Source organism: Ignavibacteriota bacterium (genome assembly GCA_016708125.1).
Taxonomy (GTDB): domain Bacteria; phylum Bacteroidota; class Ignavibacteria; order Ignavibacteriales; family Melioribacteraceae.
Window position 1 is genome coordinate 519,043 of the sequence record JADJGF010000001.1, and the last position, 55,958, is coordinate 575,000.

At 29.8% G+C, this 55,958-nt stretch carries 57 protein-coding genes, 2 rRNA genes and 1 pseudogene (2 of these 60 only partly in view); 19 read left to right on the forward strand and 41 right to left on the reverse strand.

Annotation, left to right across the window (positions count from 1 at the left end):
• The 4 genes from IPH62_02485 to IPH62_02500 all read right to left on the reverse strand — a co-directional run.
• Positions 1-858: the beginning of a xanthine dehydrogenase family protein molybdopterin-binding subunit gene (locus IPH62_02485; protein ID MBK7104134.1), read on the reverse strand. The gene continues 1,425 nt to the left of window position 1, outside the view; only the first 858 of its 2,283 coding nucleotides appear in the window; it begins with the start codon at positions 856-858; the stop codon falls past the left edge of the window.
• 14 nt (positions 859-872) lie between these two features.
• A complete protein-coding gene (locus tag IPH62_02490; protein ID MBK7104135.1) occupies positions 873-1,481 on the reverse strand; it encodes a (2Fe-2S)-binding protein in 609 nt (202 codons plus the stop codon).
• 217 nt (positions 1,482-1,698) lie between these two features.
• On the reverse strand, positions 1,699-2,625 hold the full coding sequence (locus IPH62_02495) for a M23 family metallopeptidase (protein MBK7104136.1): 927 nt from the start codon (positions 2,623-2,625) through the stop codon (positions 1,699-1,701).
• Positions 2,626-2,648: 23 nt separating this feature from the next.
• A complete protein-coding gene (locus IPH62_02500; protein MBK7104137.1) occupies positions 2,649-2,960 on the reverse strand; it encodes a hypothetical protein in 312 nt (103 codons plus the stop codon).
• Positions 2,961-3,363: 403 nt separating this feature from the next.
• Between IPH62_02500 and IPH62_02505 the strand changes: the two genes are divergently transcribed.
• The 3 genes from IPH62_02505 (at position 3,364) to IPH62_02515 (ending at position 6,883) form a co-directional block, all read left to right on the forward strand.
• The gene (locus IPH62_02505) at positions 3,364-3,645 is read left to right on the forward strand and encodes a hypothetical protein (GenBank protein ID MBK7104138.1); all 282 of its coding nucleotides are present in this window, start codon (positions 3,364-3,366) and stop codon (positions 3,643-3,645) included.
• A gap of 96 nt (positions 3,646-3,741) precedes the next feature.
• Positions 3,742-5,964 carry a phosphoribosylformylglycinamidine synthase subunit PurL gene (gene purL, locus IPH62_02510; GenBank protein ID MBK7104139.1) on the forward strand — a complete coding sequence of 741 codons (2,223 nt, stop codon included), beginning with the start codon at positions 3,742-3,744 and terminating at the stop codon, positions 5,962-5,964.
• On the forward strand, positions 5,957-6,883 hold the full coding sequence (locus tag IPH62_02515) for a YihY/virulence factor BrkB family protein (protein ID MBK7104140.1): 927 nt from the start codon (positions 5,957-5,959) through the stop codon (positions 6,881-6,883). The genes purL and IPH62_02515 overlap by 8 nt, the downstream gene beginning before the upstream one ends.
• A 1-nt stretch (position 6,884) precedes the next feature.
• Here IPH62_02515 and IPH62_02520 read toward each other — a convergent pair whose 3' ends face one another.
• Both IPH62_02520 and IPH62_02525 read right to left on the reverse strand, forming a co-directional pair.
• Positions 6,885-7,340 (reverse strand): STAS domain-containing protein, encoded by a 456-nt coding sequence (locus tag IPH62_02520; GenBank protein MBK7104141.1) that lies wholly within the window; start codon positions 7,338-7,340, stop codon positions 6,885-6,887.
• A gap of 20 nt (positions 7,341-7,360) precedes the next feature.
• Positions 7,361-7,552 carry a hypothetical protein gene (locus IPH62_02525; protein MBK7104142.1) on the reverse strand — a complete coding sequence of 64 codons (192 nt, stop codon included), beginning with the start codon at positions 7,550-7,552 and terminating at the stop codon, positions 7,361-7,363.
• Between the two features lie 275 nt (positions 7,553-7,827).
• Here IPH62_02525 and IPH62_02530 point away from each other — a divergent pair, with 275 nt between their 5' ends.
• The 3 genes from IPH62_02530 to IPH62_02540 all read left to right on the forward strand — a co-directional run bounded on the left by IPH62_02530 (position 7,828) and on the right by IPH62_02540 (position 9,846).
• Complete coding sequence (locus IPH62_02530) at positions 7,828-8,019, forward strand: hypothetical protein (GenBank protein MBK7104143.1); 192 nt, start codon at positions 7,828-7,830, stop codon at positions 8,017-8,019.
• A 111-nt stretch (positions 8,020-8,130) separates the two neighbouring features.
• Positions 8,131-8,877, forward strand: a complete 747-nt coding sequence (locus IPH62_02535) for an electron transfer flavoprotein subunit beta/FixA family protein (protein MBK7104144.1) — start codon at positions 8,131-8,133, stop codon at positions 8,875-8,877.
• 9 nt (positions 8,878-8,886) lie between these two features.
• Positions 8,887-9,846: an electron transfer flavoprotein subunit alpha/FixB family protein gene (locus IPH62_02540; protein ID MBK7104145.1), complete on the forward strand. Its 960-nt coding sequence runs from the start codon at positions 8,887-8,889 to the stop codon at positions 9,844-9,846.
• A 106-nt stretch (positions 9,847-9,952) separates the two neighbouring features.
• Here the strand turns inward: IPH62_02540 and IPH62_02545 are convergent, their stop codons facing one another.
• The 13 genes from IPH62_02545 to IPH62_02605 form a co-directional block, all read right to left on the reverse strand.
• A complete protein-coding gene (locus IPH62_02545; GenBank protein MBK7104146.1) occupies positions 9,953-10,150 on the reverse strand; it encodes a hypothetical protein in 198 nt (65 codons plus the stop codon).
• 160 nt (positions 10,151-10,310) lie between these two features.
• The gene (locus IPH62_02550; protein ID MBK7104147.1) at positions 10,311-10,997 is read right to left on the reverse strand and encodes a ribonuclease H-like domain-containing protein; all 687 of its coding nucleotides are present in this window, start codon (positions 10,995-10,997) and stop codon (positions 10,311-10,313) included.
• 17 nt (positions 10,998-11,014) lie between these two features.
• Entirely contained in the window at positions 11,015-11,467 is a 453-nt protein-coding gene (locus IPH62_02555; protein MBK7104148.1) for an acyl-CoA thioesterase, read from the reverse strand.
• 6 nt (positions 11,468-11,473) lie between these two features.
• A complete protein-coding gene (gene ltaE, locus IPH62_02560) occupies positions 11,474-12,502 on the reverse strand; it encodes a low-specificity L-threonine aldolase (protein MBK7104149.1) in 1,029 nt (342 codons plus the stop codon).
• A gap of 52 nt (positions 12,503-12,554) precedes the next feature.
• Positions 12,555-12,923: a GxxExxY protein gene (locus IPH62_02565; GenBank protein MBK7104150.1), complete on the reverse strand. Its 369-nt coding sequence runs from the start codon at positions 12,921-12,923 to the stop codon at positions 12,555-12,557.
• A gap of 43 nt (positions 12,924-12,966) precedes the next feature.
• On the reverse strand, positions 12,967-14,601 hold the full coding sequence (lnt, locus tag IPH62_02570) for an apolipoprotein N-acyltransferase (protein ID MBK7104151.1): 1,635 nt from the start codon (positions 14,599-14,601) through the stop codon (positions 12,967-12,969).
• Positions 14,582-15,205 (reverse strand): DedA family protein, encoded by a 624-nt coding sequence (locus tag IPH62_02575; protein ID MBK7104152.1) that lies wholly within the window; start codon positions 15,203-15,205, stop codon positions 14,582-14,584. Before IPH62_02575 ends, lnt begins: the two co-directional genes overlap by 20 nt.
• Positions 15,205-15,693: a 2-C-methyl-D-erythritol 2,4-cyclodiphosphate synthase gene (locus IPH62_02580; GenBank protein MBK7104153.1), complete on the reverse strand. Its 489-nt coding sequence runs from the start codon at positions 15,691-15,693 to the stop codon at positions 15,205-15,207. The genes IPH62_02575 and IPH62_02580 overlap by 1 nt, the downstream gene beginning before the upstream one ends.
• Positions 15,693-15,980, reverse strand: coding sequence for an acylphosphatase (locus IPH62_02585; GenBank protein ID MBK7104154.1), 288 nt, complete (start codon positions 15,978-15,980; stop codon positions 15,693-15,695). The genes IPH62_02580 and IPH62_02585 overlap by 1 nt, the downstream gene beginning before the upstream one ends.
• A complete protein-coding gene (locus tag IPH62_02590) occupies positions 15,961-16,887 on the reverse strand; it encodes a DMT family transporter (GenBank protein MBK7104155.1) in 927 nt (308 codons plus the stop codon). The genes IPH62_02585 and IPH62_02590 overlap by 20 nt, the downstream gene beginning before the upstream one ends.
• Positions 16,888-16,970: 83 nt before the next feature.
• Positions 16,971-17,870: a GTPase Era gene (gene era / locus IPH62_02595; protein ID MBK7104156.1), complete on the reverse strand. Its 900-nt coding sequence runs from the start codon at positions 17,868-17,870 to the stop codon at positions 16,971-16,973.
• 192 nt (positions 17,871-18,062) lie between these two features.
• The gene (locus tag IPH62_02600) at positions 18,063-18,584 is read right to left on the reverse strand and encodes a hypothetical protein (GenBank protein ID MBK7104157.1); all 522 of its coding nucleotides are present in this window, start codon (positions 18,582-18,584) and stop codon (positions 18,063-18,065) included.
• Entirely contained in the window at positions 18,581-19,147 is a 567-nt protein-coding gene (locus IPH62_02605; protein ID MBK7104158.1) for a sigma-70 family RNA polymerase sigma factor, read from the reverse strand. The genes IPH62_02600 and IPH62_02605 overlap by 4 nt, the downstream gene beginning before the upstream one ends.
• Positions 19,148-19,282: 135 nt before the next feature.
• Here IPH62_02605 and IPH62_02610 point away from each other — a divergent pair, with 135 nt between their 5' ends.
• Positions 19,283-19,651 carry a hypothetical protein gene (locus IPH62_02610; protein ID MBK7104159.1) on the forward strand — a complete coding sequence of 123 codons (369 nt, stop codon included), beginning with the start codon at positions 19,283-19,285 and terminating at the stop codon, positions 19,649-19,651.
• Between the two features lie 124 nt (positions 19,652-19,775).
• Here the strand turns inward: IPH62_02610 and trxB are convergent, their stop codons facing one another.
• The 11 genes from trxB to IPH62_02665 form a co-directional block, all read right to left on the reverse strand.
• Positions 19,776-20,729 carry a thioredoxin-disulfide reductase gene (gene trxB / locus IPH62_02615; protein ID MBK7104160.1) on the reverse strand — a complete coding sequence of 318 codons (954 nt, stop codon included), beginning with the start codon at positions 20,727-20,729 and terminating at the stop codon, positions 19,776-19,778.
• A 179-nt stretch (positions 20,730-20,908) separates the two neighbouring features.
• Positions 20,909-21,838 (reverse strand): tRNA epoxyqueuosine(34) reductase QueG, encoded by a 930-nt coding sequence (gene queG / locus IPH62_02620; protein ID MBK7104161.1) that lies wholly within the window; start codon positions 21,836-21,838, stop codon positions 20,909-20,911.
• A 139-nt stretch (positions 21,839-21,977) separates the two neighbouring features.
• The gene (locus IPH62_02625) at positions 21,978-22,322 is read right to left on the reverse strand and encodes a Rieske 2Fe-2S domain-containing protein (protein ID MBK7104162.1); all 345 of its coding nucleotides are present in this window, start codon (positions 22,320-22,322) and stop codon (positions 21,978-21,980) included.
• Entirely contained in the window at positions 22,319-23,167 is an 849-nt protein-coding gene (locus IPH62_02630) for an MBL fold metallo-hydrolase (GenBank protein MBK7104163.1), read from the reverse strand. The genes IPH62_02625 and IPH62_02630 overlap by 4 nt, the downstream gene beginning before the upstream one ends.
• Positions 23,168-23,249: 82 nt before the next feature.
• Complete coding sequence (locus tag IPH62_02635) at positions 23,250-23,585, reverse strand: 4Fe-4S dicluster domain-containing protein (GenBank protein MBK7104164.1); 336 nt, start codon at positions 23,583-23,585, stop codon at positions 23,250-23,252.
• 23 nt (positions 23,586-23,608) lie between these two features.
• The gene (locus IPH62_02640; GenBank protein MBK7104165.1) at positions 23,609-23,947 is read right to left on the reverse strand and encodes a DUF309 domain-containing protein; all 339 of its coding nucleotides are present in this window, start codon (positions 23,945-23,947) and stop codon (positions 23,609-23,611) included.
• A 64-nt stretch (positions 23,948-24,011) separates the two neighbouring features.
• Entirely contained in the window at positions 24,012-24,749 is a 738-nt protein-coding gene (locus IPH62_02645) for a TPM domain-containing protein (GenBank protein MBK7104166.1), read from the reverse strand.
• The gene (locus tag IPH62_02650) at positions 24,750-25,343 is read right to left on the reverse strand and encodes a LemA family protein (protein ID MBK7104167.1); all 594 of its coding nucleotides are present in this window, start codon (positions 25,341-25,343) and stop codon (positions 24,750-24,752) included.
• Between the two features lie 21 nt (positions 25,344-25,364).
• Positions 25,365-26,726, reverse strand: a complete 1,362-nt coding sequence (locus tag IPH62_02655; GenBank protein ID MBK7104168.1) for a PFL family protein — start codon at positions 26,724-26,726, stop codon at positions 25,365-25,367.
• 21 nt (positions 26,727-26,747) lie between these two features.
• Complete coding sequence (locus IPH62_02660) at positions 26,748-27,173, reverse strand: ACT domain-containing protein (protein ID MBK7104169.1); 426 nt, start codon at positions 27,171-27,173, stop codon at positions 26,748-26,750.
• Between the two features lie 46 nt (positions 27,174-27,219).
• Positions 27,220-28,371: an acyl-CoA dehydrogenase gene (locus IPH62_02665; GenBank protein ID MBK7104170.1), complete on the reverse strand. Its 1,152-nt coding sequence runs from the start codon at positions 28,369-28,371 to the stop codon at positions 27,220-27,222.
• Between the two features lie 255 nt (positions 28,372-28,626).
• Between IPH62_02665 and IPH62_02670 the strand changes: the two genes are divergently transcribed.
• From IPH62_02670 to IPH62_02690, 5 genes and pseudogenes are all read left to right on the forward strand, one after another.
• Positions 28,627-29,802, forward strand: a complete 1,176-nt coding sequence (locus IPH62_02670) for a hypothetical protein (protein ID MBK7104171.1) — start codon at positions 28,627-28,629, stop codon at positions 29,800-29,802.
• A gap of 1 nt (position 29,803) precedes the next feature.
• Complete coding sequence (locus IPH62_02675; GenBank protein ID MBK7104172.1) at positions 29,804-30,604, forward strand: hypothetical protein; 801 nt, start codon at positions 29,804-29,806, stop codon at positions 30,602-30,604.
• A 14-nt stretch (positions 30,605-30,618) separates the two neighbouring features.
• Complete coding sequence (locus IPH62_02680) at positions 30,619-32,391, forward strand: T9SS type A sorting domain-containing protein (GenBank protein MBK7104173.1); 1,773 nt, start codon at positions 30,619-30,621, stop codon at positions 32,389-32,391.
• Between the two features lie 98 nt (positions 32,392-32,489).
• Positions 32,490-33,560: a 23S rRNA (adenine(2503)-C(2))-methyltransferase RlmN gene (gene rlmN / locus IPH62_02685; protein MBK7104174.1), complete on the forward strand. Its 1,071-nt coding sequence runs from the start codon at positions 32,490-32,492 to the stop codon at positions 33,558-33,560.
• Positions 33,557-34,092, forward strand: a pseudogene (locus IPH62_02690) (RNA methyltransferase). The gene rlmN and the pseudogene IPH62_02690 overlap by 4 nt, the downstream one beginning before the upstream one ends.
• Here IPH62_02690 and IPH62_02695 read toward each other — a convergent pair.
• Genes IPH62_02695 through secA form a run of 4 tightly spaced genes read right to left on the reverse strand, consistent with a single transcriptional unit; the run spans position 34,085 to position 40,603 of the window.
• Positions 34,085-34,741, reverse strand: a complete 657-nt coding sequence (locus tag IPH62_02695; protein ID MBK7104175.1) for an ATP-binding protein — start codon at positions 34,739-34,741, stop codon at positions 34,085-34,087. The pseudogene IPH62_02690 and the gene IPH62_02695 overlap by 8 nt on opposite strands.
• Positions 34,742-34,766: 25 nt before the next feature.
• Positions 34,767-37,199 carry an SPOR domain-containing protein gene (locus tag IPH62_02700; GenBank protein ID MBK7104176.1) on the reverse strand — a complete coding sequence of 811 codons (2,433 nt, stop codon included), beginning with the start codon at positions 37,197-37,199 and terminating at the stop codon, positions 34,767-34,769.
• A gap of 15 nt (positions 37,200-37,214) precedes the next feature.
• The gene (locus IPH62_02705) at positions 37,215-37,553 is read right to left on the reverse strand and encodes a P-II family nitrogen regulator (protein ID MBK7104177.1); all 339 of its coding nucleotides are present in this window, start codon (positions 37,551-37,553) and stop codon (positions 37,215-37,217) included.
• Positions 37,553-40,603, reverse strand: coding sequence for a preprotein translocase subunit SecA (gene secA / locus IPH62_02710; protein ID MBK7104178.1), 3,051 nt, complete (start codon positions 40,601-40,603; stop codon positions 37,553-37,555). The genes IPH62_02705 and secA overlap by 1 nt, the downstream gene beginning before the upstream one ends.
• Before the next feature lie 214 nt (positions 40,604-40,817).
• On the opposite strand from secA, the gene arfB reads away from it, so the two are divergent.
• The 3 genes from arfB to IPH62_02725 all read left to right on the forward strand — a co-directional run bounded on the left by arfB (position 40,818) and on the right by IPH62_02725 (position 43,704).
• Entirely contained in the window at positions 40,818-41,237 is a 420-nt protein-coding gene (gene arfB / locus IPH62_02715) for an aminoacyl-tRNA hydrolase (protein ID MBK7104179.1), read from the forward strand.
• Positions 41,238-41,251: 14 nt separating this feature from the next.
• Positions 41,252-42,622, forward strand: coding sequence for a UTP--glucose-1-phosphate uridylyltransferase (locus IPH62_02720; protein MBK7104180.1), 1,371 nt, complete (start codon positions 41,252-41,254; stop codon positions 42,620-42,622).
• A gap of 122 nt (positions 42,623-42,744) precedes the next feature.
• The gene (locus tag IPH62_02725) at positions 42,745-43,704 is read left to right on the forward strand and encodes a hypothetical protein (GenBank protein ID MBK7104181.1); all 960 of its coding nucleotides are present in this window, start codon (positions 42,745-42,747) and stop codon (positions 43,702-43,704) included.
• 18 nt (positions 43,705-43,722) lie between these two features.
• On the opposite strand, the gene IPH62_02730 is transcribed toward IPH62_02725, so the two are convergent.
• The 4 genes from IPH62_02730 to IPH62_02745 form a co-directional block, all read right to left on the reverse strand.
• Positions 43,723-44,448: a hypothetical protein gene (locus IPH62_02730; protein MBK7104182.1), complete on the reverse strand. Its 726-nt coding sequence runs from the start codon at positions 44,446-44,448 to the stop codon at positions 43,723-43,725.
• Positions 44,445-45,767 (reverse strand): tRNA (N(6)-L-threonylcarbamoyladenosine(37)-C(2))-methylthiotransferase MtaB, encoded by a 1,323-nt coding sequence (gene mtaB / locus IPH62_02735; protein MBK7104183.1) that lies wholly within the window; start codon positions 45,765-45,767, stop codon positions 44,445-44,447. The genes IPH62_02730 and mtaB overlap by 4 nt, the downstream gene beginning before the upstream one ends.
• Positions 45,768-46,015: 248 nt before the next feature.
• Positions 46,016-47,854 carry a 30S ribosomal protein S1 gene (gene rpsA, locus IPH62_02740; protein ID MBK7104184.1) on the reverse strand — a complete coding sequence of 613 codons (1,839 nt, stop codon included), beginning with the start codon at positions 47,852-47,854 and terminating at the stop codon, positions 46,016-46,018.
• A gap of 101 nt (positions 47,855-47,955) precedes the next feature.
• Positions 47,956-48,633, reverse strand: a complete 678-nt coding sequence (locus IPH62_02745; GenBank protein MBK7104185.1) for a (d)CMP kinase — start codon at positions 48,631-48,633, stop codon at positions 47,956-47,958.
• Between the two features lie 95 nt (positions 48,634-48,728).
• Here IPH62_02745 and IPH62_02750 point away from each other — a divergent pair, with 95 nt between their 5' ends.
• Complete coding sequence (locus tag IPH62_02750) at positions 48,729-48,977, forward strand: GlsB/YeaQ/YmgE family stress response membrane protein (GenBank protein ID MBK7104186.1); 249 nt, start codon at positions 48,729-48,731, stop codon at positions 48,975-48,977.
• A gap of 199 nt (positions 48,978-49,176) precedes the next feature.
• Here the strand turns inward: IPH62_02750 and IPH62_02755 are convergent, their stop codons facing one another.
• The gene (locus tag IPH62_02755) at positions 49,177-49,944 is read right to left on the reverse strand and encodes an inositol monophosphatase (protein MBK7104187.1); all 768 of its coding nucleotides are present in this window, start codon (positions 49,942-49,944) and stop codon (positions 49,177-49,179) included.
• An 83-nt stretch (positions 49,945-50,027) separates the two neighbouring features.
• Here IPH62_02755 and lon point away from each other — a divergent pair, with 83 nt between their 5' ends.
• Genes lon through dnaX form a run of 3 tightly spaced genes read left to right on the forward strand, consistent with a single transcriptional unit; the run spans position 50,028 to position 54,639 of the window.
• Positions 50,028-52,445, forward strand: coding sequence for an endopeptidase La (gene lon, locus IPH62_02760; GenBank protein ID MBK7104188.1), 2,418 nt, complete (start codon positions 50,028-50,030; stop codon positions 52,443-52,445).
• Positions 52,442-52,960, forward strand: coding sequence for a GAF domain-containing protein (locus IPH62_02765; protein MBK7104189.1), 519 nt, complete (start codon positions 52,442-52,444; stop codon positions 52,958-52,960). Before lon ends, IPH62_02765 begins: the two co-directional genes overlap by 4 nt.
• Positions 52,957-54,639 carry a DNA polymerase III subunit gamma/tau gene (gene dnaX, locus IPH62_02770; GenBank protein MBK7104190.1) on the forward strand — a complete coding sequence of 561 codons (1,683 nt, stop codon included), beginning with the start codon at positions 52,957-52,959 and terminating at the stop codon, positions 54,637-54,639. Before IPH62_02765 ends, dnaX begins: the two co-directional genes overlap by 4 nt.
• 68 nt (positions 54,640-54,707) lie before the next feature.
• Here the strand turns inward: dnaX and rrf are convergent.
• Positions 54,708-54,822 (reverse strand): 5S ribosomal RNA (gene rrf, locus IPH62_02775).
• 68 nt (positions 54,823-54,890) lie between these two features.
• A 23S ribosomal RNA gene (locus tag IPH62_02780) occupies positions 54,891-55,958 on the reverse strand (it continues 1,935 nt past the right edge of the window).

The following is a 55,958-nucleotide window of genomic DNA, read 5'->3' on the forward strand; positions in this document are numbered from 1 at the left end:
GTTTAATTTTTTAGATAAAATTGCTGCCATCAATGTATATTTTCCGGCTTCCAGCTTGCTGCCAAACCCGCCGCCCATATACTCTTTTATTACTTGTACATTTTCTTCTTTCAATCCCAAAGATTTTGCAATTGAATTTCTAACTTCAAAAATTCCTTGCGTAGAATCCCAAATTTTTAATTTTTCACCTTCCCAATTTACAACACTGCAATGAACTTCCGTTGGATTGTGAATTGCAATTTGCGTTGTAAATGTATCTTCAATAATTAATTCAGATTGCTCAAAACCCTCATCAATATTGCCTCTTGAGTATTCATCCGGTTTTTCTCTGCTGATATTTCCGGTTTCATGAATTTTTAGATTTTCAGATTTTAGAGATTTTTCCGCATCAACTTCAAAAGGTAATTTTTCAAAACTTACAATTATTTTTTTTGCAGCTTCATCTGCGGCTTTTTGGGAAACTGCACAAACACACGCAATTTCGTCTCCTTCATATCTAACAATTGGATCAAATAATTTGCTGATGCCATACCAACTATATTCTTGAGAATTTTCAAAAGTTAAAATTTCTAAAACTCCTTCTGAGTTTTTTGCTTTTGAAATATCTATACTTTTTATTTTTCCATGCGGAATTTCTGAACGAAGAATTTTTCCATAAACCATATTTGGTAAATTTATATCAAATGTATAAACAGCTTTTCCGCTTACCTTAGCATATCCATCGTATCTTGGAATTTTCTTCCCAATATATTTTAAATCTTTATTTGGAGGAAGTTGTTTGTAGTTTTCATCAGAAACTTCTCCGATTTTTTCTACAAAATCTTCTTCAAAAAAATATTTGGATTTTTTAATTGACATTATTCCTCCGCAAATCAAATTTTCTTTGTAATTGCATCTTTTACTGAATCAAATATTTTTGGATAAGCTCCGCATCTGCATAAGTTTCCCGACATTCCATTTTTAATTTCGTCATCGCTTGGATTCGGATTATTTTTCAACAAAGCATAGGCAGAAATTATTTGTCCCGGCGTACAAAATCCGCATTGCAATCCATCGTTATCTACAAAGGATTTTTGAACTTCATGTAATTCATGATTATTTAAAAGTCCTTCAACGGTAATAATTTCAGAACCATCGGCATCCAAAGCCAACATGTGGCATGAATAGACTGCTTCTCCATTCATTAAAACAGTGCAGCTTCCGCATTCACCTTGATTGCAAACAATTTTTGTTCCGGTTAATTTTAATTCTTCTCTTATAAAATCAGCCAATGTGGTATTGGGTTTTACGCTTTTTGATATTTTTTTGCCGTTAACTTTTAAAGTTAATTTTATTTTCCCTTCAATTGAATCTGAAATTTCTTTGGGAAGATTTTTTGCATTTAAAGTCGGATTTATCGCATAAGCTCCAACAATTCCCGAGCTAATTCCTTTAATAAATTTTCTTCGTGATGAATCGATGGGTTTGTCTGATTTTTTCATGTAACCTCTTGTGCAAGATGAAATATTGTAAGCAAATTAAAAAGGTGGGATGAAAATTGCAATTAAAATTAAATTTAATTTTACCGTGAATTATCTAAGAGAAACTTCTAAAAAATTAAATTAATGGTGCTTGTCATCCCGAAGAAGTGAAACGATGAGAGATATCCAAAATCAATTTTGTTACGTGAGTTATTAATTATTTTTATGGGATTTTTTTCTAAAATTTTATTTCCTCAAACAAATTCGTTTCTTCAAAAATAAAATTCTTGGGATTTAACGAAATTCCTTCGTGTCGAACTTCATAATGTAAATGGGGACCGGTTGTTAAATTTCCGGTGTTTCCGGATAATGCAATTAAATCACCTCGTTTAATTTTTTCACCTTTTTTAACTTCAAACTTTGAAAGATGACCGTAAATTGTTTCATATCCGAAACCGTGAGAAATTTTTATAACTTTTCCGTAACCGTTAAGTTCACCGATAAAAGTAACTTTTCCATCTCCGGGAGAAAAAACTTTTTCGCCTATATTTGCTAAAAAATCCAATCCGTGATGCATTCTTTTTTGCTTTAGTATTGGATGAAATCTCATTCCAAATCTATCTCCAATTGCACATTTTACCGGACTTACCGCCGGAATTGATTTATATAAATTTTTGTTCTCGCTCAATTTATTTTTTATTTCAGAAAAATTTTCTTTTTCAATTTTAATTCCGGTTTCAATTTTATTTACAAAATCATTTATTGAATTGAATTTTACATTTTTCTTATCTAATGATTTAGTTATCAAATTATTAAATTCAGATCCGCCGATTCCAAATTTTTCATTTTCATTTACCGGAAGATTTACGGCTAATCGTAAAGTATTTTTTTCATCATTTAGCGAATTAAGTTTTTCGTTTAAGATTTTATATTTTTTTTGAAGTATTATAATTTCATTTTCAAGAACATTGTTATCGGCAAGATTTTTAAGATTTGTAATATCAATTGAGCTATTTAATAAAATTTTACTGCTGATAAAAAATGTTAAAATCACAGTTGAAATTATTACAAGTAATAAAATACTCATTACTTTTGAATAAATATTTTCTACTTGCACCAGTTTTTGATTATCCGGTGAATAATAGTAAAATTTTTTGATTTTCATTTTTTACAATTGTGAATAGTTAATTAACAAACATCCAATTGATTTAGAGGTAATTTCCTCCTTACAATTTCATTAACTAAATTATTGTAAACTTCAGAATCTTCTAACCATTTTTGCGGACTGCAATTTCTTACATAACTAATTTTATTTTTGAGGTTTTGAAAAAGTGAAATGTCGTAAATGATAGCTCGTTTTTCTTTTTTATCTAATTTTCTTAAATTTTCTCTATATAGATAATTGTAAGTTTTTCTCAAGAAAAAATATGAACATACTAATTGAGAATTATTAAATTTTGAAAGATCTTTTGAAGTTTTATCCAACTCTACTAAATACATTTCTCATCTCAATTTTTGTGAAATAATATTAATTATTTCATTATTTGTGCCAATTATCACAATCATTAAAATTTAGACCGAAAATTGTGCTTTGCATTAGAATAAAGTCAAACAAAAATTTATATGAAAATTAAACCTTTGCAATATAATTTTACATGATTTCCATATTCCTTCTAACTTATTGTTTTATAATATTTTAGTTATTTTTCCGTACCATTTAAATGCAAAATTTCTTGCATGGTTTGATTAAACTCATAATAAGATTTTTTCAGCAATTTATTGTGATTCCTATCATTTCAACAATTTATTATTTCAATAGATTTGTTTTTAGAAAATGTTTCATTTAAAACTTGATGTGTTTTAAGAAGTGACATTTTTTTTGAGACAATTAAAAAGTTAAAATATGATAAATAAAGAAGTAAATCCCAAACCAATTGAAGCAAAATCAGAAACTATAAAAAGCAAAGATTCTGAAATTTCTTATGAAAAAAAGATTTTTTCTTCACTTAAAAGTGGAATTTTTGCATTCAGCATAGTTTTAGTAATTAATACTTTTCTAAAATTTTTAGCAATTACTTCAAATTCTGTCGTAAGTTTTGAACTAACTTCAAATGATTTAATTTTTTCAATTTGGGCTTTTATCATATTTTCATTTATTGAATTAGCTCACCGATTCAAATCATAACAAAATTTTCACTTCACCAAAAATTTGTTTTTTCTTCATCTAAGAAAAAAAAAATTTATCTTTACACTTTAATTTAATCAATTCAAAAAAATCCTTATGAACGAACCAAAAGTAACTTTAGAACTTGCCAAAGAACATGGCTTAACCGAAGAAGAATTTAATAATATTTGTGAAAAACTTGGAAGAACTCCAAACTACACTGAATTGGGAATTTTTAGTGTAATGTGGAGTGAACATTGCAGTTACAAAAATTCAATTGCATTGCTTAAAACTTTGCCGAGAAGCGGAAAAAAATTGTTAGTCGGTGCCGGAGAAGAAAATGCCGGACTTGTAGATATCGGCGATGGACAAGCAATAGCTTTTAAAATAGAAAGTCATAATCATCCTTCTGCAGTTGAACCTTATCAAGGTGCGGCAACCGGAGTTGGCGGAATTTTGCGCGATATTTTTACGATGGGTGCGCGACCAATTGCGGCTTTAAATTCTTTAAGATTTGGAAAACTAACAAATCCCAGAACAAAATTTTTGTTTGAAGGAGTTGTAAAAGGAATTGCAGATTACGGAAATTGTTTCGGTGTACCAACCGTTGGCGGCGAAGTGTATTTTGATGAAGTTTATCAAGGAAATCCTTTAGTAAATGCAATGGCTGTTGGAATTGTGGATTCACATAAAACAGTTTCTGCAGTTGCAAAAGGTGAAAATAATCCGGTTATGATTATAGGTTCCGCAACCGGAAGAGATGGAATTCACGGTGCAACTTTTGCTTCCGAAGAAATTAGCGAAAAATCCGAAGCAAAAAGACCATCGGTACAAGTCGGTGATCCATTTACGGAAAAATTACTTCTTGAAGCAACTTTGGAAATTATTAAAAAGGATTTGGTTGTTGGAATTCAAGATATGGGAGCAGCCGGAATTTCTTGCTCAACTGCAGAAATGAGTGAAAAAGGAAAATCCGGAATGATTATAGATTTGAACAAAGTTCCGCTTCGTGAAAAAACTATGACGGCTTACGAAATTATGCTTTCGGAAAGTCAAGAAAGAATGCTGGTTGTTGCAAAAAAAGGCTGCGAAGATGAAGTGAAAAAAATATTCGATAAGTGGGATTTGAACTGTGAAATTATTGGTGTTGTTACCGATGAAGAAAAATTAAATGTTTCTTATCATGGTGAAAAAAAAGCAAATATTCCTCCGTTTGAATTAGCTTTGGGCGGCGGAGTTCCGGTTTATTATCGAGAAACCAGAAAGCCAAAATATATAGATGAAGTTCAAAATTACGATTTAACAAATTTGCCCAAACCCGAAAATTTGCAAAAAACTTTTATAAAAGTTTTTTCATCGCCTAATATTGCATCTAAAAAATGGGTTTATCAGCAATACGATTATATGGTTAGAACCAATACGGTTGTTGGTCCCGGCTGTGATTCCGCAGTAATTAGAATTAAAGACACAAAAAAAGCAATTGCAATGCAAACAGATTGCAACGGAAAATATGTTTATTTAAATCCTAAAAATGGAGCAAAAATTGCTGTTGCGGAATCTGCAAGAAATATTGTTTGTTCCGGCGGTAATCCTTTGGCAATTACAAATTGTTTAAATTTTGGAAATCCGTATGATCCCGAAATTTATTGGACTTTCAAAGAATCAATTGACGGAATGGGTGAAGCTTGCAGATTTTTTGATACTCCCGTAACCGGCGGAAATGTTAGTTTTTATAATGAAAGTCCGGATACAACCGTTTATCCAACTCCTGTAATTGGAATGATTGGATTGATAGATGATGTTGATAAAATTATGACATCATACTTTAAAAATGCTGGCGATAAAATTTATGTTCTTGGCGAAGATTTTGAAGAAATTGGCGGAAGCGAATTTTTAAGTGTAATTCACGGAATTGTTAAGGGAAATTCTCCAAATATAAATTTGGAAGTTGAAAAAAAACTTCACAAAACTGTTTTAGAATTAATTGATAAAAAATTAATTAATTCTGCTCATGATGTTTCTGATGGAGGAATAATTTCTGCTTTGGCTGAATGCTGCATTATAAATAATCCAAAATTGATTGGAGCAGAAGTTAAAATTCCAATTAAAAATAGAGAAGATTTTACACTTTTTTCAGAATCACAAAGTAGAATTATAATTTCTGTAAATCCAAATTTTGAAAATGAATTTTTGGAAATTGTGAAAAATTCAAATCTACATTTTGTTTATTTGGGAATTACAACCGATAAAGATTTTATAGTAAATTCAAACATTAATATTTCTTTAGAAAAACTTGTCGATTTATATTTTGAATCAATTCCAAGATTGATGAATGAGTAAATTCAAATTTTTTAGATTAATTGGAAATTATTTTTCTTTTAATCGTTACAGAAAAGTTTTAGGATTTTTCAATCATTACATAATTGGTTTGTTAAAGAGAATTGATGAACATCATATTTTTCTTGCCGGCGGCGGAATTGCGTTTTCATTAATTTTATCTACAATTCCAATTTTACTTTTACTTTTTGCAGTTTTGGGAAAAATTATTGATCCGCTTACAATTGAAGAAAATATTTCCAAAATAATTTTAACCATGATTCCCTATCCGGAATATGCGGAATTTACAAAAATCGCAATTTTAAAAAGAGTTCCGGAAGTTTATCAATATAGTTCTGCTGCGTTTACATTAGGTTTAATTGGTTTATTTTTTACTTCCACATGGATTTTCAGCAGCTTGCGAACAATCTTAAACAGTATTTTCGGATATGACAAAACCAAGGGAATTTTATTTGGATTACTACGTGATTTTGGAATGGTAATTTTGGTTATTGCAATGATTTTAATTTCTACTTTCGTTTTACCTTCAATAAATATTTTTATAACTGCAACTGAAAATCTTGATATTCTTGTAAATTTTAAAGTAGATAAAATAATTCACACAATATTTTCATTTACATCAATTATTGTTGTTTTACTTCTATTTTTATTGTTTTACACAATAATTCCATATTCAAAACTAAACAAAAAAGCTGTTTTTATTGGCGCACTTTGGGCAACTATTTTGTGGGAAATTGCAAGATTTACTTTTGGTTATTATGTGGAAAATTTTTTACAGGCAAATCAATTTTATCAAGCATTTTTACTTGTAATTGTATTACTGTTTTGGCTTTTTTATGCTTCAATTTTGTTTTTAATTGGAGCAGAAATTGCGCAGTTATACATAGAAAGAATGAATTTGGGGGAAAAACTCACTCTCTAACTTATGCTTTTTCTGCTTCACCAATGGAATTGAATACTTTAAATACTTTATCTAAACCAGTAGCTGAAAAGATTGGTAAACGATTTTGATTATTATAAACTAAATAAAACTTTTTGCCCATTGCTTTAGTTCTTTTTACTCCAGCAACTAAAACTCCGAAAAATGATGAATCGACAAATTCGCACTCATTTAAATCAACAATTACACTTTTGTTTTCTTCGGCAACAGTTTTATCTAAAAAGGATTTGAAACTTGAAGCTTCTCTTAAAGTTGCTCTCTCAAAAAGAATTTTAATAATTGTAAATTCTTGAGAAGACTTTGAATCCTTTTCAAAAAAATTTGAGAATTCTAATTTATTTCCAAGCAATGAGCTACCCTCAATTATAAATCTATTTTTCAATCTATTTTGAAATTGATCCAGTGAATTATTTTCTTGCTTCTCTTTGAGATTATACATTCTTATTTCCCCAAATTTAGTTAATTTTTTCTAAATTCTTTAAGTTTTTGTATTACTAAAATTCTATCGTCTTGATTTTCGATTGAATCTGTAATTACGTGAACCTTACTTTCTCCGGTTTGATTTCCCGTTTCATCAATTTTTAATTCTAAAATACTGGATTCATTTTTTATAAAAAATTCTCCAGAATAACCTTTAACCGTAAAACTCATTTTCACCTCAATTTTACAAGCAATAAGCAGTAATTGAGTTCTTAAATCAGTGATTTACAACAAATTAAAAAAAAGTTTCATTCATTTAACTTGCAATAAACTTATGAGAAATAATCGGCATTTTTTTATCAAAGTTGAATAAAACAAAGTGATTTGAGTCACAAATGACAAAATTTACTTCTATTACTTTGAAACATTAAATAGATAAACATAAAAAAACAATTAATTCAATTGCATATTAATTAAATTTTTACTAATTTTTTTTTGAGGTTTGAATGTCAGAATATATACAAAATCCAATTAGTCATCCCGAGTGGAATCCTTCAATGGGTGATTTCTTCAGCAAAAGAGTTTTTGAAGAAGATAAACTGCACGAAAAAAAACAAAGCAGAAAAAAATTATTTATAAGTAGTTTACTTTTTGTTCACGTTTTAATGCTTGGTTTAGTAATTATTTATTTTTCTTAAACTTTACATCTAAGAAAGAAAAGATTTTAAACTTTTCATGTTGTAAAAACTTTATTTGTATCTAAATTTATACTATTTTTTAAAAATATTTCGGTATAAATAGGAGGTACAATGAAGATTGCTGTTTGTGTTAGTCATGTTCCGGATACAGCCGCAAAAATTAAAATCGGCAGTGATGCTAAATCTATCGATCCAACCGATGTAACTTACATACTAAATCCCTATGATGAATTTGCCATTGAAGAAGCCTTAAAAACCAAAGAAAAATTTGGCGGTGAAGTCGTTATTATTAGTTTAGGCAATGAATCTAATAAAGAAAGCGTTCGTAAAGCTTTAGCAATGGGTGCAGATAATGGTATTTTATTAAAAGATAGCGGAATCAGAGATTCTATAAGTCTTTCCAAAGCATTAGCCGAAGAAATAAAATTGCAAAATGCAGATTTAGTTTTTATGGGTAAACAAGCTGTTGATTATGATAATTCAATAACCGGACAATTAACCGCTGAATTTTTGGGATTTAATTGCGTAAGTGTAGTTATTAAATTTGATATTGACGGAAATAAAATTACTGCCGAACGTGAAATTGAAGGTGGAAAGGAAATTGTTGAAACTTCAATTCCCGCAATTATAACTTGCCAAAAGGGTTTAAACGAACCGCGATATGCATCTCTTAAAGGAATTATGGCAGCAAAGAAAAAAGTAATCGAGGAAAAAAATGCATCGGTTTTTGAAAATAAATCTGAAGTTATTCAAATGAGTAAACCAGTTGGGAAGCAAGCCGGGAAAATAATAGGTAAAGACTCAAGTGCAGTTCCTGAGTTAGTTCGTTTATTGAAAGAAGAAGCAAAAGTAATATAGGAGATGAAAATGACAAATAAAATTTTAGTTATTCTTGAGCAAAGAGATAATAATATAAAAAAAGTATCGTATGAAGTTTCAAAAGCTGGATTTGAACTTTCCCAAAAATTAAACTGTGCGATTGAAGCTGTAATAGTTGGCGGAGAAATAAATGATTTATCAAAAATTGGCAATTATGGAATTAAAAAAATAACACATTTAAAAAATTCCGAACTTAATAAATATTCATCCTCTGCATACACAAAAACTATTGTAGAATTTTTAAATGAAATTGGTGCAAATATAATTTTAATTGGAAATACTTCGCTCGGAAAAGATTTGGCTCCAAGAATTGCTGCAAAATTGGATGCTGGAATTGCAGTTGATGTTATTAAAATTGAAACATCCGAAAATAATATTATTGCAACAAGACCAATTTACGCTGGAAAAGCATTAGTTGATATTAAAATAAATTCAGAGAAAAAAGTTTTTACAATTAGACCAAATGTATTTAATCCGGGAGAACCAACTGAAAATAATTCAGAAATAATTGTCAAAGAAATTTCTTCACCGGATTTTTCAACAAAAGTAATTGAAGTTAAAAAAGCTGAAGGAAAGTTAGATGTTGCAGAAGCATCATTAATTGTTTCCGGCGGAAGAGGAATGAAAGAAGCTGCAAATTTTAAACTGGTTGAAGATTTAGCAGAAGTTTTAGGAGCAGCAGTTGGAGCTTCCCGCGCTGTTGTTGATGCTGGCTGGCGACCTCATGCAGAGCAAGTCGGGCAAACAGGGAAAACTGTTTCGCCAAATTTATATATTGCTTTGGGAATTTCCGGAGCAATTCAACATTTAGCCGGAATGCGATCATCAAAATGTATTGTTGCAATAAACAAAGATGCAGATGCTCCGATATTTCAAATTGCAGATTACGGAATTGCCGGAGATGTTTTTGAAGTTGTTCCGGCTTTAATTGCAGAATTAAAAAAATAATATTTTTGTTATCAAGAATTCGATGTCTTTAAATTTATAAATGTTTATTAAAAAGATGCCATTTTTTTAAAGATGGCATCTTTGAACTTCTATTGCACATCAAAAATTAGTATTCCTCAAATTCAGTTGTTAAATAAGTGTGTAGCACAACAAATAAAACTGCAATACTTCCAAAACAAATACTTAGCAATGCTGCTATTAAAAAGTTATCATAAAAATGTAAAATAATTGTTGCGGGAATTACAACAGATAAAAAACCAATACCAAAACCCCAATTCCATGATTTAATATTTTTTGGTTTCAATATTGATTTACAATTCTTACAAATTGTTTGATGATTTTTTTTAAATCGAAATATTTCTTTAATGGATATTGGACTTTTACAATTTGGGCAACTGAAATTTTTCATTTATTTTTTAATAAATTTTGTAAAAACATATTTTAAAATTATTTAACAAGATTTTCTAAATATTCAAATAATCTTCCCAAATTTTATATAATTCATAAGTTGCTTTAACATCTTCGCTGCAATAAATTGCAATGTCTTTAATTTTTCCGGCTTTATATAATTCCTTAATTTCCATTCCGGTAATTCCTTTAGATTTTGGAGATTTTATTCCAAATGCGTGACAATAAAAATCCAAATTAAATTTTCTTGTAATTCCGTAAAATGTAAATTGATCAAGCAAATCAATGTGTTTTGTTATGTTGTATCTGTTATGAATTAAATTTATAGTAGGTTTAACTTCAAGCATTGCAGAGCGAAGCATTAAAAACGGGATATCAAAATTCCTTCCGTTAAATGTAATTACTTTATCTGTTTTGGATAAATAATTCCAAAATAATTTTAAAAGTTCTTTTTCATTTATGGATTTGTACTTAATTCCTTTTTCTTCAATTATAATTTCTTCTTCGGAATTGTCATCATACAAAACAAGAATTCCGTTTGTTTCTGTATTTAACATTCCTATTGAAATAATTTTTGCAGTATAAGGATAAAGACTTAAAAACCTTTCTACTTCTTCTTTTTTATTTTCTCTTATAATTTGATCAGATTCTTTTTCCGCATATCTTAGAAGAAATTCTTGCTGACTTTCCGCTAAATTTTCCAATTCAAATCCAACGGTTTCAATATCAATTACAATTCCCATTTTTACCTCAAAAATGTTTAAGGATTTTTATTTATTTCTACCCCCTTTTCAAAATCGTTTACGGCATTGTAAAATTCATCCGGTAATGGAATGGACTTTTTTGTTTGCAAATTTATATGAACAAGAATTCCATTTCCCTTTGCAATTATTTGCAAATTATTTTTGTTTATTACTAAATGTTCAAATTTAAAACTTGAATTTCTGATTTCAATAATTTTAGTTAAAATTTCTAACTCATCATCCAATTTTGCCGGTAAAATATAATCACATTCATTATGAGCCATTATGAAAAATAAATTATTTTCTAAAATAACTTTGAGATTATAATTTTTCTTTAAATCTTGAAGATATTTAATTCGCGCATCTTCAAAATAATTGAAATATACAGCATTATTGCAAACTCCCATAATATCAACTTCATGGAATTTTACAACTTCAGTAATTTTATGTTTGAAATTTTCTATTTCCATATTTTGTCAAAAAACTTTTTCAATTATTTCGCAAACTTTATTTATATCTTCAAAACTAACATCCATATGAGTTACGGCTCGTAAAGTTCCAATTTGTCCAACCGAAAAAAGCAATCCATTTTCTTTACAAATTGATAAAGATTCTTCAACACTTTTTTGTAATGGTTTAAATATAATAATATTTGTTTCAACTTCTTTATTTATTAATTCAAACTTTCCAGTTTTAACTAAATAATTTGCAAGCATTTTTGCTTTTTCATGATCTTCTGCAAGCCGCTCAATATTATTTTGAATTGCATAAATTCCGGCAGCAGCTAATACTCCGGCTTGACGCATTCCTCCGCCAAACGCCTTTCTTACTCGGAAAGCTTCATTTATAAATTCTGATGTTCCGGCAATTACGGATCCAACCGGCGTTCCTAAACCCTTTGATAAACAAACTGAAACTGAATCGAAATATTTTGCATACTCGGAAACTTTTATACTGGTTGCGACTGAAGCATTCCACAATCTTGCTCCATCCAAATGAAATTTTAAATTATGTTTTCTCACAAGAGTTTGAAGCTTTTCAATTTCCTCTAATTTATAAATTGTTCCGCCGGCTCTGTTGTGTGTATTTTCTACTTCAATAATTTTTGTTCTTGGCATGTAGTATGCGCTTGTTGGGCGAATTAAAGGTTCTACTAATTCCGGATTAAGAATCCCACGATCAGCTTTAATTGGATAAAGTTGAATTCCACTAAGAACTGCCGGTGATCCGGATTCATATTGGAAAATATGTGCATCTGCTTCGCAAATTACTTCATCACCCGGATTTGTATGAACATTTAGGCAAATCTGATTTCCCATTACACCGCTTGGTACAAACAATGCCGATTCTTTGCTGAGTAATTCCGCAATCATTTCTTGAAGTTTATTTAATGTTGGGTCTTCTTTAAATACATCATCGCCAACTTCTGCATCATACATTGCTTTTCTCATTCCTTGTGAAGGACGAGTAACTGTATCACTTCTTAAATCAATAATTTTGTTCATTGTTCCCCTATAGAACGCGGATAACGCCGATAACACAGATATCCACAGAAAATTAGTTATTACTAAAAATTTTTCTTCTGAATTCTGCTTTTTTACCAAAATTCAAAAGTAAACCTACTTCAATATCAGTTGCTTTAAGATAATTTATTAATTGCGCTTCATGTTCTTCGCAAATACTTTCTGCTGCTTTTAATTCTAAAATCACTAAATCATTAACGATTAAATCAGCATAATAATCTCCAACATTTTCATTTTCATAAAACACTTTAATATTATGCTGTTGCTTTACATTTAATCCTAATTTTTTCAATTCAACTTTCATTGCATTTTCATAAACCTTTTCGAGAAATCCATATCCGAGAGTATTATTAACTTTGTAAAACGCTCCAATTATTTTTTCTGTTAATTCAGAATGTAACATTTTATATCTCTTTTATCTGTGAAAATTTGCGTATTCAGTGTTATCAGCGTTCTATTATTTTTTTAAATATTGTTATAAAAATTACAAGTAATGAAATACAAATACTTATATATGGTAATAACAATGGATACTTTGTAAAAAAAGTTTTGTTATTTCTTAGTTCAACATCGCCGACCAAAACAGTTTTAGTAAACATTTTCGTATCTGATAAAGTTTCACCCAATGGATTTATGATACAACTTATTCCACCATTTGCAGCTCTTACAAGCGATCTTCTATTTTCAACAGCTCTTAAAACATGAATTTCCTTGTGCTGATATGGACCGCTTGAATTTCCATACCAGCTATCATTTGTAACAACACTAATAAATTCAGCACCTTTATCAACAAACGCAGAAATAAAATCCGGATAAATCGCTTCAATACAAATAACACCGCCAACTTTATAATTTGTCAAATTATTTTTTGCAGAAAAAACTACAGTGTCGGTGCCAGTATTCCAACTCGAAATCCCAACATTCCATTTAATCCATTTTCCAAGAATGGGGAATTCTTCAACCAAAGGGACTTTTTCACCAAAAGGAACAAGCTTAATTTTTCCATATTGTTCAACATTTGTATTGGGTGAAAAAAATAATATCGAGTTGTAACTAGTGTAAAAATATTTACTGTTCTTCATCGGTTTTGCATTTTCCGGTGCTGATAAAGAATCAGTGAAAAAATTTGCGTGAGGCATTCCGGTTAAAATTGAAATTTTATTTGAATCAACAAAATTTTGAATTTTCAGAGTTTCATTTTTATAACTATCTAATAATAAATAAACCGGCAAAGCAGTTTCGGGCCACATAATTAATTCTGCCTTTTTTAAAATTGCTTCTTTCGATAAATCCAAATACAGATTAATTTGTTCATCTAAATTTCCAACTTCCCATTTTTTATTAGGATTCAAATTTGGTTGAACTAATCCAACTTTAACTTTTTTAGTACTTTCTTTATAATTATTAATTTTAATCATTCCGTAAATAATTGGAATAAGTAATATCAGTAGAAAAGAAATTACATATTTACAATTGCATTTTCTGTTTTCATTATAATTTTGAAAAAGTTTATATGCAAAAATATTTGTGTAAATTATTAATATAGTAAGTCCATATGAGCCAATAATATCAGCTATTTGAATGTACGATGTTAAATACGGAAGTGCATTACTTAACGAAAGCCATGGAAATTTAAAGTCAGTTATAGAATAAATATATTCATAAAAAAGCCAAAACCACGGAAGAAGAAACAATGCAATATTTTTATTTATATATTTTTTTGTGAAATAGTAAAGGGTAGAAGGAATTAAAAATACAATTGGATTAAAAAACATTAATATTGATCCGGAAAGCATTAAGAAAGGATCGGCATCTTTTGTCCAGCTTCCAACCCAATAAAGTGTAAATATGTTAAAGAAAAATATTGTGAAATATGTAAATCTATTAATCTCCGCAAGCGTATTTCTTTTTTCAATTACAATTAAGAAAGGAATTAATGCTGAAAATATTAAATAAGTTAACGGAATTGGCGGGAATGATAATCCCAATAAAATTCCGGAAAGTAAACCGAGTAATAATTCCTTTCTATTTTCTTTTTTTTGTTCGCGGGATTTATATGATCTAAATATTTTTTTCAGCATTGTTCTTTCTTTTTTTTAGAAAATATTTTATCGTAAAATAAATTACTACAAGTATTGTAATTCCCAATCCAATATTAGAATAAGTTTGAAGATAATAATCTATTTGCTGAATATTATTTCCTAAAGTCATCCCCAAATAAATAATTAGAAAGTTCCAAAGTAGTGCGCTTATTAAAGAATAGAAAAATGTTTTATAAACATTTAGTTCGTGAACTCCGGAGAAAAAACTAATTACAGATCTTGTTCCGGGTAAAAATCTATTTGCTAAAATAATTTTGTAACCGTACTTGGTAAACCATTCATCAGTTTTGTGAAGTGCATCTTGACTAATAAACTTAAGCTTTCCCGAGCGTAAAACTTTTTCGCTTAAAAAAAATCCAACGTAATACATAAGAATAAATCCTAATGCGCTTCCAATACTTGTAATTAATAAAATTGGAATAAACCCAACTGAAGTTGACGAAATTAAAGAAGCCCCAACTACAACAACAACATCGCTTGGAGATGGCGGAAAAACATTTTCAATAAATGCAAAAAAGAAAAGTATAATATAAATCCAACTTGTTTCTAAAGTGCTGATGTAAGCAATAATTTCTTCTAACATTAATCACCTAAATCTTGAAATACGAGAACAGTAGAATATGCTTGCGCACCTTTTTCTTCACCAACAAAACCTAATTTTTCCGATGTAGTTGCTTTCACTGAAATTTGATCAACATTTAGATTTAGTATTTCTGCAATACTTTTTCTGATTGCAAAAATGTAATCTTTCAATTTAGGTTTTTCCATCACAATTGTTGAATCGATATTTGAAATTTTATAACCTTTATTTTTAATTAGTTCACTAACTTTTTTCAATAAAATTTTGCTGTCAATATTTTTATAAGATTGGTCTGTATCCGGAAAATGCTGACCAATATCTCCAAGCGCTAAAGCTCCCAACAAAGCATCGCAAATTGCATGAAGTAAAACATCAGCATCTGAGTGACCTAGCAAACCTTTTTCAGAAGGAATTTCAATTCCGCCTAAAAATAATTTTCTATTTCCCGAAAATGCATGAACATCATAACCGAAGCCGGTTCTAAAATTCATTAAAATCTCCTTATTTCAAAAGTTGAAAATTCTCCGACAAAACTTTGCCAAGAAATTTTTATATCTCTAACATCGGCGTGCATTGGTCCAATTTTTAAATGATTGAATAATTCTTCAATTTGATATTTTTCACCTTCCGCAACCGTTAAAACTGTACCATCATATTGATTTTTTGTGTAACCGACTAAATTCAATTCCAAAGCTTTTCGCAAAACAAAATATCTAAAACCAACTCCTTGCACCAAACCGGAAACAATTATTTCCACTCTAATTTTTTGGTTTTCCATTTTTTATAAATATATTTTCATACAATTCAGAAATAAACAAACCCAGCATAATCAATGCTGCGCCGAAGTATCCAAAATTAGTTATTTTTTCTCCTAATATAAAGAATGCAAAAATTGCCGCAAAAATTGGCTCAAATGAAAAAATAATTCCCGCTTTTGCCGGTGTTACATCTTTCTGATATTTTGTTTGAAGCGCCGTTGTAATTAATGTTGCAAAAATTGATGTATATAAAATTCCGCCAATTAAATTATTTGTTAAATCAATTTTAAAATGTTCTAAATTAATTCCGGAAAAAAATAAAGAAAATATTATCGCTAAAATTGCAGTCGTAATAATCTGCAAAAAAAGTAAAACCCAAAATTCATGTTTGGTTGTTTCAATATCTAAATAAATAATATAGATTGCGAAAAAGAAAGCGCAGATTAAGGTTAAGCCGTCACCAAGATTAAAGTTTGTTGCAATGTCTTCAAATAAATTTAAAATTGAATTTCCGCCGCTTGATAAAAATGCAATTCCTATCATCACCAGAATAGAACCGAGAATTACTCCTTTTGTTGGAATTCTTTTTTCAATAATTGTTTGAAGAATTGGAATCATAATTACAGTTGTTCCAGTAAAAAATCCGGATTTTGTTGCCGATGTATATTTTAATCCAATAGTCTGAACTGCAAAACCGATGAACAACAAAATACCTAATAAAATTCCCGCATTAAAATTTTGCTTTGTAAATTTTTTTTTAATTATAAACGGAAGTAAAAATATTCCGGCAATTAAAAATCGTAATGCAATAAATGCCATTGAGGAAATATCATTCAATGATTCTTTGACAATTACAAAAGTTGCTCCCCAAAGTAATGTTATTAAAAGTAGAATTGCTTCAGATTTATATTTTTTTTGTAATATCATTTTTCATAAAAAAAAATAGAACGCTGATTTTTTAGATCATAATAAATCATAACAATCATAATTATCTGCGTTCCATTGATTATTTAATTACTATAACCAAAATTTTTAAGCATGTTTTCATCTTTACGCCAATTGGGTTTTACCTTAACAAACAATTCCAAAAAAACTTCTCGCATTAAAAATTCTTCTATAGATTTTCTGGAAAGTTCACCCAACTTTTTAATCGATGTTCCTTTTTTTCCAAGAATAATCGGCTTCTGAGAATCACGCTCTACAATTATTGAGGCAGAAATATAATCTTTTCGGTTTTCTCTTTCTAAAAATTGATCGATTACTACTTCAACCGAATATGGAATTTCATCTTTATATAATTCAAAAACTTTTTCTCTAATTTTTTCGGCGACAAAAAACTTTTCGGGTTCATCCGTTAATTGATCTTCGGGAAAATATTTTGGATGTTCCGGTAAAAATTCTACAATTTTTGAAAGCAATGAATCAATATTGTAATTCTCAATAGCAGAAATCGGAATTATATTTTCAAACAATTTTTCATTCTCAAAATGTAAAATTGAATTTTTAATTTTTTCTTCATTTGATAAATCAATTTTGTTTATTGCAAGAATTTTTTTTTGCTTCTTATTTGAAATAAATTTTTTGATACTTTCTTTTTCAAAAGATTTAATTTCAACATCTATATTTTGCGCATCCAATAGAAACACAAGAATATCGGCATCTTGAACCGAAAGATCAACGTAATCCAATAATTTTTCTTGAAGTAAATATTTAGGCTCTAAAATTCCGGGAGTATCTAAAAAAACAATTTGAAATTCTTTTGTATCCAAAATTCCTAAAATTCTTTTACGCGTAGTCTGCGGCTTATTTGTAATTATTGATAAATCTTCTCCGATTAATTTATTCATCAAAGTTGATTTACCGACATTTGGTTTGCCGATTATTGTTACAAATCCGGATTTAGTTTTCATAGTTTTATCAAAAATTATTTGTAAAGATAATTAAAATTGATTTGGGAATTTTTTAAATAAGAAATGTGGAAGTGAGATTATTTAAAGATCAGATCTTTTTGAAAGATCGGATCTTTAAATATAGTTTTTAGATTCCCGGTTAAAACGTTCGGGAATGACAAACTAATTATTATAAGAGAAAAAAATAATCATCTAAAATTGTTTCATTCTATTTTTAAAATCTTTGAATGAGTTTAGAGAAAAATAAAAACTAAGTAAAATTATAAATCCGAATAAACCGGATAATGTTCTAAAAATATCATTTTTAAAAATTTTACTTAAAAAAGAAATTATCGGCTGAAAATAATTACTGGTGTAATCAATATAAGAAACTGTCTGCTGAACAAATTTAAGATCGCCCAGAAATGAGAAAAAGAAGTATAATGCTATGATTAAAAAGGCTAACAAAGTTACAAGAATTCCTTTGAAAAAATAATTTTTCTGAATTTTAACATTTAGTTTAGAAATAATTTTTCCCATCACAAGTTCGGTAATATTTATTGGTGCTGAATGTAAAGGAATTTCATTTAGATTTTCATGAATATATTTCTGCGTTGTAAACTTTGCTCTAAATTCTAAATTATTTTTTAGCAAATCTTTTATTGTATTTAATTCATCAGAATCAATTTCATTATCCAAAAATTTATTTATAAGTTCATCAAAATTATTTTTCATTGTAATTCCTCTTGATAATTATGCTGGATAAGTAAATCTCTCAACAAATTTCTCGATCTATGTAAAAGTACTTTTGCATTAACAAGCGATAAATCTAAAACTTCGCTGACTTCTTTTATCGAAAGATTATCCATATAATATAAAATAAGAACAAGTGAATTTCGAATCGGCAATTTATCAACCAAATTTAGTAAATATGTTTTTTTATTTTCGGAAATAGAATAAACTTCATCATCTATATTTTCAAAATAGTTTAGATCTTCAAAAGAATCCATTTGCATTTCTATTTTGCGTTTTTTACTTGATAGAATTGTTAAGCCGGTATTATAAACAACCTTATAAAACCAAGTTGAAAATTGAGATTCATTTCTAAAATTATTAAGCGAATTATAAGCTTTAATAAAACTATCTTGCAAAGCTTCTTCGGCATCCATTTTATTTTTCAAAATATTAACTAAAAGTGAAAAAGCTTTATTTTTATATCTATCAATTATAAGAGAATAATCGTTAACATTTCCCTTTAGTACAGATTCAATTATTTCTATATCAGTAAGTTTTTTCATCTTACAATTTTAGACTAAACTTACAAATAAAGGTTACAAATAAATTTTAAAATTTCGTGTAACCTTTTTGTTAGTTGTTATAGTCAAAAGTATTGAGAATAAAATTCTATTGCAAAACAAATTAGGAGATATAAAATGAACCCAGAAATAATGGAAGGAATAACCGGAATTTTAATAACAACTGTAATTGGATTAGTTATTGTAACTTTTTTTTATTTTAGATCAAAAGAACGCCAAATGATGATTGAAAAAGGATTGGCACCGGAACAAATTGCTGAATTATTCAGATCTAAAAAAAATCCATATATTTGGTTAAAATTAGGTGTAATAATAATTGGTGCCGGACTTGGTATTGGGTTTGGTGTTATTGCGGATCATGCTGATTTAAATGAAGGATTGATTCCACTTTCAATAATTACACTAAGCGGTTTGGGTTTTGTAGCTGCATTTTTTGTTTCAAGAAAGTTTGAAAAAGAAGATGAGAAAACTGAAAAGCTGAGTTAAATTTTCATACCGATTTGAAAATTTACAATACTGGCATATAATAAATTTTTAAATTAGAATTTATTAAAAGTGAAATCAAAGATGCGATCTTGTTAAAAGATCGCATCTTTTTTATGTTGAATATTTAAGCTAATTCCTTTTCTTCAAGCCAACGTTGAGCATCCAAAGCTGCCATACAACCCGTTCCGGCTGCTGTAATTGCTTGGCGATAAGTTTTATCGGCAACATCTCCGGCAGCTAAAACACCTTCAATATTTGTATGAGTAGAACCGGCTTTAACTTTTAAATATCCGGTTTCATCCATTTCCAATTTACCGTTAAATATTTTTGTATTCGGCTGATGTCCAATTGCTATAAAAATTCCGTCAACTTTTACTTCTTCAGAGCTTCCGTCTTTTGTATTTTCCAAAATTGCGCCGGTTACTTTTTTATGTCCCATCATGTTTACTTCGCCAAGAACTTCTTTAATTGTTTGATTCAAAGCAAACTTAATTTTGGGATTTTTCTTAGCTCTATCAATCATAATTTGAGATGCTCTAAATTCATCTCTTCTATGCACAATTAAAACTTCCGAAGCAAAATTTGTTAAATAATTTGCTTCTTCCATTGCAGTATCGCCGCCGCCTACAACAATTACTTTTAAACCTTTATAGAAAAATCCATCGCAAGTTGCACATGCAGAAACACCATAACCCATATAGTTTTTCTCACTTTCAGTTCCCAACAATTTTGCGCTCGCTCCGGTGGAAATAATTACAGCATCGGCAGTAATTTCTTTATCTTCAGCTTTTAACTTAAACGGTCTTTGCGAAAAATCAACTTCTGTAATTTCTTTGAATTCACATTTTGCGCCAAATTTGCATGCTTGCTTTCTCATTACATCCATCAACTCTGGCCCTTGAATTCCATTTTCAAAACCGGGATAATTTTCAACTTCTGTAGTAATTGTTAATTGTCCGCCCGGCTGCATTCCTTCATAAATTACGGGATTCATATTTGCTCTTGCAGCGTAAATTGCAGCGGTTAATCCGGCTGGACCAGAACCAATTATTACAATTTTATGATGATTTTCTGACATTTTTTTACTCCAAATTAATACTTTTTAAATTTTCCAATCTTTGTCATTTCCGAATGTTTTTATCGGAAATCCATTTTTCAACTTTTCTGGATTCCCAATCAAGCTTGCCTGCGGTAAGCAGGTTGGGAATGACATAACTTTTTTTATTTAAGATTAGATACAATTTTCCTTTTTTAGTTTCACATTAGTTTTTGCAAAAATTCTGAATTTCGTCTTAGACCTTTTAGCTTAGTTCGTAAAATGGGACTTTCACAAAACTTATTTTTAAAATCAGAATCTTCCATCTTTTCGATCTCTTCAAATGATAAATTTTTATTTTTAATTTCTAAAAATTCTGTTTGATTTGTAGATTCTGCAAATTTAATATTCCAAGGACAAACATCTTGACAAACATCGCAGCCAAAAATCCAATTATCAAATTTTCCAATAAACTCATTAGAAATCTCGCTTTTATTTTCTATTGTTAAATATGAAATGCATTTGTTTGAATCTACAACATAATCTTCAATAATTGCATTTGTTGGACAAGCTTTTATGCAAGCCGTACAACTTCCGCAAAAATCTTCAATTTGATTTTCATAATTTTCAAAATCAAAATTTGTTAGAAATGTAGAAATAAAAAACCAGCTTCCAATTTCTCTATTAATTATATTGCTATTTTTCCCTTGCCAACCAATTCCGGATTTTACTGCCCAGACTTTATCCATTACCGGACCGGTATCAACATAACTTTTTGCTTTAAAATTTGGATTTTCAATTTTAGCATATTCAATAAGTTCATCCAACTTTTCCCAAATAATTAAATGATAATCTTTTCCCCAAGCATAGCGGGAAACTTTTCCGGAATTATTTATTTCACTAAAATTATCTTTTACAAAATAATTCATTCCCAACGAAATTACACTTTTGCAGTTTTCCAAAATTAAGTTTACATCTTTCTTTTTATCAAGATTTTTTTCCATGTAATTCATACCAGCTTGATAATTTTTAGAAAGCCACTTTTCTAAATTTTGAATTTCTTTTTCAAGTGTTTGATATTTTGAAAATCCGATTAGATCAAATCCGAGTTGTTTTGCTTTTGATATGATTTTTTCTTTAAACAAAAGAATGATATAATTTAATTGAAATTAATATTTTTGTCATTTCAAATACTTTAGCTAACGGATGAGAAATCCGTAAAATTATTATTCTAAAGTTGAGCTTATAAATTGGATATTTTCAGAATGTCTAAATTTTAGAACACTTAATTTACCAATTCAATTTTTTATCTTCAGCTTTCACAAAAATTTTATTATCAATAATTTTTGTTTCATAAACATCTAAACCTTTGCTACCACCAAATAGATTTCCCGTTTCAAGATTAAATATCCAACCATGTAAAGGACAAACTACACAATCGTTTTCAATAAATCCTTCATAAATTTGCGCTGTATGTTGATGCGGACAAATATTACTAACCGCAAAAATTTTACCGCTAACTTTAAATATTGCTACATCAACATCATTTATATAAAATCTTTTTCCAACTTTTTCTTTAATATCCGAAACTTTACAAGCAAAAGTAAATCCGTTAAATTCTTCTTTCTCAATCACAATAATTCTTTAAATCTTTCATTAAATGAAAAACCTTTTTCAGTTTTCTTAATTGTTGCACATACATTTTGAGAATCATGTTCAAAAATTAATTTCCAATTTTCTTCAGCAGCTAATTGCAAAAATTTCTTTTTTTCTTTTACTGTTTCTAAAGGTTGAATATCATATCCCATAACGTAAGGAATTGGAATGTGGTACATAGTTGGAATTAAATCGCCACAATACAAAAATGTATTTGATGAATCCGAAATCTTCACCATTTGCTGAGCGATTGTGTGTCCGTTAATTGTCAAAAATTGAATTTCATCATCAAAAAAATCGTCACCGTTTGTAAAATTTAAAACTCCATTTTCATACAAAGGCAGATAAAATTTGGGAATAAAACTTCCTTTATCTCTATCCGTTGGATTTTGCGCCCAATCAAAATGTTTTTTCTGAACATAATATTTTGCATTCGGAAAAGTTGGAATTAATTTATCATTCTCAATTTTTGTTGATCCGCCGGTATGATCAAAATGAAGATGGGTTAAAATTACGTCAGTAATTTGATCGGCAAGAATATTTTTTGAATTAAGGGATTTTAGTAAATCATTCTCAATATTGTTTAAATTATATATCGAAATAGACTTTTCATCCCAAAGATTTCCCATTCCAGTATCAACTAAAATTTTTTTCGATTCGGATTCAAGAAGTAAACATCTCAATCCTAATTTAATTCTATTTTTTTCATCCGGAATAATTGATTTTTCCCAAAGAGGTTTTGGAATAATTCCAAACATTGCTCCACCGTCTAAAGCAAAAGTTCCGGTTTCTAAAACTGATAATTTGTATTTTCCAATTTTCATCTATTTACAAATATTTTGCTTTAAAAATAAAAAACCGTACAAGAAAAACTCCTATACGGTTTAGAAAAAATTTTATTAAAAATTATCTTCCTTCTACTTCATCTAAATGTGCTTTTTTTGCCAATAATTCTTCTTCGGATTCAACGCGATTTGGATCAGGAACGCAGCAATCAACAGGACAAACAGCAGCACATTGCGGTTCATCATGAAATCCTTTACACTCAGTACATTTATCCGGAACAATATAAAAATAATCTGATGAGAAAAATCCTTCTGCACCGGATGGCGCAGCATTACCTTCACCATAAGTATTTCCCGCTAATGCCCATTCATTTCCGCCTTCATAAATTGCGGTATTTGGACACTCCGGTTCGCATGCACCACAATTTATGCATTCGTCAGTTATCATTATTGCCATAACTATCTCCTAATAAAGTTTTGTTAAGTTGTTAATTCAATTTTTGGAATCTGATTTATTATATTTTCTTGATCCAAGTTTGTTATTAGAATCGAAATTTCTTTTGTTAATTTAAGAACGTTTATTTCATAAAACGAAGGTAAAAATTTTTCAAGTTTGATTTTACCTTTTTGTAATTGACTTTTAGCACCTTTTAGATTTCCGCAAATAAGGTGATACGAACCAACCGAAATTTGAACTAATCCTTGAAAAAATTCTTTTTCTTCTTTGAGAGAATCCATCCAAAGTTCTTCAAAAAAGTCGTGTGCAGAAAAGAAATCACTATCATTAAATAAAAGAACGCCTTTAGAAATATCAATCATAACGTATCCAATAATAAGAAATCAAAAATCTAAATTCAAGATAAATTAGTATTATTTATCTTTTTTACCAACTTCCGCTTGCACCTCCGCCGCCAAATGAACCGCCGCCTCCGCTAAATCCACCAAAACTTCCACCTCCGCTGCTAAAACCGCCAAATCCGCCGCTTCTTGAACTTCCTCCTAAACCACCGCCATAATATATAAATCCACCCGGACCACCTTTTCCTCCTTTTCTAGATAGAAAAAAAATAATGAGAAAAATAATAATTATAATTAGCCCGAAAGGAAATTTCTGAGATCCTTGGTTAGTGGGGTTTCCTTGATACTCACCTTTTGTGGCTGACATAATTGCATTAAGTCCAGCAACAGTTCCTTCATAGTACATTTCATTTTTATAATATGGGGCAACTTCATTTCTAATTATCGAACTCGCCAACGCATCTGGTAAAGCTCCTTCTAAACCATACCCAACTTCAATTCGCATTTTCCTATCATCTTTTGCAACGTAAAATAATATTCCATTATTATTTTCTTTAGTTCCAATTCCATTTTTTTCAGCAACTTCATTTGTAAACATTTCAATCGGATAACCATCCAAAGTTTTGTTCATAAAAAACACAATTTGGTTTGATGTAGAATCATCAAAAGTTTTCAATCCATTATCTAAATAATTTATTTGATCATTAGATAAAGTTTTTGTGTAATCAACAGCATAGCTTGAAAATGTTGGTATTTCCGGCTGAGCAATTATTTTTATTGCGAAAATAAAAAACAGAAAATATTTTAGTTTTTTTGTACTCAACTAAAACTCAACTTTTGGAGCTTGTTCAGATCCGGCAACTGCTTTAAAATATTGTTTTTGAGCAAATCCGGTAAAACCGGCAATCAAACTTGCTGGAAATCTTCTAACTGTTGTATTATAATTTTGTACAACTTCATTAAACTTTTTTCGTTCAACTGAAATTCTATTTTCGGTTCCCTCAAGCTGGGCTTGGAGTTGAGAAAAATTTTCATTCGCTTTTAGTTGAGGATAGTTTTCAACAGTAACAAGTAATCTTGATAATGCGCTGCTTAATCCGTCTTGCGCACTTTGAAATTGTGCAAATGCATTCGGATCGCTTAACATTTCCGGAGTCATATTAATTTGATTAACTTTTGCTCTTGCCTCTGTTACTGCAGTATAAGTTTCTTTTTCAAAGTTTGCTACGCCTTTAACTGTGTTTACTAAATTTGGAATTAAATCAGCTCTTCGCTGATATTGATTTTCAACTTGACTCCAACTTTGTGAAACACCTTCATCTAAACCAACTAAGTTATTATAAATTCCCATTCCCCACATAATTGCGCCAATAACAATCACCGCAACTACAATTAGTATTCCTATTCCTTTGCTCATTTATTTCTCCTTTATATTTTTTTAATTTGTTAAACTTCTTACGGGAGCTGGAATTCTCCCTCCTCTTCCAACAAAATTTTGGCTTGATAAATTTCGTACATTCATAATTGGAGCTTTGCCAAGCAATCCGCCGTAATCAATATAATCACCAACTTTTTTTCCAAACGCTGGAATTAATCTTGCTGAAGTAGTTTTATCATTTATAATCCCTATGGCACATTCATCGGCAATAATTCCGGCAATTGTTGTTGCTGGTGTATCACCGGGAATTGCAACCATATCCAATCCAACAGAGCAAACTGCCGTCATCGCTTCCAATTTTTCTATTGATAAATTTCCTCTTTCAACTGCATCAATCATTGCTTGATCTTCGCTAACTGGAATAAATGCTCCACTTAATCCTCCAACCGATGAACTTGCCATAAGTCCGGCTTTTTTCACTGAATCATTCAACATTGCTAAAGCCGCAGTTGTTCCGGGAGCTCCAACATCTTCAACTCCCATTGCTTTAAGAATATCGCCAATGCTATCTCCCGGCGCCGGTGTTGGGGCAAGTGAAATATCAACAATTCCAAATGGAATTCCGTGTTTATTTGCAACTTCTCTTCCAATTAATTCGCCGGCTCTTGTAATTTTAAAAACAGTTTTTTTTATTACTTCGGCAAGTTTTTGAAGATCAATATTTCCGGCACTTTTAATTGCATCAAGCACAACTCCGGGTCCGCTAATTCCAACATTTAAAACTACTTCAGGTTCACTAACTCCGTGGAAAGCTCCTGCAACAAATGGATTATCTTCCGGAACATTGCAAAATACAACTAATTTTGCGCAACCGATTGAATCTCTATCTTTAGTATTTTCCGCAGTTTGCTTAATTACATTCGCCATCATCAAAACTGCGTCCATGTTAATGCCGGCTTTAGTTGAGGCAACATTTACACTTGCGCAAACTCTTTTTGTTTCGGAAAGTGCAATCGGTATTGATTTTATTAACTCTCTTTCACCGTTAGTCATTCCTTTTTGTACAAGTGCGGAATATCCCGCTAAATAATCAATCCCAATTTCTGCTGCAGCTTTATCTAAAACCTGAGCAATTTCAACAAATTCATTTGCATTAAACATATCAAACGGAATTGATGCCGGAGTAATTGAAACGCGTTTATTAACAACTTTAACTCCGTATTGTTTTTCAATTTCATTTGCATACTTAACGTGATTTTTTCCATACTTTAAAATTTTATCATAAATTTTTCTTTTAGTAATTTCTAAATTTCTATCGGCGCAATCTCTTAGACTAATGCCAAGCGTAACCGTACGAATATCAAAATGCTCAATTTCCGTCATTTTAATTGTTTCAAGAATTTCATCAAACTGGTATTGCATTTTTTTGATATCTCCTAAATTTTAAACTCTGTGCATGTATCTAAAAAGATCTTCATGCTGAAGGTATATTTTTATTTTCAATTCTTCTGCTACTTTATTTAATTCCGCTTGAAGTTCCGATAAATTTTTTGGCGAATTTGAAATATCCAAAATTATTATCATTGTATAAAATTCACCCATTAATTTTTGACTTAAATCAGAAACGTCACAATTTGCATCGCTTAATACTTTTGTAACTCTGGAAATAATTCCCGGATGATTCATTCCGAACGAAGTTAAAATTACTTTTCCGGTTGATTTTTCTCCGTCAATATTTTGTGAAATAAATTCATTATTACCAATTTTTTTTTGAACAAGTTCTTTCACTAAATCCGGTGAGGCTTTGCTTCCTAAATCATTAATAATTTGAAGTGTTAGTTTACGAATTTCATTTTCATTTAAAGGCACAATTTTTTCCTTATCAATATTTTATTAAATGTAAATTTAGAATTTTTTATGATAATAATTCTTTTTGCAACTCACGTGCAATTACAAGTTTTTGAATTTCTGAAGTTCCCTCGTAAATTTCCGTAATTTTTGAATCGCGCAAAAATCTTTCAACGTGATATTCTCTTACATAACCGTATCCGCCATGAATTTGAACAGCTTCCAACGAATTTTGTACTGCAACTTTTGATGCAAATAATTTTGCCATTGACGCTTGTTTGATATATGGTTTCTTCTCATCACGAAGTGCAGCCGCTTGCAGAGTTAGAAGTTTTGCAGCTTCTAAATCCGTAGCCATTTCGGATAATTTAAATTGAATAGCTTGGTGATTAAAAATTTCCGTTCCAAATGCTTTCCTTTCGTTTGCATATTTGAATGCGGTTTCAAAAGCACCTTCGGCAATTCCAACAGCTTGAGCAGCAATTCCGTAACGTCCGCCATTTAAAGTATCCATAGCAAAATTAAAACCTTTCCCAACTTCACCAATAATATTTTTCTCCGGAACTTTACAATTTGCAAATGTTAAAGTGCAAGTATCAGAACTTCTAATTCCTAATTTATCTTCTTTAACTCCATGTCCAAAACCATCAGTTCCCTTTTCAACCATAAATGCAGTAATACCTTTGTGACGTTTCTCTTTATCTGTTTGAGCCATTACAATAAAATAATCTGCACTTTGTCCGTTTGTTATCCAATTTTTTGTTCCGTTTAAAATCCAAAAATCGCCATCTTTATATGCAGATGTTTGCTGATGAGTTGCGTCACTTCCGGCTTCCGGTTCAGATAAAGCAAAAGCTCCTAATTTCTCACCTCTTGCCAATGGTTTTAGAAATGTTTCTTTGATATAATCAGATCCCCATTTTTGCAATCCGGTTGTAACTAAAGAATTATTAACAGACATAATAACTGCAACAGATGCATCAACTTTTGCAATTTCAATCATTGCTAAAACATACGAAACTGTATCCATTCCGGCACCGTCAAATTCGGGATCAATCATCATTCCCATGAAACCAAGTTCGCCAAGTTTTTTTACAATTTCGGTCGGAAATTTTGCTTCTTTATCCCGCTCAATTGTTGTTGGAGCAATTTCTGCGTGAGTAAATTCCCTTGCAGTTTGCTGAATCATTAGTTGTTCTTCTGTGAAATCAAAATTCATAAAATCACCTATTCTTTATTTATAGAATTAAATTATCTTAATTTACGTTCAATGTAAAGAAGCAGTTGCGCACTACCATTATTATAGTCTCTTAAAATTAAAAATATTCAAAAAAAAAAAATAAAATCTATTTATTATATTTATTTATATAATCTTTAAATTTATATTATACATTATAATTATATATTTTTATCCAATTATTTTTATAATGTACTTCAACAATAATAAACTTGTTTCTTAATACGGAGGTAATTTATGCTAAAAGTTGTTTTTTTTCTATTTATAATCCTTGCTAATAATATTGCAAATTATGGGCAGGAAGACAAAGATTATAAAAAACTATTTAAAGATTATTTAAAAACTATTGAAGAAGACCAGCAAAAAATACCGGATTTTTTTATTTCAATGGATGATGATGAACTGGAAATTGCTATGGATGAAATTTCACAAGATGAGGATGTAAATTTTATTGCTCATAAGGTTTTTATACCTAACAAAAAAAGATTTGACGAAGGGAAGTTTAGGAAAAAACTTATCAAAGAATTAAGCAAAAAGAAAAATAACCCGAATTACCAATATGTGTTAATTAGTTTTGTAGCAAAATACAATAAAAAGGATGATGAATACCTTGAAGATTTTAATGATGAACTTTACAAATTAGCAGAGTCTGGTGATATAGAAGATAATGTACGTTACTATGCATCTGCAAAATACGGAATTAGTAATGATTTTGAAAAGTCACATAAAAATCTTGAAAAATTATTTAAAAGTAATAATTTCAATGTAAAAAACGGTGTGGCAAAATCTCTAACTCGCTTCTTATACACTTCAAAAATTTCAAATTCAGAAAAAGAGAAATGGGAAAATTTACTTATTGAAGAAATTAATAAAAATAAAGATAGTCTAAAAAATGTAAGCTCTTTAATAAGCACTCTAAGTCAAACAAAATCTACTAAATCAAAAGATTTTATCTTAAAATTATTCAAAGAAAATACAAGAAAAAATCCCGAGAAAGCCAGTTTTCTTGTAAACTATTTACAAAATGAAGTTGATTCAGATATATTTAAGAATATTTTTAAAGAATATTCTAACTTCAATCATTTTGATAATTTTGGAGCTGAATTGCAGTTAAAACAATTAGTAAATGAAAATACAGATTTAATAGAAGAATTTTATAACAAAAAGGATGATGAGAGTAAAATTTACTTTCTTAAAGCTGTACGACATGTTAAAGAAGCTAAATTTGCTGATTATTTGGAAAAAGTTAAAGAAAGTTTAAAAAGTAACTCTGAAACAGAACGTTTGGAAAGTGTAAAAACTTTACATTTTTTACTTTCTCAAGAAAATGAAATTAATTTATTTAAAAATCATCTAAAAAATGAAGATAGTTACTTAGTTAAAAGTCAAATTTATTCTTACATAGGTGAATAAAATGATAAAAACAAAAAAATTTTTGTTTTTTATATTAATTGTTCTTACTCATAATTTTTTTTTAGCACAAGAAAAAGGGTTTGACAATTCAACATTCGAGCAATTATTAGACAAAACAATTATTAAATATTCAATGAATAAAGTAAAAGCGCAAACAATTGTTGCTTTTAATCATTCTGCAGACACCAAAATAGACAATGGATTTTCTGTTTTTTACGGCATTTTCGGATTCGCTTCAATGGGCTTAGGACAATTTTGTTTTAATTACAAAACTGATTATGACTCTTACTTTATTGCAACAGGTTTTGGGAATTTATTAGGTGGCTTTAACAAAAGTATCTATAATTTTAGAAAAGAAACCTTTTACATTAATGGAACCTTAGGTTTTACTTTTTCAGAGCCAGTATTTTTGTATAGTATTGGACTATCTTATAATTATATTCTGACCGAAAAATCTCAAATCGAGTTATCTGCTGACGGTTTCATACATCCAGGATCTACTTACGAGTATGAAAAACTAAATCAATACTATACAAGAGGTGTCACTGGATTAGTTACTTATTCACATAATTTTTTTGAAAATTTTACTTTGGCTTTTTCTTTAGGAGCCACATTTTTTCAAAAGAGGTTTATGGAAAAAACTTTATGCAATGAAACTGAGGGACAAGAAAATGTATGTTACTACTATTATAAAAATGTTGACTTAAATGAAGAGAAACAAAGTACAGAATTTACAAATCCTCAATGGGAAAAACTTCATTGGTCTTTTCCTTTTAATGTAACAATATCATATCATTTTTAATTGGGACTATACTAATGTTTAAAATAAAATATTTTATAATCAATATTATATTATTGTTAAATGTAATTCAAGCTAATGGCAATACTGATAAATTAGAATTAGGTACAGCAGTTTATTGTGATCTAACTTATAGTGAATGGATTAATTGGCTAGATTTAGGTCAACATTGGCATTCAGGAGTATTCCAATATTTTGAATATTTGCCGAGTAGTGGCAATGGTAGAATAACATATTCAATTATGGCCCCCTATCAGCCGTTCAGTTGTGAAGATTGCTCTCAGAATCGTTATACATATGAATATTATATTAACCCAAATTCCCCTGGTTATGGGTTATCAAACCTAGTGTACAATTTTAAAGAATGGTTTAATTTGGGGGAAGGAACGACAGGATATAATGGAGCATATAGTATAAATAATATCTCTGCACAAGTTAGAGCTTCAATAGTTAATACTACAAATTCTTTAGGCACAGCAAGTATTGATTATAATTGGTCCGATATGTTAGATGTAAATAATGTCTGGTGTTCAACACACTTGTGGTGGTGTGAACATTGGAATGGAAATATTAGTAATATTGACGAACTAAGATGTGATGGTGTTGTTGAGTACAGCTATGAAAAAAATGGAGTATTGGTTTCAAAAACTTATTCCGATTGCAAACATACACCAAATAATGATAACATTGGTTATCCAAGCCAAACAAATGTTGATAAACATAACAGTTTGCACGATCAAGGATATTATTGCGGTGAACTTTGCCCACGCATACAAGCCGGCGAGGACCATAGTGGAAGCGGAAAATCTCGTTCTTATATGGTTCCATTAATTTCAGCTAATCCGGTAATAAGTAATTTTTCAAGAACTCAGCTAAATAACAAAATACAATTAAATCTATATTTTGGAGATAATGCATCTATTAAAAGTTACGTTTTAATAGAGATTAAAAAATTAAACGAAAGTACTTGGAGAATACTAAAAGATGAAAATAACAATATTTGGAAATTTAAAGCTGTTGATTTAACAAATTGGAATGGAAGCATACAAAGTGATAATTTTTATATTCCTTGGAACGGAAAATATGAAGGTGGAACTTATACAGCCGGAACTTCAGACTTTAACATTAGAATTACTGCAATTGATCAAGGTGCAAATTACTCAACAAGTACAAATTCATTTTCCGGAACAATTCAAGCTTTTAGAACAAATATAAGTGGACCCGACTATCTAAAAAATAAGGAAAAAGGAACATGGACCGCTGTACCTCTTAACGGAAGCGGTAACTACACATATGCATGGTATAAATCTACAAATGGAGGATCTACATGGAGCGGCATGTTAAGTACGTCAAATACTTTTCAAACAACTATGCTTTTTGATGATTTCTTATTGAAATGCTATGTTACAGATACTCAAACAAATCAAGTAGTTTCAGCTACAATATTAGTACAATATGACGATGGTTCAGTGCCATTACCAAAAGAACAAAGTGAAAATTATCCTAACAATAAGGTACGGGTACCTACTTCAACAGCTCTAGAACAAAATTATCCAAATCCATTTAACCCAACAACAACTATTAAATATCAATTAAAAGAATCTTCTTTTGTTTCATTAATAATATATAATATTCTTGGGGAAGAAATTGTTACACTAGTTAATAAGTATCAAAATGCCGGTTACTTTAGTGTTGATTTTCATTCCAATAATTTACCAAGCGGTATTTATATTTGTAAATTGTCCACAAGTCGTGGTTCTTACATTCAAAAAATGCTTCTTGCAAAATAAAATTAAATAGGTCTAAATATTACATTTTATATTTAGACCTAAAATTTTTACCAACCCATAAAATCATCTTTAATTTAGGACTTTCTTATATTTGTAAAATGGAAACACAAACAAAATTAATTGATATAAAAAATTTCAATCTTTCTGAAATTCAACAATTCACAAAAGATTTAGGCGATTCTGCTTTTAGAGGAAAACAAATTTTTAATTGGATTTATCAAAATTATGTTGATGATTTTGATGAGATGACAAATATTCCAATTTTATTAAGAAATAAATTGAAGGAAATTTCAAATTTAACCTCATTGAAATTATCGCAAAAGAAAAATTCTTCATCGACAAATACTATTAAATATTTATTTGAAACGATTGATGGAAATAAAATTGAATCTGTAATAATTCCGGAGAAAGACAGACGAACACTTTGTATTTCTACTCAAGTTGGCTGTCCACTTGATTGCAAATTTTGTGCAACGGGATTGATGGGTTATACACGAAATTTAACTGTCGGGGAAATTTTAGATCAATATTTGCAAACCTCAAAAGATATTAAACCAAATGAAGTAACAAATATTGTTTTTATGGGAATGGGCGAACCGCTTTTAAATTATTCTGCAACAGAAAAAGTTTTAAAAATATTACTTCAAGATTTAGGAAATAAAATTGGTAGAACACGAATTACAGTTTCTACAGCCGGAATCCCCAATAAAATTAGGGAGTTAGCAGATACTGGATTGAGAGTAAAACTTGCTTTATCGCTTCATTCTTGTTTTGATGAAATCAGAAATCAGATTATGCCGATAAATTTAAAGTACAATCTTCAAGAAAATATTGAAGCATTAAAGTATTATGCCAAGCAAACCAAAACAAAAATTATGTTTGAATATACAATGCTTAAAGGTGTAAATGATAGAAAAGAAGATTTGGATTCATTAAAAAAATTGTGCAGTCAGCTTCCTTCAAAAGTAAATATAATTCCTTTCAACAGTATTGCTCATATGGTTAGCGGAGGTTTTTCATCTAAGTTAGAACCAACTCCGTTAGACCAAGTTAAAGAATTTGCAGAAAAATTAATGAGCAAAGATATTTTTGTAATGCTAAGAAATACGCAAGGTGATGATATTGCAGCGGCTTGCGGACAATTAGCAATTAAAGAAAAACGATTATGAAAAAACTTACACATTCTGAAATTTCTGTAAATCGCGTAACATTAGAAAATATTGATTCCGTAGAAAAGTTACCGGTTGTTGTAATTTTGAATTCAATTAGAAGCAGTTATAATGTTGGATCAATTTTTAGAACTTCAGATGGTGCAATGATTGAAAAACTTTATTTATGCGGTTATACTCCATATCCACCAAATAAAGATGTACTTAAAACTGCATTAGGTTCACAAGAAAGTATTAATTGGAAATTTGTTGAAGATGCAAAAGTGTAATCCGAAATTATAAATCGAAAGGTTACACAATTTGTGCACTTGAGCAAACAAACAATAATATTTCTTATTCTGATTTACAAAAAAATAACTTACCATTATGCTTAATTGTTGGGAATGAAATAAGCGGCGTAAACCAAGAGCTGATTGATCTTTGTGATATTTCGATTGAAATTCTGCAATATGGTATTAAACAATCTTTAAATGTTGCAGTTGCTTACGGAATTTCAATTTTTGAATTGAGAAAAATTTATGATTCTAAGTAAGATTGGAAAATTGATCTTCTCCATCATCTTTTGTGTGAATGGCAAGAATATCTGCACGAACCAAATTTATTAAAGTTCTTGAGGCTCTTCTGGATGAAATATTTGCAATTCTACTTAATTGTTTTGCAGTAATAAAATCACTTTCATTTAAATATTCAAAAACAATTTTTTCATTTTTCCCGATTGAATAATTTTTTAATATTTGTTCATTGCTCCGGCTTTGTAAAATTTTTATCATTTCTTTACTTGCAGGAAGACTCTTATCATTTACACGAATATAAACCTGCGCGGAATTTAAATCTAAATTTGTTTTATAGTCTTGAATTCTATGAGGTTTATTTTTCGATTCCGGAATTTCTACGCAGACAATTTCTTTGTTTTCCAAATTATGATAACTTATTTCATAATCAATTTTTGGTTCACAATAATTTTGAAAAGTTTCGTTTATTAATTCGGTTTCACTTTTTTCACTTTCAACACCATACACTGAGCCGTTATCTTCAATTCCAAATAAAATTGTTCCGCCTTTTGTATTTGCAAATGAAATAAATTCTTTTGCAATTTTAGAATAATCAGAAAATCTTTGTTTAAACTCAGTTGTGAGGGATTCACCGGATTCTAATAACCTCAACAATTTTTTTTGAGTCATCGGTTATTTAAAGCTTGTTTAGAATTTAATATTTATTGATTTTAAGTCTGATTTGTTTAGCTTCATTAAATGTGCTGTATGGGCCTACTAAAACACGAAAATAAGTGTCATTTAATTCGACGACAAATATTTCAGCAGAAAAAGCATTATATTTTTTTGTTCGTAATTTTTGCACTTCACTCTCAGCAATAGCTTCAGTTTTCCAAGATGACAATTGAATAAAATATGAATTTTCATTTTTATAAATATCTCTGCTAACCACAGGAATTTTACTCAAATCAAATACGCTTGATTCACTATTGATTACAGAGTTGTTTTCATTATCTAATATTGTGCTGTCTCTTTTTTCTATTGCTGTCTTTACATTTTCAATTTTTTCATTTATAATTTTTACACTATCATTTATTACGTCAATTTCATTTTCCAATATTTTAGTTTCAAGTTCGTCATCAATTTTATTAACGGTTTCAGTAATTTTATTTTCCTTTTCAATATCATTTTTCAATACTTCATTATTTGTTTTTGCCGAATCAACTTTTATATTATTGCTTTTTTTGTTATTAGAATTTCCTGTTTTAACTTGTTTATGTCCGTTCAATTTAGTTTGAATTGATTTTGCATAATCTGTTGTTTTGTACTTTGTATTTAACGTATCATAAATTGAAGCTGCAGAATCCGGCATATTCAAATTGTTTTCTAAAATGTACCCAATTGTATAAAGCGATTTTGAAGCATATATAGAATTTGGGTGATTTTTATAAATATTAAATAAATTATTTAACGCATTTTTATAATCCGATTTGTAATACATATCCTCTGCAACAGTATATTCTTCTTCAACCGGATCTTTGTCAAAATCATAAAGAGGTTTATTAATATGCTTAGCTGCTTCATTTCTTAATCTATTAAATGGAAATTTTTCAAACACAAGCGTAAACATACTATCAGCTTTTGCTTTTTCATTTATGGTAAGATAATAACTGCCTATAGCGTAATACGTTTGGGCCTGGTTTGGATTTTCTTCTTTTTCACTAAGTGAAAGTTTATAATATATGTAAGCAGAATCCGGAAAATTTAACTCAGTAAAGAATAAATTTGCCAACTCAAAATATTGCTTACTATTTAATGCATGAATTGAATCCACACTTATTTTTGGTCTTAACGGTTTTATAATTTTAGAAGAAGCCGGTTTGATATTTCTACTTGCTCCTCTCACATTCTGCTCACCCTCACTTGAAATTTTCGCAGAATCCAACCTTAACTGTTGAACATAATCAAGAGAATCTTTAATAAACCTTTCTTCATTTGTTAAGTATTGAAAATCTTTATTGAGTTTAGCAATTTCTTTTCTGAAGGCCAGATATTTTTCCAATACTAATGTTTTACTTTTTGCTTTATCTTTAAATTCCTGAGTTGCTGTTGAACTCATTGTTTTTTTATAAAGAATAAGTGAGCTATCATAATTATGAAAATGATTTTCAATTATTTCCGCTCTATAAAAACCGGCAATTCCGCCGGCTTCTGATTTAGCAAAACTTGTATCAACATCTGTAAAACTGTCTAAAGCTAATTCCACATTTCCAATTTCATAATTTATTTTTCCAATTTCCAAATCTATTTTATCTAAATTATCTTCAAATTTTCCTTCGTCTCTCAATTCATTTAATAATTCCAAACTTTTTTCAGTATTACCAAAATCTTTTTGAATTTTTGCTAATTCAAATCGACTCTTAAATTCTGTTTCGGGAGTTGGCGAATAATCCTCAACAAGAATTAAAGCTTTTTCTGCCTCTTGAAAATTTTCCAGCAGAACATATAATGATCCAAGTTCATATAAAACTTCAGCTCGCAATTCATCAGAAATATCTGTTTTTAAAAAATCAATTATTTCGTTTGTAGCTGTTTCATAATTTTTTTCATATAAGAAGTAACCTATTTTAGATTTAAAAACTTCCTCAACTATTTCTTGATTTTCTTCCTCAATAGCTTTTGTTTTAACTTCATCAAGTTTTGTTAACGCTTTTTTAAATTCTCTTAATTGGAGATATGTTTTGCCTATCCACAAACTATTTTCTAAAGTCAATTCACTTTCCGGAATAATTTCTAATTCTGCAAATTTTCTTAATGCTCTTGAATAATTTTGCTGATAGTAAAATGATTTGCCGGTCATTAATAATGCATCTTCAAAATAATCCGAGTCTTTATTATACTGCATGATGGCAGAAGTTTTCTCAATTACTTCATCAAACTTTTTACTAATATTATTTGAAATTTTTTCCTCTTCAAAATTGAACATTTTTTTTCGTAATGCTTTTGCTTCAGTTTCGGCTTCAGTGAAAAGCTCATTGGCATTGTAGTAAGTATTAAAATAAGTTTTAAAATTACTCCAAAATCCGCAGCCTGTAACAAATAATAGCGAAATTAATACAACAATATTTTTCTTATTGAAATTTTTCATTTAGATTTATTTTATTTATAATGCTTCGGAACCACTTTCACCAGTTCTAATTCTAATTGCATCTTCAACATTTGAAATAAAAATTTTGCCATCACCAATTTTTCCGGTTTTAGCTTTTTCGATAATAATATTTACAACTTTTTCAAAAATTTTATCATCAACAACAATTTCTAATTTTAGTTTGGGAACAAACTCAATTTGGTATTCACTTCCTCTGTAAATTTCTTTGTGACCTTTTTGTCTACCGTAACCTCTAATTTCTGTAATTGTTAATCCGTTTATGCCTTCTTCAAATAAAGATTCTTTAACATTTTCAAGTAAATGAGATCTAATAATCGCTTCAATTTTTTTCATTAATCACGACCGTGGCAATTCTTATATTTTTTACCGCTTCCACATGGACAAGGATCATTTCTTCCGGCTTTTTCTTCTACTTTAATTGGCTGCTGTTTTCCTCGATTTCTACTTTCTTTTGCAGTTTCAGAATTCTGTAATCCTAAATTTTGAACACTATCTTTAACAGCTTGCATCCTTTGCTGTCTTGCTCTACGAGCTTGAACATCATCCGGTTGTTGAGGAAAAAATTTAAAGCTAAATGAAATAACTTCATTTCTAATTTCTGAAATTAAACTTACAAATAAATGATAAGCTTCTGCTTTATATTCCACAAGAGGATCTTTTTGACCGTAAGCACGTAAACCAATTCCTTCTTTTAGATCATCCATTTCTCTTAAATGTTCTTTCCATTTATCATCAATTACACTAAGCACTGCATATCTTTCTAATCTTGCCATTAAATCCGAACCGAGCATTTCTTCTTTTCGAGCATAAAAATCTTTAGCAGTTTGAATTATAATATCAACAATTCCATCCTTCCCTTTTTGCTCAAATTCTTCCGGATTTAATTTTACTTCTATTAATAAATGCTGTAACAAATCAGCTTTTAGAGAATCAACATTTACATCATCAAAATATTTATTAACTGTTTCTTCTACATATTCAGTCAATAATTCAAAAATTTCTGTCTTTAATCTTTCACCTTCAAGCGCTCTTTGTCTTTTGGAATAAATTACACTTCTTTGCTGATTCATAACATCATCATATTCAAGAAGTCTTTTTCTAATTGCAAAGTTATTTTCTTCAACTTTCTTTTGTGCTCTTTCTACAGATTTTGTAATCATGGGATGAGTTAAAGCTTCACCTTCTTCAAATCCTATTTTACTCATTATATTAGTTACACGTTCACCGCTGAACAATCTCATTAAATCATCTTCAAGCGAAATAAAAAACTTTGAGGTTCCCGGATCTCCTTGTCGCCCGGATCTTCCTCTTAACTGTCTATCAATTCTTCTTGATTCATGACGTTCGGTTCCTAAAATAAATAGCCCGCCTTTTTCTGTTATTCCTTCGCCAAGTTTAATATCCGTACCTCTTCCGGCCATGTTTGTTGCTATTGTAACAGCTCCTGGTTGACCAGCAAAAGCAACAATTTCTGCTTCACTTTTATGCTGTTTTGCATTTAAAACATTATGAGCTATACCTTGTCTTTTCAACATTCTGCTAATTGTTTCAGAAAGTTCAACACTCGTTGTTCCAACAAGAACCGGCCTTTTTTCATCTTTTAATTCTTTGATTTTTTCAAGTACTGCATTAAGTTTTTCTCTTTTTGTTCTATAAATAAAATCATCCTGATCATCTCTTGAAACTGGTTTATTTGTTGGAATTACAACAACATCCAATTTATAAATTTGTAAAAATTCACCTTCTTCGGTTTCAGCAGTACCAGTCATTCCAGCTAATTTTTTATATAACCTAAAATAATTTTGAAGCGTAATTGTTGCCATCGTTTGTGTATCTCGTTCAACTTTTACATTTTCTTTAGCTTCAATTGCTTGATGCAAACCATCTGAATATCTTCGTCCCGGCAAAATACGACCTGTAAATTCATCAACAATTGCAATTTTTCCATCTTCTGTAATTACGTATTCATCATCTTTTTCAAATAAAGTATATGCTTTAAGTAGTTGATTAATTGTGTGGATTCTATCCATTCTTTCGCTGTACAAATGATAAAGCTCATCTTTCTTCTTAAGTTTTACGTCGTTACTTAATGAATCATCATTATCAAGTTTGCTTATTTCAGTTCCTAAATCCGGTAGTACAAAAAACTCTTTTCCTTCCGAAGAACCAGAGGCTAATTCTTCTCTTCCTTTTTCTGTAAGATTAATTGAGTTGTTTTTCTCATCAATTGCATAATATAATTCTTCGTCAATTTCCGGCATTCGTTTTTCTTTTTCTCTCAAGAATTCCAATTCTGTTACCGACATTAATTTTTTATTTTCCGGTTCACTAAAAAGTTTAGTCAATTTGTTATTTTTTGGAAAACCTCTGTGGGCACGCAGCAAATATATTCCGGCTTTTTCCTTATCACTGCCCTTTGAAATTAATTCTTCAGCTTCCTGAACAATTGATGCTACCAAGCCTGCTTGCTTTCTAAATAATCTTTCAACCTTTGGTTTCATTTCATCAAATTTATGTTCGGTATTTCCAACTGGTCCGGAAATAATTAATGGAGTTCTTGCTTCATCAATTAACACTGAATCAACCTCATCAACTATTGCAAAATTATGGCCTCTTTGAACAAGGTGTTCTTTTGCAATCGCCATATTATCACGTAAATAATCAAAGCCAAATTCGTTATTTGTTCCATAACTGATATCGCATTCATATATTTTTTTTCTAGTTTCATTATCCATTGTATTTAGAATGCAGCCAACTGTTAATCCATGAAATTTAAAAATTTCTCCCATCCACTCACTATCACGTTTTGCTAAATAATCGTTAACGGTAACAATATGAACTCCTCTACCGGATAGCGCATTCAAATAAATTGGAAGTGTTGCAACTAAAGTTTTTCCTTCACCGGTTGCCATTTCTGCAATTTTGCCTTGATGTAAAACAACGCCGCCTAAAAGCTGAACATCATAAGGAATCATATTCCAAGTAATTTTTGATCCAGCAGCATCCCAAGATTTACCAACCAATTTTACACAAGTTGCCTTAACAACCGCGAAAGCTTCCGGTAAAATTTCGTTTAAGATTTCTTCAAATTTGTCATCAAGTGCTTCGTTTAATTCTTCCAATTCACTATGAGTATTTTCAATATCGCCTTCAAAATTGTTTGATTTTAATGCTTCACTCAATTCTGAAATTTTATTTCGCAATTCAGAAGTTTCATTTTCAATCTTCAATTTAAATTCAATAGTTTTAGATTTTAATTGATCTTCGGAAAAGTCTTTAATTTTTTCGTACTCAATTTTAATTTTGTCAACAATAGGCCATAATTCCTTTAGTGCGCGGGAATTTTTATCTCCAAAGACCTTTTTTATTAAACTAGTTAACATTCTTTTACTCCATTTTTTCAGAATATTAAAAGTAATTAAAGGCACTTTGAAATGCAATCAACGTATATTTTATCTGCATTTAGCTAAATTGATAATTATTGAATAAATCTAAATTTTATTTTTGTTTAATTTTACAAAACTATTTTTGGATTAAAAGTCAAAAATTTTTACTGTTTGATTATGTTTAAGTTTATTATTGAGGAATATTAAAATCTTGTTACAAATAACACCAAATATTAAAATTAAAGACGAAGATTTGAAATTTTCATTTATTCGATCTTCTGGTCCCGGTGGACAAAATGTAAATAAAGTTTCCACTGCAGTTCAACTTAAGTTTGATGTAAACTCCAGCGAAGATTTATCCGAAGAAATTAAATTGAAATTAATAAAAATGGGTGGAAAGAAAATTTCCTCAAAAGGAATTTTACTAATTGAAGCAAAGCGATTCCGAACTCAAGAAAAAAATAAAATTGATGCAATTGAAAGACTGGTTGCAATTATAAAAAAAGCATCAATAAAAGAAAAATCAAGAAACAAAACCAAACCAACAAAATTATCAGAAGAAAAAAGAATAGAATCTAAAAAACATAAATCGCAAATTAAACTGCAACGAAAAAAAATAATTTCCGAATAATGATGGAGAAAGTTTTGCAAAATAATTCAATAAAAAAATTTATAAGTAAAATGGAAATAGAAAATCTTCCCAAAATTGTAATTGATACATTTGAATTTTATTATAAACAACTAATAAGCGGTGAAAGAGGAATGCTTGCAGAATCTGAAATTTTACCGATTGAAAAATTACAAAACTCGGAAAATTTGGGAATTGAATTTACAGAATTTGGCAAAAAGGTTTTGAAAAATTCTGTTATGATAAAATTGAACGGCGGCTTGGGAACAAGCATGGGATTGAGCGAAGCCAAATCATTATTAAATATAAAAAATGATTTAACATTTTTAGATATTATTGTAAAACAAGCAATCAATAGTAAAATTCCATTAGTTTTAATGAATAGTTTTAGTACTGAAAAAAAATCTTTGGAAGTATTAAAAAAGTATCCGGAATTAAATCATAAAATTCCTTTTGATTTTCTTCAGCATAAAATTCCAAAAATAAATTCAAATAATTTTGAGCCGGCAGAATTTAAGGAAAATGAAAATCTTGAATGGTGTCCGCCCGGACACGGCGAAATATATTCTGCACTTGTTACAAGTGGAATGTTGGAAAAAATAATTTCAAACAATTATGAATTTGCTTTTATCTCAAACTCAGATAATCTTGGTGCAGTAATGGATTTAAGCATTTTAGGATATTTTGCAAAGAATAAATTTCCGTTTTTAATGGAAGTTACCGAAAGAACCGAAGCAGATAAAAAAGGCGGACATTTAGCTAAACTGCAAAACGGACAATTAGTTTTACGTGAATCTGCACAGTGTTTAAAAGAAGATGAAAATGATTTTCAAAATATTACAAAACATAAATTTTTTAATACAAATAATATTTGGATCAACTTAAAAGTTCTGCAAAATATTTTAAATGAAAATAAAAATATTCTTGGCTTGCCAATGATTGTAAATAAAAAAACCGTTGATCCGAGAAATTCAAACTCACAAAGTGTATTTCAGTTAGAAACAGCAATGGGTTCTGCTATTTCTGTTTTTAAAAATGCTTCGGCAATTTGTGTCCCCAGAACAAGATTTGCTCCGGTAAAAACTACAGATGATTTATTAGCGGTTCGATCAGATAACTATATTTTGACCGATGATTTTAGAGTAATCATAAATCCGGGAAGAAAATTGCAGCCTTTGTTTGTAAAGTTAGATTCAAAACACTACAAACTTGTTGATGATTTGGATGAAAAATTTCCGCATCCTATTTCTTTAGTTAATTGTGAGAAATTGATCATTAATGGTAATTATTCATTTGGGAAAAATGTTAAAATAGTTGGAGATGTTAAACTCGAAAACTTATCAGAAAGTCAAGTAATTATTGATGATAATACAATTATAACAAATTAATATTTTCTAAAATTCTAACACTTTGTCAAAAATAATTAACCCATTTTGAAAAATATATTTATTGTAGAGTCTCAATATTTAATATAGTTTTCCTTAGATAATTTTCTTTTCTGGAGAATCAAATGAAAATTTTAAGAAATTTTATTTTGTTGTTTTTCATTTTTATTTCAATTTCTGGACAAACTTTAAATCCCAGAAAAATTGTTTTACTTCCATTGATTTCAAACGGAATTGATTACACATCGTCCAAAACTTCAGAAGCAATTTTAAGATTAGAATTAAGCAAATTTTCAAATATTGAAATTATTTCCGAGAAAAAAACATTTGAAATAATTTCCGAAGATGAATGTTCGGAAGAAGAATGTGCAATTGAAATCGGATCAAAATTAAATGCCGATGAATCTTTAATTTGTAAATTAAATTCATTGGGTGAAAAAGTTATAGTTCAATACATTTTAATTGACGTAAAATCAGAAAAAAAAATTCTTATAGAACAAGCAACATCTGCAGACATTAGCAATCTTGAAACAGTTATGAAAAGAGTTGCAATTAGCATTGCAAATAAAAATTCATTTAGTGAAAATGCACAAATTGGGAATATTGTTGTTAAAGAATCAGAAGAAACTTTAAGAAGAAATTCAAGATATAATTTCGGAGTTGATTTTGGCTATGTTTTTCCTTCAGAAGGTTATGATAATGATGATAAATCATTTACAATAAACGCATATTTTGATCACGAAATTGAAAATTTTGCTATTGGATTAATGGCTGGTGCACGAAACGGCTTTGCTTTAAACATTTATGGAGATTATTTATTTTCTCCGACTGATGTTTGTCCATATATTGGAACTTCCCTCGGATTTCATTGGGTTAATCATGAATATTATGATAATTTTCTTCTTGACGAATATGGATATTACAATGGAAATGAACTTGAATCACATGGAATTGAGTTAGGATTAAAAACCGGAATAAGAATTTTACATACTTATAATGTTCAATTATTTATTAACTTTGAATTTATAATGACATTCAATGATTACAACGATAAAGCTTTTGTATTTACAATTGGTATTTTATAATAAATAATCGATAATATCTTAAAATCTTTGCTGAAAATTCATCTTAAAATTACTTGGTAAATTAAGCTGATTTTCAAATCCAAAATTTACATTCCAAGAAAGTTCATTGCTTTGTTTTTTATTATAATTGTTTACAGCTTTTACAGCAAAAATAGCACTCACAATTCTATTTAAAATTAATGCTCCAACGGCAAATCTAACATTTCTATAAGCTGTTTCGCTTGATGACCACAATTCTCTATATTCTTTTCGCTGAGTTGAATTTTGCCAATCCCAAAAATGAGTATTTACATTATAGACTGCATCAAATTCTCTATTCAATTCTTTCTCGGTATTAAATTCTTCAACGTTTTGATACAAACTTATATTTGCAAAATATTCTTCATCTTTTCCATTTAATAAAACATTACCATAAGACTTTGCAAATGATTTATAATCATTTTCTTTATTGTTTCCGTAAATTGTAAATCCGGCAAAAGAACTCCAAATAACTCCATCTGCAATTGTAAAATATTGTCCGGTTGAATAATCTCCGGCGTATAATTCACCCATTCCCGGGAGTAAAACTGAATATAGAATTGCCATTGCAGCACTTTTCTTTTCAAAATTATCTTGGATTAAAGGAGTTGAATTTTTTTCAAAATTAACTAATAAGTTACTTTTCAAATTTAGCAAAGATTCATTCTGTGCAAATAATTGTGAGCAAATAAAAAAAGGTAAAATCAATAATTGTAATTTTTTCATAATAAAATTTCTACTTGGTTTGGTTCTTTGGAAAAATTTTCTACTAAACAAATATTATCATTAACACTTTTAATGTTAACAAATTTGAAAGTATTTGCCAAGTCAGTTTCAAAGGGATATTTAACTCTTACATAATTTGATGTAAAACCATATAAATAATTTTCTTTTTCAGTTTCTTCAAATAAAACTTTTAATTCTTTTCCAATCATTTTTCTGTAAAATGCATTTTTTTTCTTTTCACTTAAAATTCTAAGCATACTGCTTCGTCGTTTCTTTTCTTCATGCGAAACTTTTTCATTCATCAAAATTGCTTTTGTATTTGGTCTTTCCGAATATGTAAAAACGTGTAAATATGAAGTCGGAAGTTCATTTAAGAAATTATATGTATCCAAAAAATCTTTTTCGGTTTCTCCGGGAAATCCTATTATTACATCAATTCCAATTCCAACATCCGGAATTTTATTTACAACTTTTTCAATTACATTTTTATAAAAAGTTGTGTTGTATCTTCTTTGCATAAGTTTTAGAATTTTATCACTTCCACTTTGAAGCGGAATGTGAAAATGATTACAGATTTTTGGATTTTCTGCAGCGAGATTTATAATTTCATCAGATAATAAATTTGGCTCAATTGAACTTATGCGAATTCTAAAATCTCCATTAATATTTACAAACTTTTTTAATAATGAATATAAATCTTCATTTAAATTTTTTCCATAATCGCCAACATTTACACCGGTTAAAATTATTTCTTTGTAACCTTGATTTACCAAATCTGTGAATTGCTTTACTGCTAAGTTAGAATCTAAACTTCTGCTTTCTCCGCGAGCTAAAGGAATTGTGCAAAACGTACATTTATAATCGCAGCCATCTTGAATTTTGAAATAAGCGCGAGTTCTATCATCGCCATCTGATGAATGCGCAGAATTAAATTCATTTAAATCTGAGTTTACGTAAATGCACGAAAGGTTTTCTTTATCAAATTCTTTAATTAATTCAAATATTTTAAATTTCTCAGAACTTCCTAAAACTGCATCAACTCCTTCAATTTTTGCAATTTCTTCAGCGCGTAATTGTGCATAACATCCCGTAACAATTATGTAAGCTTGCGGATTTAACTTCAATGCTTTCCTAACAATTTGTCGACAATCTTTTTCTGCATTTTCCGTTACGGTACAAGTATTAATTACATACACATCTGCAATTTCATCAAACTCTACTTTGGTAAATCCATTTTTTAAAAATTCATTTCCAATAATTGAAGTTTCCGAAAAATTCAATTTGCAGCCAAGCGTATATAATGAAACTCTATTTTTCATTTCTATAAATTTCTAAATTCTCAAATTTTTATTTTTCTATTTTTTCTTCTTAATCTTACTCTTAATCTTATTCTTACTCTTCTTAAGCTTTATCCTTTTTGTAACATATGATGATTAAAACAAAAAATTAAAAAACAGAGTAAGATTATGATTAAGATTATGAAAAAGAAAATGCAAAAAAAAATAATAAAAAAAGGCTGTTAAAAAATTCATTTATGAAAATTTTACAGCCTTTACCAAAAAACTAACTATTTACTTTCTTTATCAGATTTTGCTTCACTTTTTTTATCATCTGATTTTTCAACGTGTACATCAGGTTCATCAAATCCCGGGAAAATTGAAGAATCAAATTTTCCGGCATCTGCATTTTTAACATCTTCAATAGTAACTTTTTCTAATTTATGTTTAGCAATATAATCTGTAATCTCAGCATCAGTTTTTTCTTTCATTGCGGCAATTACACTAAGTACAATTTTTTTATTTTCTTTATCGAATTCAACAATTTTTGCACTTAGAATTGTTTCAACCGGAAATGAGAGAGAAACATTTTTTATTTTTGATGGAGAAAGTTGTGAAGTAGGAATAAATCCATCAACGCCTAAAGTTAATTCTGCGATTACGCCTTTTTCAATAATTCTTACAACTTTAACATCTTCAAGTTTTCCAACGTGATAAACATTTTCAAAATTATCCCAAGGATTATCAGAAACTTGTTTGTGTCCTAAAGAAATTTTTCTTTCTTCGGTATCAATGCTTAAAACTAAAACGTCAAGCTTTTCACCTTTTTTAACAATTTCTCCGGGATGACGAACTTTTTTCGTCCACGATAAATCAGAAATATGAACTAATCCATCAATTCCAGGTTCCAATTCTACGAACACGCCGAAATTTGTTAAGTTTCTTGCTGTTCCTAAATGTTTAGATCCAACAGGATATTTTTTCAACAATTCTTGCCATGGATCCGGAGTTAATTGTTTCATTCCAAGAGAAATTTTCTTTTCTGATTTATCCAGACTTAAAATTACAGCTTCAATATTTTGTCCCATTGAAACATGTTGTGAAGGATGGCTGATGTGTTGAGTCCAGCTCATTTCTGAAATGTGAATTAAACCTTCAATTCCTTTTTCAATTTCAATAAATGCGCCGTAATCTGTAAGTGAAACAACTCTTCCGGCAACTTTATCACCAATTTTATAATTCTCATCAATTTTTTCCCAAGGATGAGGTTGAAGTTGTTTTAAGCTAAGAGAAATTCTCTTTCTTTCCATATCAAAATCTGTAACAACAACTTTAATTTTTTCATCAAGTTTAACAATTTCACTTGGATGATTAATTCTTCCCCAACTTAAATCCGTTATGTGAATTAATCCATCAACTCCGCCAAGATCTATGAAAACTCCAAAGTCAGTAATAGCTTTAACAGTTCCTTCAAGAATTTGACCTTTATCTAATCCTTCAAGAATTTCTTTTCTTTGATCAGAAATTGTTTCTTCAATTAATGCTTTGTGTGATACAACAACGTTCTCTGTTGCATTATTTATTTTAACAATTTTGAAATCCATTGTTTGACCAACAAATGCATCAAAATCTCTTACCGGTCTAATATCTATTTGTGAACCAGGCAAGAAAGATTCAATTCCCATAATATCCACAACCATTCCGCCCTTAATTCTTTTAAGAATTTTTCCGGAAAGTATTGTTTCATTTTCATGAGCATCAATAATTTTTGCCCAAACTTTTAGGAAGTCTGCACGTTTTTTACTTAATAACAAATTTCCGTCTTCATCTTCAACACTTTCAATAACAACGTCAACATCGTTGCCTATTTTAATTTCTTCGGTCGCTAAAAAATCACTGCGCGGAATTGTACCATCTGATTTGAAACCGACGTCTAAAACAACATTGTCGTCAGTAATCCCAACAATTTTACCTTTTATGATTTCACCTTCTTTAAGATCTTGAAACGACTGATCATAAAGTCTGGCAAGTGTTTGAAGTTCTTCATTTGAATATTCATCTGCATTCATGAATTTTGTTGATTCAAATACAGTTCTACTTTTTTTAACTTCTTCTTTTTCTTCTGACATTTAAACTCCAACTATTTTTTTTGCATTTCATTTCTTCACCATCATCAGATTTGAAACACAATTATTTTTTTAGTTTAACATTAGTTTTTTATTGATGGTTGTTAAATTTCTTTTACGTTATTTTTAATTTTTTCAACAATTTTTTCAATTTCTTGATCTATAGTTAAATTTGTTGTATCAATTTCAACTGCATCTTGAGCCTTTGTTAAAGGACTTACTTCGCGTGTGCTGTCAATCGAATCTCTATTGGTTAAACTTTTTTCAACTTCATCTTGAGAAATTTCAATTCCTTTTTCTTTAAACTCAATAAATCTTCTTTTAGCTCTTTCTTTTGATTCTGCGGTAAGATAAATTTTCACATCAGCATTCGGAAAGACGACTGTGGTTGTATCTCTACCTTCAACTACTAAATTATTATTTTCGCCAAATTTTCTTTGAAGCTTTACCAGCTCAGTTCTAACTTCCTTTATTTTACTAATATCACTTACTTTGGAATTTACTTTTGGAGTTCTGATTTTTTCCGTTACATCGGTGCCGTCAATAAATACACTTGTCAAACCATTAGAATATTTCAGAACTAAATCAATTTTTTTTGCTGCATCAATAATAGCATTTTCGTTTTCTTCAATATTATTATCTTGAGCATAAAAAGTTATTGCACGATACATCGCTCCGGTATCAACATATAAGAATCCAAGCTTATCGGCAAGTTTTTTTGCAACTGTACTTTTTCCACTTGCAGCCGGACCATCAATTGCGATAATTATAAATTTTTGCATAGTTTGTAAAAGTAATTAAATTAATACTTTTTACCAAAGAAATTTTGCTCTAATTTGTTATATTATAATAGTTTAGAAAATCTAAAAGGATAAAAATGGGAATTATTAGCTGGATTATTGTCGGCGGTTTAGCAGGATGGCTTTCAACAAAAATTGTAACTCCGAAAAATAAAAAAGGTTGTTTTGGAAATATTATTTTGGGAATTGTCGGTGCATTTGTCGGAGGATTTTTAGTTTCACAACTTGGTGGAACCGGAGTAACGGATTTAAATATTCACGGAATTTTAGTCGCAACTTTGGGAGCAGTAGTTATTCTTTGGATCTCTGAATTAATTAGTAAATAATTATTTTAAATAGAATTCAGATTACTCAGAAAAATAGATTTATTCAGATTTTTAAATGTTTTGAAAAATTTCTTTTTAGTAACTTCTGAAAATTAAATTATTGGTACTTGTCATTCCCACGAAAGTGGGAATCCAGAGAGATTTCAATAGATTCCCGTTTTCACGGGAATGACACTTTGAATATTTTACAAGTTCCTATTTATTTACTCTTTAAAATTTCTACCATTTTAGAATGAACTTTTCCGTTTGTTGCAAGAAAATTCGGAGAATTTATATTTACCAAATTTCCATTATATTCAGAAATTTTTCCTCCGGCTTCTTCAACAATTAATAATCCAGCGCAAACGTCCCAAGCTTTTAAATTTGCTTCCCAAAATCCGTCGAAAATTCCATTTGCAACAAAACAAAAATCTATTGCCGCAGAACCCAATCTTCTGATTGCACGAGCTTTTGTTAAAAATTGTGCAAAATAATTTACTTCTTCCAAATAATTATTTTTTATATCGTAAGAAAAACCGGTGACGAGAAGACTTTCCGCCAAATTATCATTTTTACTTACGGAAATTTTTTTATCATTTTCAAAAGTTCCGGAACCTTTTTCTGCTGCAAAAATTGTATCTCTCATTACATCATAAATAACTGCATAAATTGTTTCATCATTTTTTTGAACTCCGATTGAAACCGAAAAAAGTGGCAATCCGTGAGCAAAATTTGTTGTTCCATCAAGCGGATCAATTACCCATTTATATTCCGAACTTTTTGTTGTTAATCCGGATTCTTCTGCAATTATTGAGTGAGTTGGAAATTCTTTCGTTATAAAATCCGTAATGATTTTTTCCGCAGCTTTATCAATATTCGTCACAATATTTGAAGCATCAGTTTTAAATTCTATCGAAATATTTTTTCTGTAACCATTTCTTATTATTTCTCCGGCTTCTTTAGAAATATCAATAATTTTCTGCAGCATAATTTTTTCCTAATTCTTTAATTTGAATGCACTTCAATAATTTGGTATTTTGAATAATTACATTTTCAAACTTATTAATAATTATGGCAACGACAAAAAAAAATAATTCCGAAGATTCTACAATTCTTACTGAAATTCCAAAACTGCTTCCGGTATTGCCTTTAAGGGATAATATAATTTTTCCGTATATGATTTTTCCGGTTTTAGTTGGAAGAGAACAATCAATAAATGCAGCAAATTATTCTTTAGAACACTCAAAATTTATTTTTCTATCCGCACAAAAAAGAGCAAATCTTGAAGATCCTACTGCAGAAGATATTTTTGAAGAAGGAACAATTGCAAAAATTATTCAAATTTTAAAACTTCCAAACGGATTAATGAAAATTTTGGTTGATGGAATTGTTCAAGGAAAAATTAAAAAATTTTCGGACCGAAAAGAATTTTTTGAAGCAGAAGTTGAAATAATTCTTTCTGAACCAATTGAACCGCAAGAACTTAATGCGCTTATCCGACAATTAAGTAATCAGTTTAAAGATTATGTAAAGAATAATAGAAATATTCCCGCGGAAGCAATCACGGCTTATGAAAATATTGATGAACCGGATAGAAAATTATTTTATGTTGCGGCAAATATAAATCAGTCAATTCAAATAAAACAATCAATCTTAAAAAAATTCTCTCTTCGCGATCAAATTTATGATGTAATAAAATTGCTTAATTCTGAAGTGGATATTTTAAAAGTTGAAAAAGAAATTGAATTAAAAGTTCAAGAAAATATTACAAAAACACAGCGTAAATTTATTATTGCGGAGCAAATTAGAATTCTGCAAGATGAATTGGGCAAAGAGGAAGAAATTTCTCCGGAATTCAAAAAGATAAAAGAGAAAATTGCAAAAGCTAAAATGCCGAAAGATGCAAAAGCAAAAGCGGCAGAAGAATTTGAAAAACTTAGAAAAACTCCGCCAAGTTCTCCGGAGTTTACGGTAATAAGAAATTATCTTGATTGGCTCACAGATGTTCCGTGGTCCAATAAAACAAAAGATATTCTTGATATTGAAAATGTTAGAAAAATTTTGGATGAAGATCATTACGGATTAGACAAACCAAAAGAAAGAATTGTTGAACATATTGCTGTTCTAAATTTAGTAAAACAAATGAAAGGACAAATTTTATGTTTTGTCGGTCCTCCCGGAGTTGGAAAAACTTCGCTCGGCAAATCAATTGCAAGAGCTTTAGGAAGAAATTTTGTACGAATAAGTTTGGGCGGAGTTCGTGATGAAGCAGAAATTCGCGGGCATAGAAGAACTTATATTGGCGCACTTCCGGGAAAAATTATTCAATCGATGAAAAAAGCCGGAACAATAAATCCGGTAATTTTACTTGATGAAATTGATAAAATGAGCATGGATTTCCGCGGCGATCCATCTTCTGCAATGTTGGAAGTTTTAGATCCCGAACAAAATCATAATTTTTCAGATCATTATTTGGATGTTGAATATGATCTTTCTCAAGTAATGTTTATTACAACAGCAAATGTTAGATATAATATTCCTTTGCCTTTGCAAGACCGAATGGAAATTATTGAATTGCCCGGATATCTTGAACATGAAAAAATTGAAATTGCAAAAAAACATATTGTTCCAAAGCAATTGGAAGCGCACGGTTTAAATAAATTAAAAGTTGAATTGCACGATAAATCTGTTCAAAAAATAATTTTAGAATATACGAGAGAAGCCGGCGTAAGAAATTTAGAACGAGAAATTGCATCGGTGTTTAGAAAAACTGCAAAAGAAATTGTGATGAACAAATCTAAATCCCGCATGAAAAATAAAATCTTTGAAGGATTTGCAATTACTCCGGATAAAATTGAAAAATATTTGGGTGTTCCAAAATTTAGAATGCAGAAAAATTTGCGCGAATCAAAAATTGGCAGCGTAACCGGTTTGGCATGGACGAGTGTTGGCGGGGAAATTCTAAATGTTGAAGTTACAATTATGAGCGGAGTTGGAAAATTAACTCTTACCGGAAAACTTGGCGATGTGATGAAAGAATCTGCACAAGCCGCGCTTAGTTACTTAAGATCAAATGCAAAAGAATTAAAGCTGCCTTTAAATTTTCATAAGGGAAAAGAAATTCATATTCATTTGCCGGAAGGCGCAATTCCTAAAGATGGACCTTCTGCCGGAATTACAATGACTTTGGCAATGTATTCTGCAATTAGTAAAAAACCCGCAAGCGGCGATGTTGCGATGACCGGGGAAATTACTTTACGCGGAAAAGTTTTGCCAATCGGCGGATTGAATGAAAAACTTCTCGCAGCAAAACGTAACGGAATTTCAACTGTCTTAATTCCAAAAGGAAATGAAAATGATTTAGTTGAAATAAAATCCGCAATAAAAGATGGATTAAAAATAATTCCGGTTGACGATATAAAAGAAGCTTTCCAATATGTTTTTGAAAAACCAAAAACTAAAAGGAAACTAAGAAAAGTTTCAAAATGAGTTCAGAAATTAAGTTTGATAAAAATTTGGATTTGGAAGAAACTTATAAATTATTATTTCGTCAGATTGAAAATTTGATAAATACAAATGATCCAATAATTACAAATCTATCAAACATTACAGCGGCATTTAAACAAACTTTTGAGAAAATTAGCTGGGTTGGATTTTATTTAATCAAAAATAATTTATTATATCTTGGACCATTTCAAGGAAAAGTTGCATGTACAAAAATTGAAATTGGAAAAGGAGTTTGCGGAAAATCGGTTGAAAGTAAATTGACTCAAGTTATTCCAAATGTTCATGAATTTCCCGAACATATTGCTTGTGATGTTGAAACAAATTCGGAAATTGTAATTCCCATTTTTTGTGATAAAAATATTATTGGAGTTTTAGATTTAGACAGCAAAGAATTTTCTGCATTTGATGAAACTGATAAAATTTGGCTGGAAAAAATTTGTAAAATGATTTCGGAAAAATTAGAAATAACTCAATCAAAAATTGAAAAATTATTATGACTTTTATAGTTACCGCAAGAAAATGGCGACCGCAATTATTTGAAGACGTTGTTGGTCAACAACACATAACAACGACTTTAAAAAATGCAATTGAAAATAATAGAATTGGACACGCTTACATCTTTGCCGGTCCACGCGGAGTTGGAAAAACTACAACTGCAAGAATTTTGGCAAAACGTTTAAATTGTAAAAATCCAAATGGTGGAGAACCTTGCAACAAATGTGATGCTTGTGAAAATTTTCTCAAATCTCAATCATTAGATATTATTGAAATTGACGGCGCATCAAACCGTAGAATTGATGAAATTAGAACTTTGCGCGAATCTGTAAAATATGCGCCAACAAGCGGTGAATACAAAGTGTATATTATTGATGAAGTTCACATGCTTACCACAGAATCTTTCAATGCACTTTTAAAAACTTTGGAAGAACCACCCGAACATACAATTTTTATTTTTGCAACAACGGATATTCATAAAGTTCCGCTTACAATTATTTCGCGATGCCAAAGATTTGATTTTAGAAGAATTGAACTTTTCGAAATTCGGAATTTGCTGAAGAAAATTGCTGATTCTGACAAAATTGAAATTGATGATGAATCATTAACTTTGATTGCAAAAAAAGCAGATGGAGCTCTTCGTGATGCGGAAAGTGTTTTTGATCAAGTTGTTTCTTTCTGCGGAAACAATGTTGATTCTTTAATTCTAAAAAAAATGCTTAATTTGATTGATGATGAAGTATATTTCCAAATTTCGGATGCAATTTTAGATAAATCATTTAAAACAGCTTTTGAAGTTTCAGAAAATATTTATGCAAATGGATGGAATTTTATTGATTTTATAAATGGATTGCTTGAACATTTCAGAAATATAAGTACGGTGATAATTACAAAATCTGCAAATTTTATAGAAAGTTCGGAAAATCTTAAATCAAGATATTTAAAATATTCTGATAAATTTTCTGAGGGAGATTTACTTAGAATTCTTTCGTTCCTTTCAAAAATTCAGAATGAAATTAAAATTTCGCAAAATCAAAAATTAAAAGTTGAGATTTCTCTTTCTCATTTAATTGGATTTGTGAAATCCGCAACTTTGTCAGAACTTATATTAAGAGTTGAAATTACAGATGAAATAACTGATAAAAAAAAAACTGAATTAATTGATAAAATTAACGTTAAACCAAAACCTGAAAATACTTTAGATATTAATTCTGTACCAGAAGAAACAATCCAAATTTTGATGGAAGAAAAAAAATCCGTTAAAATTAAACCTTCTCCAATTGCAAAAAGTAAAACTCTCGATGAAGTAAAATTTAAGAACTCTCCAACTATAGAAACAATTAAAGAAAAGTGGAATTTAATAAAAGAAGTAATCATTAAAGAAAAATTTACTTTAGCAATTATTGAACACACATATCCGGATAAAATAGAAAAAAATATTCTGCATATTTTGGTTGATAATAAAGAAGATATTCCAATTTTAAATTCTTCATCTGAATATATTTCAAAAAGGCTATCAACTTTTTTTGATTCAAATCTTAGTACAAAATTTGAATTTAGAAAAGCTCAAAAAAATAATTCAATCGGAAATAGTGTAAATGATTTAGAAGATGATGATATTTTAAAATATCCAATAATTAAAAGTATTGTTGAAGAATTAGGCGGAAGAGAAATTAAATAGATTTTTCCAAAATTTAATATTTAAAATAAAAAAACCCCAATAATAAAAATTGAGGTTTTCAAATATAAAACTGGCGACTTCCTACTCTCCCACACTTAAAAATGCAGTACCATCGGCGTTTAAGGTCTTAACTACTCTGTTCGGAATGGGAAGAGGTGTTTCCCCTTAGCTATAGCCACCAGAAACTTTTTTCAAAAAAAAATAAAGATTGAATGAGAAATCTACAAATATACCTTCTTTAAATAAATTTAATGGTTAAGTCTCACGACCTATTAGTACTGCTTAGCTAAATACATTACTGCACTTACACCTGCAGCCTATCAACCTTGTCATCTTCAAGGAGTCTTTAGTGCCATAAATGGCAAGGGATACCTTATCTTGAAGTATGCTTCGCACTTAGATGCTTTCAGCGCTTATCATTTCCGAACATAGCTACCCAACTATGCCACTGGCGTGACAATTGGCGCACTAGAGGTTCGTTCACTTCGGTCCTCTCGTACTAGAAGCGACTCTTCTCAAGTATCCTACGCCCACAGAGGATAGGGACCGAACTGTCTCACGACGTTCTGAACCCAGCTCACGTACCGCTTTAATTGGCGAACAGCCAAACCCTTGGGACCTTCTTCAGCCCCAGGATGCGATGAGCCGACATCGAGGTGCCAAACTTTGCCGTCGATATGAACTCTTGGGCAAAATCAGCCTGTTATCCCCGGAGTACCTTTTATCCTTTGAGCGACGGCACTTCCATACGCTACCGCCGGATCACTAAGTCCTACTTTCGTATCTGCTCGACCTGTATGTCTCGCAGTTAAGCTCCCTTATGCCTTTACACTCGCCGCACGATTACCAACCGTGCTGAGGGAACCATTGAGAGCCTCCGTTACATTTTAGGAGGCGACCGCCCCAGTCAAACTACCCGCCTAACAATGTCCTAAACCCTGATTCAAGGGTCTTAGTTAGAATCCAAATAAACCAAGGGTGGTATTTCACCGTTGACTCCACTACAACTAGCGTTGCAGTTTCATAGTCTCCCACCTATCCTACACATGACCCATTCGAACCCAATGTTAGGGTGCAGTAAAGGTTCACGGGGTCTTTCCGTCCATCTGCGGGTAACCGGCGTCTTCACCGGTACCACAATTTCACCGAGCTCGTGGTTGAGACAGTGCCCAAATCGTTACACCATTCGTGCAGGTCGGAACTTACCCGACAAGGAATTTCGCTACCTTAGGACCGTTATAGTTACGGCCGCCGTTTACTGGGGCTTCGATTCAAAGCTTCGCCTTGCGGCTAACCTCTCCTCTTAACCTTCCAGCACC

Bases quoted from the DNA above. Each gene is read 5' to 3' on its own strand.
- era (MBK7104156.1), bottom strand. From the start codon at position 17,870: ATGAAAACTAAATCCGGATTTGTAACAATAATCGGCAAACCAAATGTC.
- IPH62_02600 (MBK7104157.1), bottom strand. From the start codon at position 18,584: ATGAAAAATAATTTTGATGAACTTATAAATAAATTTTTGGATAATGAA.
- IPH62_02640 (MBK7104165.1), bottom strand. From the start codon at position 23,947: ATGATTGATATTTCTAAAGGCGTTCTTTTATTTAATGATAGTGATTTC.
- secA (MBK7104178.1), bottom strand. From the start codon at position 40,603: ATGTTAACTAGTTTAATAAAAAAGGTCTTTGGAGATAAAAATTCCCGC.
- IPH62_02695 (MBK7104175.1), bottom strand. From the start codon at position 34,741: ATGACTCAAAAAAAATTGTTGAGGTTATTAGAATCCGGTGAATCCCTC.
- lon (MBK7104188.1), top strand. From the start codon at position 50,028: ATGGCAACGACAAAAAAAAATAATTCCGAAGATTCTACAATTCTTACT.
- IPH62_02590 (MBK7104155.1), bottom strand. From the start codon at position 16,887: ATGATATTACAAAAAAAATATAAATCTGAAGCAATTCTACTTTTAATA.
- IPH62_02555 (MBK7104148.1), bottom strand. From the start codon at position 11,467: ATGGAAATAGAAAATTTCAAACATAAAATTACTGAAGTTGTAAAATTC.
- IPH62_02610 (MBK7104159.1), top strand. From the start codon at position 19,283: ATGAACCCAGAAATAATGGAAGGAATAACCGGAATTTTAATAACAACT.
- IPH62_02605 (MBK7104158.1), bottom strand. From the start codon at position 19,147: ATGAAAAAACTTACTGATATAGAAATAATTGAATCTGTACTAAAGGGA.
- IPH62_02750 (MBK7104186.1), top strand. From the start codon at position 48,729: ATGGGAATTATTAGCTGGATTATTGTCGGCGGTTTAGCAGGATGGCTT.
- IPH62_02490 (MBK7104135.1), bottom strand. From the start codon at position 1,481: ATGAAAAAATCAGACAAACCCATCGATTCATCACGAAGAAAATTTATT.
- IPH62_02665 (MBK7104170.1), bottom strand. From the start codon at position 28,371: ATGAATTTTGATTTCACAGAAGAACAACTAATGATTCAGCAAACTGCA.
- IPH62_02495 (MBK7104136.1), bottom strand. From the start codon at position 2,625: ATGAAAATCAAAAAATTTTACTATTATTCACCGGATAATCAAAAACTG.
- IPH62_02525 (MBK7104142.1), bottom strand. From the start codon at position 7,552: ATGAGTTTTACGGTTAAAGGTTATTCTGGAGAATTTTTTATAAAAAAT.
- IPH62_02680 (MBK7104173.1), top strand. From the start codon at position 30,619: ATGTTTAAAATAAAATATTTTATAATCAATATTATATTATTGTTAAAT.
- IPH62_02565 (MBK7104150.1), bottom strand. From the start codon at position 12,923: ATGTTACATTCTGAATTAACAGAAAAAATAATTGGAGCGTTTTACAAA.
- IPH62_02730 (MBK7104182.1), bottom strand. From the start codon at position 44,448: ATGAAAAAATTACAATTATTGATTTTACCTTTTTTTATTTGCTCACAA.
- IPH62_02520 (MBK7104141.1), bottom strand. From the start codon at position 7,340: ATGTATAATCTCAAAGAGAAGCAAGAAAATAATTCACTGGATCAATTT.
- IPH62_02530 (MBK7104143.1), top strand. From the start codon at position 7,828: ATGTCAGAATATATACAAAATCCAATTAGTCATCCCGAGTGGAATCCT.
- IPH62_02765 (MBK7104189.1), top strand. From the start codon at position 52,442: ATGAGTTCAGAAATTAAGTTTGATAAAAATTTGGATTTGGAAGAAACT.
- dnaX (MBK7104190.1), top strand. From the start codon at position 52,957: ATGACTTTTATAGTTACCGCAAGAAAATGGCGACCGCAATTATTTGAA.
- IPH62_02550 (MBK7104147.1), bottom strand. From the start codon at position 10,997: ATGGGAATTGTAATTGATATTGAAACCGTTGGATTTGAATTGGAAAAT.
- IPH62_02700 (MBK7104176.1), bottom strand. From the start codon at position 37,199: ATGAAAAATTTCAATAAGAAAAATATTGTTGTATTAATTTCGCTATTA.
- IPH62_02630 (MBK7104163.1), bottom strand. From the start codon at position 23,167: ATGAAAATTGGAAAATACAAATTATCAGTTTTAGAAACCGGAACTTTT.
- rpsA (MBK7104184.1), bottom strand. From the start codon at position 47,854: ATGTCAGAAGAAAAAGAAGAAGTTAAAAAAAGTAGAACTGTATTTGAA.
- IPH62_02585 (MBK7104154.1), bottom strand. From the start codon at position 15,980: ATGGAAAACCAAAAAATTAGAGTGGAAATAATTGTTTCCGGTTTGGTG.
- IPH62_02505 (MBK7104138.1), top strand. From the start codon at position 3,364: ATGATAAATAAAGAAGTAAATCCCAAACCAATTGAAGCAAAATCAGAA.
- IPH62_02675 (MBK7104172.1), top strand. From the start codon at position 29,804: ATGATAAAAACAAAAAAATTTTTGTTTTTTATATTAATTGTTCTTACT.
- IPH62_02515 (MBK7104140.1), top strand. From the start codon at position 5,957: ATGAGTAAATTCAAATTTTTTAGATTAATTGGAAATTATTTTTCTTTT.
- rlmN (MBK7104174.1), top strand. From the start codon at position 32,490: ATGGAAACACAAACAAAATTAATTGATATAAAAAATTTCAATCTTTCT.
- IPH62_02725 (MBK7104181.1), top strand. From the start codon at position 42,745: ATGAAAATTTTAAGAAATTTTATTTTGTTGTTTTTCATTTTTATTTCA.
- IPH62_02580 (MBK7104153.1), bottom strand. From the start codon at position 15,693: ATGAATTTTAGAACCGGCTTCGGTTATGATGTTCATGCATTTTCGGGA.
- IPH62_02670 (MBK7104171.1), top strand. From the start codon at position 28,627: ATGCTAAAAGTTGTTTTTTTTCTATTTATAATCCTTGCTAATAATATT.
- IPH62_02650 (MBK7104167.1), bottom strand. From the start codon at position 25,343: ATGAGCAAAGGAATAGGAATACTAATTGTAGTTGCGGTGATTGTTATT.
- IPH62_02745 (MBK7104185.1), bottom strand. From the start codon at position 48,633: ATGCAAAAATTTATAATTATCGCAATTGATGGTCCGGCTGCAAGTGGA.
- IPH62_02755 (MBK7104187.1), bottom strand. From the start codon at position 49,944: ATGCTGCAGAAAATTATTGATATTTCTAAAGAAGCCGGAGAAATAATA.
- trxB (MBK7104160.1), bottom strand. From the start codon at position 20,729: ATGTCAGAAAATCATCATAAAATTGTAATAATTGGTTCTGGTCCAGCC.
- IPH62_02535 (MBK7104144.1), top strand. From the start codon at position 8,131: ATGAAGATTGCTGTTTGTGTTAGTCATGTTCCGGATACAGCCGCAAAA.
- IPH62_02500 (MBK7104137.1), bottom strand. From the start codon at position 2,960: ATGTATTTAGTAGAGTTGGATAAAACTTCAAAAGATCTTTCAAAATTT.
- IPH62_02540 (MBK7104145.1), top strand. From the start codon at position 8,887: ATGACAAATAAAATTTTAGTTATTCTTGAGCAAAGAGATAATAATATA.
- IPH62_02635 (MBK7104164.1), bottom strand. From the start codon at position 23,585: ATGGCAATAATGATAACTGACGAATGCATAAATTGTGGTGCATGCGAA.
- IPH62_02705 (MBK7104177.1), bottom strand. From the start codon at position 37,553: ATGAAAAAAATTGAAGCGATTATTAGATCTCATTTACTTGAAAATGTT.
- ltaE (MBK7104149.1), bottom strand. From the start codon at position 12,502: ATGAACAAAATTATTGATTTAAGAAGTGATACAGTTACTCGTCCTTCA.
- purL (MBK7104139.1), top strand. From the start codon at position 3,742: ATGAACGAACCAAAAGTAACTTTAGAACTTGCCAAAGAACATGGCTTA.
- mtaB (MBK7104183.1), bottom strand. From the start codon at position 45,767: ATGAAAAATAGAGTTTCATTATATACGCTTGGCTGCAAATTGAATTTT.
- IPH62_02655 (MBK7104168.1), bottom strand. From the start codon at position 26,726: ATGCAATACCAGTTTGATGAAATTCTTGAAACAATTAAAATGACGGAA.
- lnt (MBK7104151.1), bottom strand. From the start codon at position 14,601: ATGCTGAAAAAAATATTTAGATCATATAAATCCCGCGAACAAAAAAAA.
- IPH62_02575 (MBK7104152.1), bottom strand. From the start codon at position 15,205: ATGTTAGAAGAAATTATTGCTTACATCAGCACTTTAGAAACAAGTTGG.